At 44.4% G+C, this 45,196-nt stretch carries 36 protein-coding genes; 12 read left to right on the plus strand and 24 right to left on the minus strand.

Annotated elements, in window-relative coordinates:
* The 13 genes from GXO74_13675 to GXO74_13735 form a co-directional block, all read right to left on the minus strand.
* Positions 1-704: ATP-binding cassette domain-containing protein (locus GXO74_13675; protein ID NOZ62716.1), on the minus strand; the 704-nt coding region annotated here is incomplete at its 3' end.
* A gap of 20 nt (positions 705-724) precedes the next feature.
* Positions 725-1,144 (minus strand): YjbQ family protein, encoded by a 420-nt coding sequence (locus GXO74_13680; GenBank protein NOZ62717.1) that lies wholly within the window; start codon positions 1,142-1,144, stop codon positions 725-727.
* A 16-nt stretch (positions 1,145-1,160) separates the two neighbouring features.
* Positions 1,161-2,063, minus strand: a complete 903-nt coding sequence (locus tag GXO74_13685; GenBank protein NOZ62718.1) for a sugar kinase — start codon at positions 2,061-2,063, stop codon at positions 1,161-1,163.
* Positions 2,064-2,090: 27 nt separating this feature from the next.
* Entirely contained in the window at positions 2,091-3,743 is a 1,653-nt protein-coding gene (locus tag GXO74_13690; protein ID NOZ62719.1) for an arginine--tRNA ligase, read from the minus strand.
* Positions 3,740-4,087 (minus strand): ribosome silencing factor, encoded by a 348-nt coding sequence (gene rsfS / locus GXO74_13695; protein ID NOZ62720.1) that lies wholly within the window; start codon positions 4,085-4,087, stop codon positions 3,740-3,742. The genes GXO74_13690 and rsfS overlap by 4 nt, the downstream gene beginning before the upstream one ends.
* A gap of 289 nt (positions 4,088-4,376) precedes the next feature.
* Positions 4,377-5,429, minus strand: coding sequence for a glycosyltransferase family 9 protein (locus tag GXO74_13700; protein NOZ62721.1), 1,053 nt, complete (start codon positions 5,427-5,429; stop codon positions 4,377-4,379).
* Positions 5,422-6,366: an SDR family oxidoreductase gene (locus GXO74_13705; protein NOZ62722.1), complete on the minus strand. Its 945-nt coding sequence runs from the start codon at positions 6,364-6,366 to the stop codon at positions 5,422-5,424. Before GXO74_13705 ends, GXO74_13700 begins: the two co-directional genes overlap by 8 nt.
* A 53-nt stretch (positions 6,367-6,419) precedes the next feature.
* The gene (locus GXO74_13710; GenBank protein ID NOZ62723.1) at positions 6,420-7,442 is read right to left on the minus strand and encodes an FAD:protein FMN transferase; all 1,023 of its coding nucleotides are present in this window, start codon (positions 7,440-7,442) and stop codon (positions 6,420-6,422) included.
* A 3-nt stretch (positions 7,443-7,445) separates the two neighbouring features.
* A complete protein-coding gene (locus GXO74_13715; GenBank protein NOZ62724.1) occupies positions 7,446-8,414 on the minus strand; it encodes a polyprenyl synthetase family protein in 969 nt (322 codons plus the stop codon).
* A gap of 468 nt (positions 8,415-8,882) precedes the next feature.
* A complete protein-coding gene (locus GXO74_13720; GenBank protein NOZ62725.1) occupies positions 8,883-9,227 on the minus strand; it encodes a hypothetical protein in 345 nt (114 codons plus the stop codon).
* Positions 9,228-9,294: 67 nt separating this feature from the next.
* Positions 9,295-11,658 carry a glucosamine-6-phosphate deaminase gene (locus GXO74_13725; GenBank protein NOZ62726.1) on the minus strand — a complete coding sequence of 788 codons (2,364 nt, stop codon included), beginning with the start codon at positions 11,656-11,658 and terminating at the stop codon, positions 9,295-9,297.
* 336 nt (positions 11,659-11,994) lie between these two features.
* Positions 11,995-12,576: a DUF255 domain-containing protein gene (locus GXO74_13730; protein ID NOZ62727.1), complete on the minus strand. Its 582-nt coding sequence runs from the start codon at positions 12,574-12,576 to the stop codon at positions 11,995-11,997.
* Positions 12,577-13,025: 449 nt separating this feature from the next.
* The gene (locus tag GXO74_13735) at positions 13,026-13,232 is read right to left on the minus strand and encodes a hypothetical protein (GenBank protein ID NOZ62728.1); all 207 of its coding nucleotides are present in this window, start codon (positions 13,230-13,232) and stop codon (positions 13,026-13,028) included.
* Positions 13,233-13,406: 174 nt separating this feature from the next.
* Here GXO74_13735 and GXO74_13740 point away from each other — a divergent pair, with 174 nt between their 5' ends.
* The 10 genes from GXO74_13740 (at position 13,407) to GXO74_13785 (ending at position 24,624) form a co-directional block, all read left to right on the plus strand.
* A complete protein-coding gene (locus GXO74_13740) occupies positions 13,407-14,075 on the plus strand; it encodes a hypothetical protein (protein NOZ62729.1) in 669 nt (222 codons plus the stop codon).
* Positions 14,076-14,278: 203 nt separating this feature from the next.
* On the plus strand, positions 14,279-14,989 hold the full coding sequence (locus GXO74_13745; GenBank protein ID NOZ62730.1) for a YIP1 family protein: 711 nt from the start codon (positions 14,279-14,281) through the stop codon (positions 14,987-14,989).
* Positions 14,990-15,007: 18 nt separating this feature from the next.
* The gene (locus GXO74_13750; protein NOZ62731.1) at positions 15,008-16,324 is read left to right on the plus strand and encodes a TolC family protein; all 1,317 of its coding nucleotides are present in this window, start codon (positions 15,008-15,010) and stop codon (positions 16,322-16,324) included.
* 22 nt (positions 16,325-16,346) lie between these two features.
* Complete coding sequence (locus GXO74_13755) at positions 16,347-17,561, plus strand: efflux RND transporter periplasmic adaptor subunit (protein ID NOZ62732.1); 1,215 nt, start codon at positions 16,347-16,349, stop codon at positions 17,559-17,561.
* Between the two features lie 57 nt (positions 17,562-17,618).
* Positions 17,619-18,299 carry an ABC transporter ATP-binding protein gene (locus GXO74_13760; protein NOZ62733.1) on the plus strand — a complete coding sequence of 227 codons (681 nt, stop codon included), beginning with the start codon at positions 17,619-17,621 and terminating at the stop codon, positions 18,297-18,299.
* Positions 18,300-18,354: 55 nt separating this feature from the next.
* Positions 18,355-19,584, plus strand: coding sequence for an FtsX-like permease family protein (locus tag GXO74_13765; protein ID NOZ62734.1), 1,230 nt, complete (start codon positions 18,355-18,357; stop codon positions 19,582-19,584).
* Positions 19,585-19,704: 120 nt separating this feature from the next.
* On the plus strand, positions 19,705-20,928 hold the full coding sequence (locus GXO74_13770) for an FtsX-like permease family protein (GenBank protein ID NOZ62735.1): 1,224 nt from the start codon (positions 19,705-19,707) through the stop codon (positions 20,926-20,928).
* A gap of 12 nt (positions 20,929-20,940) precedes the next feature.
* Entirely contained in the window at positions 20,941-21,285 is a 345-nt protein-coding gene (locus GXO74_13775) for an STAS domain-containing protein (GenBank protein ID NOZ62736.1), read from the plus strand.
* A 9-nt stretch (positions 21,286-21,294) separates the two neighbouring features.
* Positions 21,295-21,837: a pentapeptide repeat-containing protein gene (locus GXO74_13780; GenBank protein NOZ62737.1), complete on the plus strand. Its 543-nt coding sequence runs from the start codon at positions 21,295-21,297 to the stop codon at positions 21,835-21,837.
* Positions 21,838-22,056: 219 nt separating this feature from the next.
* Positions 22,057-24,624 carry a glycosyltransferase family 1 protein gene (locus GXO74_13785; protein ID NOZ62738.1) on the plus strand — a complete coding sequence of 856 codons (2,568 nt, stop codon included), beginning with the start codon at positions 22,057-22,059 and terminating at the stop codon, positions 24,622-24,624.
* Between the two features lie 75 nt (positions 24,625-24,699).
* On the opposite strand, the gene GXO74_13790 is transcribed toward GXO74_13785, so the two are convergent.
* Positions 24,700-25,419: a DUF2461 domain-containing protein gene (locus tag GXO74_13790; protein NOZ62739.1), complete on the minus strand. Its 720-nt coding sequence runs from the start codon at positions 25,417-25,419 to the stop codon at positions 24,700-24,702.
* Positions 25,420-25,470: 51 nt separating this feature from the next.
* Positions 25,471-27,711 carry a M20/M25/M40 family metallo-hydrolase gene (locus tag GXO74_13795; protein ID NOZ62740.1) on the minus strand — a complete coding sequence of 747 codons (2,241 nt, stop codon included), beginning with the start codon at positions 27,709-27,711 and terminating at the stop codon, positions 25,471-25,473.
* A gap of 207 nt (positions 27,712-27,918) precedes the next feature.
* Between GXO74_13795 and GXO74_13800 the strand changes: the two genes are divergently transcribed.
* Positions 27,919-28,899, plus strand: coding sequence for a hypothetical protein (locus GXO74_13800; protein ID NOZ62741.1), 981 nt, complete (start codon positions 27,919-27,921; stop codon positions 28,897-28,899).
* A 38-nt stretch (positions 28,900-28,937) separates the two neighbouring features.
* On the plus strand, positions 28,938-29,573 hold the full coding sequence (locus GXO74_13805; protein NOZ62742.1) for a transglutaminase family protein: 636 nt from the start codon (positions 28,938-28,940) through the stop codon (positions 29,571-29,573).
* On the opposite strand, the gene GXO74_13810 is transcribed toward GXO74_13805, so the two are convergent.
* The 9 genes from GXO74_13810 to GXO74_13850 all read right to left on the minus strand — a co-directional run bounded on the left by GXO74_13810 (position 29,570) and on the right by GXO74_13850 (position 44,437).
* The gene (locus tag GXO74_13810; protein NOZ62743.1) at positions 29,570-30,469 is read right to left on the minus strand and encodes a proline dehydrogenase; all 900 of its coding nucleotides are present in this window, start codon (positions 30,467-30,469) and stop codon (positions 29,570-29,572) included. The two genes, GXO74_13805 and GXO74_13810, sit on opposite strands and share 4 nt — an antisense overlap.
* 144 nt (positions 30,470-30,613) lie before the next feature.
* A complete protein-coding gene (locus GXO74_13815; GenBank protein ID NOZ62744.1) occupies positions 30,614-31,648 on the minus strand; it encodes a DUF4837 family protein in 1,035 nt (344 codons plus the stop codon).
* Positions 31,649-31,669: 21 nt separating this feature from the next.
* The gene (locus GXO74_13820; GenBank protein ID NOZ62745.1) at positions 31,670-32,629 is read right to left on the minus strand and encodes a flippase-like domain-containing protein; all 960 of its coding nucleotides are present in this window, start codon (positions 32,627-32,629) and stop codon (positions 31,670-31,672) included.
* 286 nt (positions 32,630-32,915) lie between these two features.
* A complete protein-coding gene (locus GXO74_13825; GenBank protein ID NOZ62746.1) occupies positions 32,916-35,612 on the minus strand; it encodes a DUF2723 domain-containing protein in 2,697 nt (898 codons plus the stop codon).
* Between the two features lies 1 nt (position 35,613).
* Entirely contained in the window at positions 35,614-36,732 is a 1,119-nt protein-coding gene (locus GXO74_13830) for a glycosyltransferase family 4 protein (protein NOZ62747.1), read from the minus strand.
* Positions 36,733-36,736: 4 nt separating this feature from the next.
* Positions 36,737-37,519, minus strand: a complete 783-nt coding sequence (locus GXO74_13835) for a class I SAM-dependent methyltransferase (GenBank protein ID NOZ62748.1) — start codon at positions 37,517-37,519, stop codon at positions 36,737-36,739.
* A gap of 251 nt (positions 37,520-37,770) precedes the next feature.
* On the minus strand, positions 37,771-39,885 hold the full coding sequence (gene recG / locus GXO74_13840) for an ATP-dependent DNA helicase RecG (GenBank protein ID NOZ62749.1): 2,115 nt from the start codon (positions 39,883-39,885) through the stop codon (positions 37,771-37,773).
* Positions 39,886-40,339: 454 nt separating this feature from the next.
* On the minus strand, positions 40,340-41,707 hold the full coding sequence (locus tag GXO74_13845) for a DUF4139 domain-containing protein (protein ID NOZ62750.1): 1,368 nt from the start codon (positions 41,705-41,707) through the stop codon (positions 40,340-40,342).
* 63 nt (positions 41,708-41,770) lie between these two features.
* Positions 41,771-44,437 (minus strand): valine--tRNA ligase, encoded by a 2,667-nt coding sequence (locus GXO74_13850; GenBank protein ID NOZ62751.1) that lies wholly within the window; start codon positions 44,435-44,437, stop codon positions 41,771-41,773.
* Positions 44,438-45,196: the final 759 nt, after the last annotated feature.

The raw sequence follows: 45,196 nt of genomic DNA on the forward strand, positions 1-45,196 counted from the left end.
TGGAAGACGACGTCCGGCGCATCGTCGTAGGCGATTTCGCCTTTGTTCATTATGATGAGCCGGTCGGTTAATTCCGCCTCTTCGGGAAATTGGGTGACGAAGATAATCGTGATTTGCTCGGTGATTTTTTTGTGCGCGTTGTCGGCTTTTATTTCTTTGAGTAATTGTAGCAGTTCTTCTCTGCCCTGGGGGTCGAGCATGGAAGTCGGCTCATCTAAAACGAGATATTTGGGATTCATGGCGAGAACGGAGGCCAATGCCAGCCGTTGTTTTTCTCCCCCGGAGAGCAAGTGCGGCGGATGATGGCGGTATTGTTCCAGATGAAATTGCAGCAAAATTGTATCGACAATTTGGTGCATCGTTTCTGTGGGAACGCCCAGATTTTCCAGTCCAAAAGCAATTTCGCGTTCCACAGAAGTGGAAACGATTTGATTGTCCGGATTCTGGAAGACCATGCCCACTTTTTTGCGCACGGGAAGATGATTCTCAAGTTTTTGCGTGTCCAAACCGTCGATGGTAATTTTTCCCAAAGAGGGGAGAAGCAGCGCGTTGAGACAGCGCACCAGGCTGGTTTTGCCGCTGCCGTTGGGCCCCATGATGGCGAGGAATTCCCCTTCGCGAATTGTGAGGTTGACATTTTCCAGCGCCGTCACCGGCTCCGGATCGACTTCGTAAATTAGACTGACATCTTTTATTTCAATCATGTGATCACAAAATTTGAGGTTTATTCACCCATTATCTGCACGACAACGTCCCGCTGCCGCGAGCGATTGTCAAAGTCGATGACGACAATTTGTTGCCACGTGCCTAAAAGTAAAAGTTTTTCTTGAAATGGTATTGTGAGCGACGCCCCTAACATGGCTGCCCGGACGTGAGAAAATCCGTTTCCGTCATGCCAGGTGGCGTCGTGATGGTAGCCTTTTCTTTGCGGAGCGATTTTTTCGAAAGCTTCGGGCAAATCTTTCAATAAGCCGGGTTCGTACTCAATCGTTGTCACTCCGGCGGTTGAGCCGGAAATGAAAACAGTCACAGTACCAGAGTTAATGCCTGATTTTCTCACAGCATCCGCCACATCATGAGTGATGTCAATGATGTCGGTGAATCCTTTAGTAGAAATGTCGATAAAATCGTTGACTACAAGCATGTTTGTCTCTCTTTTTTTATTCGACCCGCAACATTTGCCGCAAGTCCAGATAGCGTTCTTCGATATCTTTTTTGGTGATTTCTTTTAACCGTTCGAAGCTGAATTTTTCCACACAAAACGCACCCAGCGCGCTGCCGTACAACACTGCTTTTCTCAAATTTGTTGGCGTAATTTTGTCCGTGCCGGCAAGATAACCAACAAATCCGCCGGCGAAGGAATCTCCCGCACCAGTGGGATCGGTGACATTTTCCAGCGGAAATGCCGGCGCAAAAAATATCTCATGTTCGTGCAGCAACAGAGCGCCATGTTCGCCTTTTTTTATGACGAGTGTTTTCGGTCCCATTTTCTGGATTTTTTTCGCGCCAATGAAAAGATTTTCTTCCTGAGACAACAGCCGCACTTCGGATTCATTGATAATTACAATGTCGATTTTTTTTAGAACAGCCTTCAACAATTCCGGCGTTCCTTCAATCCAGAAATTCATGGTGTCCAGCACCACCAATTTAGGATTGATGGTCTGCGACAGAACTTTTAATTGCAATTCCGGATGAATATTTGCCAGAAAAACGTAGGGGATTTCCCGGTAGTTTTCCGGCAAATCAGGATCAAATTCTTCAAAAACATTGAGCTCGGTGAATAAAGTTTCCCGGTCATTCAAATCTTCGTTGTATTTCCCGCCCCAGCGGAAAGTTTTGCCCGGTTTTTGTGCCAATCCCTCGAAATTAACGCCTCGTTCGCGCAAGAAAGAAATTTCTTCGAAAGGAAAATCATCGCCAACCACGCCGACGACGTTGACTTTGTCAAAATGACTGGCGGCGGCGCTGAAAAAAGTCGCTGATCCGCCTGGTGTATTTTCCGTCTTGCCAAAGGGAGTTTCTACAGTATCGAGAGCCACAGAACCGACAACCAGTATGCTCATATTTTCCTCTTTTGATTTGAGTTCGGATTACATGTATTCAGGAGCGGTGATTCCCAAAATCGAAAATGCATTTGCCAAAACCGTTTTTGTCGCCTGCGCTAACTTCAGCCGCGCCAAACTCAATTCCCGATTCTCGGTCACGACACGATGCTTGTGATAAAAATGGTGAAAAGCCGCCGCGGTTTCCTGCAAATAATTCGTCAATCGATGCGGCTCCCAGGCGAGAGCGGCGCCCTGTACGATGTCGGGATATTGCAGCAATTTTTTGATCAGCAATTTTTCTTCGGGTTCCTTAATTGGTGACAATTCAGCATCTTTCGCGGGTTTCAGCCCTTGCTCAGCGGCATATTTGAGAATATTGCAAATTCTCGCGTGCGCGTATTGCACGTAATAAACCGGATTTTCTTCGCTTTGCTTTTTAGCAAGTTCAATATCAAAATCCAGATGGCTGGAACATTTGCGATTGACAAAAAAGAAGCGAGCAGCGTCCACGCCGACTTCTTCGATCAATTCTTTCATTTCGATAATTTGACCCGCGCGTTTAGACATTTTCACCTGTTCGCCGCTGCGGAGCAAATTCACCTGTTGAACAATTTCCACGTGAAAACTGTCTTTCGGATGGCCCAGCGCAAGCAGAGCGGCTTTCATTCTGGGGACGTAGCCATGATGGTCGGGGCCCCAAATGTCGTAGAGTTTTTTGTAGCCACGCTCATATTTTGTCTGGTGATAAGCGATGTCCACCAAAAAATAGGTCGGTTCGCCTTCGCTGGTGATCAGCACGCGGTCTTTTTCGTCGTCAAATTCGCTGCTGCGAAACCAGACGGCGCCGTCCTGTTCATAGGTGTAGCCTTTTTGACGAAGTTCATTTAGAACTTTCAAATGGGCATTTTTCTCGCGCAGCGAGCTCTCACGAAACCAATTCTGGAAATTAACGCGATACTGCGCCATCATCTCTTTTTGCGCGCGAATCATTTTTTCCAGCGCAATATTTTTCAGTTCTTCGACGCGCTGAGCTTCGGCAAGAGAAACAAATTTATCGCCAAATTCGTCTTTGATTTCTTTTGCCAGATCGATGACGTAGTCCCCGTGATAGCCATCTTCCGGAAAGGGTTCTTCTTTGCCAAATAACGCCATGTAGCGGCTGGAAACGGACGCACCAAGCAGACGCACCTGTCTGCCGGCGTCATTGAGATAAAATTCCCGATCTGCCTTAAAGCCAACAGCGTTGTACAAATTCACCATTACATCGCCAATTGCGGCGGCGCGGGCGCTGACAACATTTAATGGCCCCGTGGGATTGGCGCTGACAAATTCGATCTGCAGGCGTTCGCCATTTCCGATATTGGACAAGCCAAAAGATTTTTCTGCTTGAATGATAGCGCGGAGAACTTCGCGATAATAGCCCCAACCAAGAAAAAAATTAATGAAGCCGGGACCGGCAATTTCCACTCTTTCAATGAGTTCAGTATCGGGTTTCAAATATTTTATCAGTTCTTCTGCCACCTGTCGCGGCGATTTTTTTGCCACAGATGCCAGGCGCAACGCCGCATTCGTTGCCAAGTCGCCGTGACTCTCCTGACGTGTTGCTTCGATGGTAATATTTTTTTTCTCCAGGGTGTAGCCTGCTTTACTCGCCGCTTCCGCGATAATTTCCTGCAAAATGTCTTGTATATTTTTCATTTGTCCTCAATCTTGGTTATCTCAGCATCTCCCCACAATTTTTCCAGATTATAAAAATCACGCGTCTCCGGGCGGAAGACATGCACAACAACATCGACTAAATCTAACAACACCCAATTTAATGATTCATATCCCTCCCGATGCCACACCTTGATTTTTTGCTCGGAAAGTTCGTCGATGATGTTGTCGGAAATGGCTTTCACCTGAATGTCTGTATCACCGCTGCAAATCACAAAGTAATCTGTAATTGTCGTCACCCCCCTCAAATCTAAAATCAAAACGTCTTCGGCTTTCTTTTCCAAAGACAATTGGGCGACTAAATGCGCTAATTCTTTTGAGTCCAAATTTATTTTTTCCTCCGAATGGTTTTCAGTTTTGAGTCTCTGGTTTCGCGTTCCGGGTTTATTGACTGATTGCAACCTCGAATGAACCTGGCGCTTGTTCAAAACATATTTTTCTTCAAAGCGGTTCCCCAAAAAATTATTTTTTTACTAAATAATTAAATCTTGGAGCCTTGGCGGCTTCGAGGTTGAATAGTTACAAACACTGGTTTCAAAAATAAGGCTAAAAACACAAGACTCGCAACTCTCAGTACAAAATTCGCATCGCCAGCTCGAGACTCAAAACTCGGAACTACAGACTCGAAACTGATTCCACAGCTTCAATCACCTGTCGCGGTTGGATTTCAGCCATGCACTGGAAATGTTTCTTCGGACAGCGATCGCGACCCACATGAGAGCAGGGACGGCACGAGAGCTGGTTATTTTCCAGAATGACCGCGTCTTTCGTCACCGGAAAAAATCCCAATTCCCTGGTGGTGCTGCCAAAAATTGCTACAATTTTCTTCTTCAAAGCCGTCGCGAGATGCATTAAACCGGAGTCGTTAGTGATCACTAATTGGCATTTGTCCATCAGAGCGGCTGTTCCCAGCAGGGAAAGTTCTCCGGCGGCGACAAGTACGTTTCGATAGGCTTTAATGTTCAAAGAATCAATAAGTTCCCGATCCTGCTGATTCCCAATTAAAATTATGCCGTTCTTTTTGTCTTCAGCAAAGTGGCTGATCACCAGTTGGAAATATTCCGGCAGCCAGCGTTTCGTGGCAAAACTGGCGCCTGGTGCAATGGCAATTATTTTTTCAAAATTTTGTTCAAAAAAAAGCTCATATTTTTTTTCAATTTCGGATTTGATTGTCGGCGAAAAATAAATTTCCAATCCTTCTCCGTCATCCGAAATGCTAAATTGAAGCAATGGCAGTAAATATCGTTGGTGAATCGGGACAACTTTTTTAAATAAGTTTATTTTAAATTTAACAAAAATAGATCGCCGCAGCGAGAACTTGGAGTAGCGGACAACGCGTCTTGCGCGGCTAAAAGTTGTCAAATAAAAACTGCGAAAATTTTTGTGCAAATCAATGATCAGGTCGTAGCGCTCGCTGACGATTTGTCTTTTAATTTTTTTTAAAGAAAAATCATCATTGTTTTTGTCAAAAAAGTAGAGATGATGAATTGCCGGGTGATGCGCTACTAGTTCTGCAAATTGCTTTTTAACGACAAAATCCAATTCAGAACGGGGAAATCGCTTTTTGATCAATCGAACTGCCGGCGTTGTCAAAATAATGTCGCCAATGGAACTGAGACGAATGATCAGGATTTTTTCTATTTCTGAATTTGATCTTTTTCTAATCATAATTTTCCGGATCGAGCGATTTGAACCAGTCAATGGTCTTTTGCAAACCATGTTCAAAATCGACTTTCGGTTCCCATCCCAGCAGCTTTTTCGCCCTTGTGATGTCCGGCTGTCTGATTTTGGGATCGTCCTCGGGCAAATCCTGAAAAACAATCGGACTCTTGCTTCCGGTCAGACGAATTACTGTTTCCGCCATTTGCTTGATAGTCATTTCCTGCGGATTGCCGATATTCACCGGATCATTGGTGTCGGAAAGCAGTAGTCGATAAATGCCTTCCATCAAATCATCCACATAACAGAAACTTCGCGTCTGAGAGCCGTCGCCGAAAATGGTGATGGGCGCGTTTTTTAGCGCCTGGGGCACAAAGGTCGGAATTGCTCTGCCATCGTTGGGCCTCATGCGCGGGCCGTAGGTGTTAAAAATGCGGACGATTTTTGTGTTGACGTGATGATAGCGATTGTAGGCCATCGTGAGCGCTTCGGCGAATCTTTTCGCTTCATCGTAAACGCCGCGCGGTCCCACGGGATTTACGTGTCCCCAGTAATTTTCGTGCTGCGGATGGATCAATGGGTCGCCGTAGATTTCCGACGTTGACGCTATGAGAAATGTCGCTTTTTTTGACAGCGCCAAACCCAACGCCTTGTGCGTACCCAGCGCGCCAACTTTCATTGTCTGAATCGGCAACTGCAAATAATCCAACGGACTCGCCGGCGAGGCGAAGTGGAGCACATAGTCGATGTGCCCGGCAATGTAAATATATTGCGTGACGTCATATTTGATAAATTTAAATTGCTCGCTTTGCAGATGCTCGATGTTGGCGATGTTCCCGGTGAGCAAATTGTCCATTGCAATAACTTCGTGGCCTTTTTTCAGCAGGTACTCGCATAAATGCGATCCCAAAAATCCGGCCCCGCCGGTGACTAAAGTTCGTGGCATGTGGCAATCTCCCTTGCTGTTTACCCATTAAAAATATGTGATGAGAAAAAATTTCAATTTTTCCAATCTTTGGCAAAATTAAATTTTTCCAGCAAATTTTTTGAACCAACGATGTTCAGTTTATTATTTTTCTGATAAATAATCAGCGCCTGCGCATCAGGCATTTGATTGACAAAAATCATGCCTTTTTGCGGCCCCATCACGAAAATGGCTGTGGCCAAAGCGTCGGCGATGGTGGCATTTTTTGTTTGAACGGTGACGCTCACACACTTTCGCGCGGGATAGCCTGTTTTCGGATCCAAAATGTGATGGTAACGCACTGAATCCTGAAAAAAATAACGTTCGTAGTCGCCGGATGTCGCGACGCTTCCCTCGTCCAATGGAAACCAGCCGACAAATTTTCCTTCATGGCGCGGGTGGCGCAGCCAGATGCGTCTTTTCCCTCGCGTCAAATCGCTGCTAATGACGCGCAAGTCGCCGCCGGCATTCACCATGGCGTCTGTTACGCCTGCTTCTTTAATAATACGAATAGCTTCGTCAATTGCGTAACCTTTCGCAATGCCACCGAGGTCTAAATTTACGTTTGATTTCTGAAATTTTACTTTTTCAGCGGTTAATTCGACCAATTTGTAATTGACAAGTTCAAGATTTTTTCGAATTGAGTTTGCCTCGGGAACATGGGGGTGTTCGGTTTCAAATTTCCACAATTTTTTGATCGCGCCAATCGTCATGTCAAAATTGCCGGCTGTTTGGCGGCTCACTTCTTCGCTCACACGCAAAATTTTCATCAGCGAAGTGTCCACGGGAACTGATTTGATGGCGGCGTTTTGATTGACAAAACTGATCCGGCTGGAATCGCTGTAATTATTTGTTAACGAATCAATTTGCTCCATGCGCTGAAATGCGCGATCGATGATTGTTTGGAGTTGTTCTTCTGTTTTTTGGGGATGATAGACGACGATTTGTACAACTGTATCCATCAAAATCCGCGTCTGCGCCGCCGGGCGCAGTTGATTATTCATCTGACATTGCGAAAATAAGAAAATGGCGGATAACGTAACTATCAGTTTATTCATGAGTTACTTATCCCGAGAAGTAATGTAATTTGCCAGCAGAAGCAGCGAATCCTTGTAGGCAGACTGGGAGTAACTATCAAGTTTTTGCAGCGCCTTTTGAATGAAAAACTCAGCTTTCTGTTCGGCGTACTCAATGCCGCCATTTTTCTTGACAAAGTTTTTGATCTCCGGAACATGTTTATCTTTTCCGTTCTCTAACAGTGCAAGAATACCTTTTCGCTCTGTGTCATCGGCTTTATTCAGACTATGGATTACCGGCAAAGTGATAATATTTTCAATTAAATCTTTTCCGATGGGTTTGCCTAAGCTTTCTTCTGTCCCGTAGTAGTCTAACAAATCGTCTTTAATTTGAAAGGCAATGCCAAGATATTCTCCAAAAAGCCTCATATTTTCCTGGTGCTCATAAGTCGGAATCTGTGAAGTCATGGCGCCGAGCTGGCAGGTTGCGGCTAATAACGATGCAGTTTTATTCGAGATGAGGCGCATGTAAATGGATTCATCCAATAAAAGCTCGCGTGATTTTTCCATTTGCAGCAGCTCGCCCTGACTCATCTTAATAGATATGTCGGCAATGATCCTGATCATTCTTTCGTCCTGCATGTCCAATAATCTATTAAAAATATGAGCAAATAAAAAATCACCGATGAGCACTGAAATCTTGTTTTCCCAGATGCTATTCACCGACGGATTGCCGCGACGCATGTCCGAGTTGTCAACCACGTCGTCGTGAATCAGCGTCGCTGTGTGCAGCAATTCCACAACAAGCGCAATATCTATCGACTTTTTCGTCGGCTTGCCGGTGAGGCCGCTGGACAAAAAAAGCAAAATCGGGCGCAGCCGTTTGCCTTTGCCAGTAATGACATAATTGAAAACGTCATTGACCAGTTGAACTTCGGAACGGATGATGGTTTTAAATTTTTGTTCGAGCTGCTGTATTTCTTCGGAAATAGGGAAACAAATTTTGTCAAGCACTGGTGGTTGCCTTTCTTGTTCTATCGGTTAATTGTCTATTCTAAATTCCAACAATAAATGAGGCTGAATTTGTGATTCTTAAAGAATCCTAAAAGTAACAATTTGAACATTTAAATGCAAATAAAAAAATCTTCAAAATTGCTTTCACTGGATAAAATTCAGGGATATTCGCCTAAATCGGTAATGACAGTTAAAATTGATTCGCTAAAAGCAAAAATTAGTCATTCATTCAACGGTTTCATTGCAAATTTTTGCTAAAAAAATGTCTATTAAAAAGCAATGGAAAATTTGAACAATTCCGGAAAAGCCTCAACTCAATTGCACTGGCAATAACGATCCCGCGATTCCTTAAATTTTATCGTTGCCGGCTGTGAAAGTTCGCCGGCAAAACTGCCTTCAACTTGCCCGATAATCATTCGGCGAGACAACATTTCCCGGCGGTCAGTTTGCTGGTGTAATTTACTAAAATCAATAATAGGGATCGTCTTTTGATTCAATGAGCACGAGTCCAAAGCTTTTGCCGGAGATGGTGAGCCCTACTTTTATTTTTCCGGTCACCGAAACCCGATCTCCTTTAAACGGGATTGCTCCTTTTGGCTTGACCCACAGCGTGCCCGTACCATCGTCGATTTGATAAATTCCAATGCCCAAAATCGGCATTGTGACGGTGTTTTTGACAACGCCGCTGACATTCACAATTCGGTTGTGGTAGCGTCGCGAATCCTGGCGTATGTCATTGATGCGCGTGCTGGCGGCGCAACCGATGATTGTCAGTGCCAGAAAAACGATCATTGCCTTCGCGAAATTTCTCATCTTTGCTCCCTTCGGAAAAGTGAGTTTTCCTTTTGTCGGACATTTTATTGACGTCTCGACAAAAAATTTATTCTTCTGTTTTCTTGCGCAGTTCTTCGGAATGCTGGAAAAATTCTTCCAGGGTCATTTTTTTTAGAAAATTAAAACCGCGCGCCGCGCGAAGCCTTGGGTGTTTATTTTCGAACAAAAACTCTCTTCCCAGCGCAGATTTTATCAATTGATATTGCTCGACCATAATCTGCTGCGCCAATCGGGAAAACGGGCCGTCCAACTCGTAGCTTGGGAAAGACGCTGCCCGCTGCGAACCAAAACAGCTATGAAATGCCTGGTCCAGGCTGGCAAAAGAATTCAGGGAAACAGGGACAAAAGTCGTCGCTTCGGCCGGGTGAAATCTGTACCACACATTGCGATAGCCCCAGATTTGAATTTTTGCTTTTTTGTGTTTTTTGGTGTATTTTTTTAAGGCCTCGCTGATCGCTTGCATGACTTTGTAGTGCGTATCGGGACCGCTGCCTTCAGGGTCAAGCGCCACGGTAACGATGGTCGGCTTAATTTCTTCAATCAATCTGATAATTGGCTTGACGTCGCGTTGGTCTTCCGGTTCTTCGGTAAAAATTTCGCCCTGGTAAAATCCGAGACGGAGATGTTTTACGTTTTGAGAGTTGAAACCCAGATAGGCCCACAACAGATCCGCTTCCCATTCTCTGATCATTCCTTTGAGTCGCTGAATGTAGGTCATATCTTTTTTGCCCGGATATTGTGTGTGAAAATAATTGAGCAATTCATCGATGCGATGTTTGATATGCTGTAAACTTTCTTCTTCAAAAATGAACATTAAATTTCGTAACAGACGTCGGCTTTGCGCTTCATTTTTTATTGAGCGGCTGTGCGCGGCGACGCCGTCAAGATAATGGTACACGTCCCGGTCGCGAAATAGCGCGTTGGAGAAATCAAAGTAATGCTGGGCGTGAAGTCGCTGAAATTGTGCTGTGTCAATATAATCGTACCGCAAAATTTTGAGTAAATCGTAAACATACTTATTGGTGACGGCGGTGAAGCCGCTGGTCATGTAATTAAAATAATGGACGTTTTTCGGATCCCGCACCAGGTGCACCATGTAGGGCCAAAATCCGAGCATGACATCGTCGTGATGCGGCGCAGTGTGCATGAAAATCTCTCCGCTAACGGGCGCGACACCATCGTTAATTTTCTGTTTGATGGAATTTTCCGTCATTTGAATGATTTCAGCGACTTGTTTTGAGGTTTTGGACAGCAAGAGATTTCCGATTTTGTTTTCGGTGAAATTTTTTTCTGTCAAAGCAGATAATCTTTTTGAGTTCAATTGAGCTAAATTGATGGTCACGCGTTCCAGGTCTTCGTCCGACAAATTTTCTTTCCTTGCCAATTCCTGGAAGCGGCGTTCAACGAGAAATTTAGCGGCGCCGCGCGTCAAATAAAATCGTGCGCGCGGCAATTTTTGCAGCGCCGTTGCCGGATACAAATTGTTGGGGTTGTTTTCGATTGCCTTTTGAATGATCTTTGCCTTTGCCTCGCCGGCGGCGATGATTATGGCGACCGCTGCCGGGTTGTAAATAATTGTACTCAATCCGATGGTGATGACCAGCCGGTTCCTGGCAATTTCAATGCCGCCCATGTCCGTGGCTGCCGCTGCCTGTGTCTCGTAATTTGTCGGTGTTAATCGTGTCGTGGAGAAATGGTCCGAGCCGCGAACATTAAAGCCGATGTGTCCGTCCGGGCCGATGCCGCCAAGAAAAAAGCCAATGCCGCCCATCTTGCGAATTTTGGTTTCGTAATCGAAGCAGTACTGGTCGATGGCTTCAATAACTTGTTTTTGCACGCGTTCCTGCTTTAAAGTTGGCTGTCGATAGCGCAGACTCAAGTCAACTTTTTCATCGGGAAAAACTTTTTGGGGATCCATGTCTTCCGGCACGCCGATTTTGTAAGCGTCGATGAGCAGGGCTTTATTTTTATCGAGACCAAAATCTTTAATGTAATAGCGATTGATGTAATGGTAAAAGCTGTTGTATTGCAGGGAATTGATCGGATAAAATTCGTCAATTTGCACAAAACGCAAATTCTCCATTTCAGGCTTTTTCGTCGTATCGAGCAAACCCCAGGAGCGAAGGTCTTCTTTGATTTCTTTTTTACCCCAATTTTTGAGAAAATATTTTACCCATCTGATGAAATGTTCGGGGGTTTTCCCGGTCGGAAGAGAAATGACGCCGTGGGGATTATTTTGTACCCACTCCAAAAAGCGAACCGCGGTCAGCTTTCCCAACGCCGGGAAATTATCCACAATGATAACAGGAATTTTTTCTGTCGGCGGATAAATTGGATCCAATCCACTCCTTTCAAGCGCTTCTTTTTCAACATTCGATTCATTAAATGAAAAATTCAATGTCTTGTTCATGTTCATCCTTTCTCTGGCAATTGTCATTCAAAATGTCTTCCCCCGCTAAACTGCGAGACTACCGTCATACAGAAAAGAAATCAATTGCGTATGTGAAAAATTTGTAGCGTCCGTTTCAGATTATGGTTCTGTTTATGAATTTGGAGAAAAATTGAGACTGGCGATTCGGTGAAATATCGGCCAATTTTTTCTGCAAATTACTTCAAAAATAGCAAAGCCCATTTTAATGCTATAATTTAAAAATATTTTTCCATTAATCAAGTTTTTTTTAATATCCATGCATAAAAAAAGGGATTACAGTTTTACTATAATCCCTTAGAATTTCATTAATTGACGTCACATCTTCTTCGCTTTTGTCGTTCCGCAATCGCCTTTTTTGTCAATGAACTCTTGCAGAGATACATTTTTTTTGTAGCACTCCTGATCAATGTAATCGAGAATATAACCGAATTTGTCCGCCGGAATGTAGCCCGGGATCACAGTAATGACTTCCTGTTTCGACGTGAGGAAACCGAGCGAGGGAAAACCAGTCACGCGAAACGCTTGTGTCAACTGCACATTGGTAAATTCGCGACCTTGAAAGTGGGCGGTTTCTGTCTGGCTTTCCGCGTTGATGCGGATGGTGACAAAGCGTTCCGCCAGTTTTTTGGCGATTTCGGGGTTCTGGAAAGTTTTTTCGTCCATCACTTTGCACCAGTGACACCAATCCGTATAAAAATCGATGATCATATTTTTATTTTCTTTTGCGCCCTTCGCCAGACCCTCGTCAAATTTCATCCAAACGACTTCTGGCTTGGCGTCGCTCTTTTTCTCTACCTTTTGTTGCTTGTCCTGAGCAATGCTTTCGCTGTCCGACCCAGAGCAGCCCCATACAAAAATTACAGTTAAAAGCAAAAATACGCTAAAATACTTTTTCATGATAATCCTCCAATAGAATTTAACTTTAACCCAAAAGCGAAACGCTTTTTTAAATTGTCCGTAGCCGGAATTGGGTAGTGAATTTTCACGGCCGTAGCCACAGATTTATTTCCTGACGATTAGGTGACGCTTATTATTTTTTTTAACGATACGGAGAACATCGCCTTTTCCGCTCGCTGATATTTTGCGTTTTGTGAAGCGATAAAAATTGAGTGTCTCCACATGAAAAACTAATTTGTCCCCGGCAATTTCATTTTTTTCATAATTTTTCGATGAATTCTATGCTTCATTTTTCTCGATTTGCGCGTCATTAATGTTCGTTTTGTCTTCACTTTCATCCTGAAAGTCGCAGGAGCGAGGCATTCAGGTAGAGATCCCCGCTTTGGGTAAAACATAGCGCAGCAATATCACATACACGACAAAAAATAAAATTGGAATTAACGAATCCATTAATTTTGCTCCTGTAGTTTTTTCTTTTTCTTGTCTTCTTTCCTATTAAAAGAAAGAACAATGCCTATTAGCGCTCCATATCCTGTGCTGATGTATGGATTGCTGGTGATAGGGCAAGATCCGGATCGACATCCGATAAATTTGTAATATGCAAATCCCAAAATAGCGCCAATCAGAATAATCCCTATTCGTTTCCAGATTTTCATAATTTCCTCATGATTTTGCATACGGTTCCGCTTTGTAAAAAAAGAAACTTTAAAGAAATATTAGATGCCCGTTTCTCGTAAAAGTTTCATTGCAGACAAAAATTTCGCTTGCGTCACAGGCGAAAACTCATTATATTAAAATCAAAAGATTAGCGCCAAAATATGAGGTGAATCATGTTAAAAGAATTGCAAAAACTATTTGGGAAAAAGAGTCTCATGGAACAAGCGGTGGCCGCGTGTCTGGTGATGTTGAAAGAGGATTGGGAAATGTTTCGTGAATCTGTAAAATCTTTGCGTGAGAGCGACACGGCAGAGCTCAGTTTTGATATTGAGGGAAAAGATATTAAAATTAACAAGTTTGAGCGTGAGGTGAGGAAAAAAGTGCTCACGCATCTCGCCGTCAGCGATGTGAGCGATTTGAATCTTGGGCTGATCTTAATCAGCATTGTCATCGACATCGAGCGGATCGGCGATTACACAAAAAATATTGTGGAATTAGCACAAAATCATCCCGGTCGTTTACGCGGCGGCCCCTGGGAACAGAAGCTAAAGCAGAATGAACAGATCATCTCAGATAATTTCGGGCGTTTGATTTTGGCGTTTGAAAAATCAGAAACAGACAGCGCAAAACAATTACTCGATGAGTTGTGGCGGATCAAGAAAGATTGCGACGCCAGAGTGTTTGAACTCATTCAAAACGAAAGTTTGGATTTGCAGATAAAAGACGCTGTCGCGTTGGCGCTTTACATGCGCTATTTGAAACGTGTCGCTTCGCATTTGATGAATATTGCCACCAGTCTTGTGAATCCATTTCATAAATTGGGTTATCGGCCGGTGGAGTGAAAAGAACGGAAAGCGTGAGTTTTTTTCTTTTTAATATGCAACAAATTCCGCGATATTGAACCTTTGGGGGCGCTTTTGCCATGAAACCGATTCGTCGCAAAATTTTCTGAAACTTTTTCTTGTCGTTTCCGTCTTTAGGGTCAACAAGAGCGGTCAGAGTTGAAAATTTTAAGTTTGTCAGAAATTTTAATTGGGAGGATAACATGGAAGCAAGTCACGAAATCGCCGAGATGAACTTCTTTGAAAAATTAATCAATGTATTTTTCGCTCCGCGGAAAACGATGGAATCTATCGATCGAAAACCACTATGGGTTCTGCCCTTTATCGTAGTGCTGGTTCTTATCACGCTATTTACCGCACTCACCATCAACATTTCTCTGCAGGAACAATTGCCCAAACAGCGAGCGGCAATGGAAGAAAAGGGTATGTCCACCGATCAAATTGACAACGCCATGGAAATAGGGCATAAAGTCGGTAAGATAATCGGCCCGATCTCGGCGCTGATCGTTAGCGGAATTTTTACGGCGCTGATGGCTCTCATCATCTGGTTTGTCGGCAATATTGTTCTCGGTGGTTTGGCGCCTTTCAAAAAAGTTTTCACAGTTTATGTGTATTCTACTTTTATCAGTATATTGGGAATGTTTATCAAGCTGCCTTTGATTTTTCAAAAGAAAACCATGGACATCAATTTTAGTCTGGCGTCCTTTTTTAACCCGGATAATATCAACAAATTCATGTATTCTTTTCTAAAATCCATTGAAGTATTCGAGGTGTGGAGATTTTTTGTGCTTGCCATCGGATTTGCAGTTGTTTATCGTTTCTCGATGAAGAAGTCCGCGTGGACGATGTTCGCATTATTTCTTATTTATGCCGCCATTATGACCATAATTTACTCGTTTCAGATGGGCAAATAAACAGACAGGAGTTTTTTTATGCGACGAATCGGTTTTTTCATGGTTATTTTTTTGTCGATGCTGACATTTGCTTTTGCGCAAACTGACGTCCGCAAAACGCTCAGCTTGAATGATTGCATTCACATTGCACTGAAAAACAATACAAGCATTGTAGCGGCAAAGAGTTCCGCAGACATGTCAAATGCGGCGCTGCAATCGGCGAGGGGCAATTTTTTGCCGATAGTGGATTTTAGAGCGAGTGGGAGCCGACGAAGCGAAGAGTGGAAAACAATTCGCTTTGACGAGTTGGTGTCGTCAAAAGAATCATATTCCTACCAATTTGAGCTACGGCAGCCGATTTTCACGGGATTTAGCAATTATGCTAATTACAAACAGCGACAGTTCGACTACCGGCAGAATGAGAATAAATTTGGCTGGACAAAACAAACTGTCGTTGTCGATGTGAAGTTGAAGTATTACAACGTACTGAAAAATAAACAATTGCTGAATGTGGCGGAAGAGGCGCTGCGCGCTGGCAAAGAAGAATTGAATCGGCTGCAGGAAATGGAAAAAATAGGCGCTGTGTCCAGGTCCGAAGTGTTTCAGCAAAAAGTCCGCGTTGGCGAATATCGGCTTAATCTGGTCAACGCGCGGAACGCTTACATTAATGCGGAAACTGAGCTCAATCACACATTAGGTATCGATGTTACCAGAGAGATTGAATTGGTTCCGGAAATAATGGACACGCTGGCGCGCGCGCCGGATTTGGATTTTGCTTCTGCGACTAAAATGGCGCTGGCAAATCGATTGGATTTAAAAGCGTTTGTGGATCAATTGGAGAGCTCCAAAGCTAATGTTACTGTCCAAAAAAGCGGCTATTTTCCCATGCTTTCGGTCTTCGGTAATTACAATTGGTGGGACGTCCAATTTCCGCGAAAAAAAAGGGACATCGATGCATTTGATTCTTACAGCGTCGGCGTCAGCTTGAGTTTTAATTTATTCAATGGCTTCAAAACCAGGTCCGCGGTGCAGGCCGCAAAAGCCCGGGTGATTGCCGAGGAAGCAAATCTGGAGCAAGCGAAGCGTCAGGTGATCTGGGACGTGAAAAAAGCGTTTCTGGAACTGGACAGAGTCAATGAAAATTTGCAGGTGACAAAGGAAAATATTCAGGCTGCGGAAGAAGATTACCGGCTGGCGTCTGAGCGTTACCACATTGGCGCCGGGACTTTAATTGAACAATTGACGGCGCACGCCTCTTTGACCAGCGCCAAAGTAGAAAGAATTAAAGCAGTTTACGACTATAAATATGCTGTGACTTTGTTGGAGTTGGTCACGGGCAGACTAACCTGGAAGTAAAGAATGTTTCAGGAGAAATTAAATGAATAAAAAGAAAATTTTCATCATCATCGGCGTTATTATCATTCTCGGCGTTTTCATTATTGCTAATTTAAAGAAAAGCGAGGGCGGAGGAATTGAAGTCACTGTGGAAAAGGTTCAGCGGGGAGATATTACCCAGGTGGTTTCGGGTCCGGGGAAAATTCAGCCGGAAGTCGAAGTAAAAATCTCCGCGAATGTAAGCGCTGAAATTACTGGTTTGTACGTCACCGAAGGGGATTACGTGCATAAAGGTCAGTTGCTTGTGGAATTGGATCGCACAAAATATGTCGCCGCCACTGATCGCGCCCGTTCGACAAAAAAATCCGCTGAAGCAAATTTAACCAAGGCGAAAAATGATTATGGGCGCGTACGTGAATTATATGATAAAAAATTGACCTCTCTGGCAGATTTGGAAAACGCGCAGGCAAATTTGGAATTGGCGGAAAGCCAACTGGAACAAGCCGTCGCTGGTTTGCATCAAGCTGAAGATGATTTGTCTAAAACCAAGCTGTTTTCTCCCTTGGAAGGCACTGTCACAAAAATAAACAAAGAAGTCGGAGAAATCGCACTGGGCTCGATGTTTCAGGCGGATGTCATCATGGTAGTCGCGGATTTGTCGAGAATGGAAACGGTCGCCGAAATTGATGAGAACGATATCATTCTCGTCAATGAAGGCGACACTACCGACATCTCTGTGGACGCAATTCCGGATACGACTTTTCTGGGAAAGGTCAGGGAAATTGCCCATACGGCTACCACGCGAGGATTTGGCACACAAGAAGAGGTCACCAATTTCGAGGTGAAAATTTCGATTTTAAATCCGTTGCCGACAATGCGTCCGGGCATGTCCGCGACTGTGGATATTCGCACCGAATCCAAACGAAACATTTTGCAGACGCCAATTCAAGCGGTAACTGTGCGCGAGAAAAGCAAAGTTTTTCCTGACTCAACCAAAGTTGAGCAGAAAGGTAAAAAGGAAAAATCGGAAAAAAATTCGGAAGACGAATTAGTGGAATGCGTTTTTATTGTTGAAGACGGAATAGCGAAAATAGCCCCAGTGAAAACCGGTATCTCCAGCGATACTTACATTGAGATTAAATCCGGCGTCGCGGAGGGACAAATGGTGGTAACCGGCAGCTATCGCGCGTTGTCCAAAACACTGGAAAACGGTAGTCGCGTGAAAATCAATAAAAAATCTAAATTTTCGGAGAAATAAAAAACGGCTGTCGTCGCGGTAAAGTCGAGTAGTGGCAACTTTTCGGAGAAAAAGGACATGGTTATTGAGATTAATGATATTGGTAAAGTTTATCAAATCGGAACACAAGAAGTTCACGCTTTGCGTGGCGTTTCTTTGCAAGTGGAGGCAAATGAATATCTGGCGATCATGGGTCCTTCCGGTTCTGGTAAGTCTACATTAATGAACATCCTCGGTTGTCTGGATACGCCAACTTCGGGCTCATATCGTTTTGTCAACGAGTTAGTCAGCGAAATGGACGACGATCAATTGGCGGAAATTAGAAACCGAGAAATCGGCTTCGTTTTTCAGACATTTAATTTGCTTCCGCGCGCTTCTGCGCTTCACAATGTGGAATTGCCCATGATTTATAATGGCACTCCTGCTGGCAAACGTCGGGAAATTGCCAGCAACGCGCTGGGGCGGGTGGGGCTTGGCGATAGAATGGATCATCGGCCCAATGAACTTTCCGGCGGACAAAGGCAACGCGTGGCCATCGCGCGCGCGCTGGTGAATAACCCAAAAATTATCCTTGCCGACGAGCCAACCGGAAATCTCGACACGCGCACCGGCGAGGAGATCATGGAAATTTTCGAGGAGTTGCACGAGCAGGGGCATACGATAATTTTGGTGACGCACGAAGAATATATTGCGGAACACACAAATCGCATAGTCAGGTTACGCGACGGGAAAATTGAGCGCGACGAGGCTTTGAATTAATGAAATTGCAATTGAGCTATTCAAAATTTCATAAATTACAAAAAGTTGAAAAAATATGATCAAACTTTTCATTGAAATATGGGAAAGCGTCAAAATCGCGCTTCAGGCGCTGCGCGCCAATAAAATGCGAACTTTTCTAACGACATTGGGCATTGTCATCGGAATTACCACAGTGATCGGGATTCATTCTATTATTCATGGCTTAAACAATGCTTTTTATACATCTATTTCAGCGCTTGGTTCTGACGTTTTGTATGTGCAAAAGTTTTCCTGGTTTTCCAATAAAGATTGGCTGGAAGCCCGTAACAGAAAAAACATCACCATGAAAGAAGTTAATGCCATTGAAAAACAGGCGACATTGGTTGCGGCGGTGGCGCCGGTGGTCGGAACCAGAAAGACTGTCAAGTACGGCAGTGAGCAACTAAAAGATGTCACCATAACCGGTACGACCGAGGACTACGTCACGACGGCAAATGTCGTTCCCGAATTTGGCAGACCTGTTTCGCGACAGGACGTTGATCACAACCGCGCCGTTTGTGTGATTGGCTGGGAAGTCGCTGATCGATTATTTAAAAAAGTGAATCCCATCGGCCGACGCATTAAATTGGGCGCGTACAAATTTCGCGTCGTTGGCGTGCTGGAGAAAAGAGGCAGCCTTTTCGGACAAAATCTTGATACGGAAGTAATTGTTCCATTTGGCGTATTTCAAAAAATATACGGCTCACGACGCTGGATGACAATTGAAGTTAAGGTAGTTTCACCCGCTAGGGTAGAAGATGCAAAGGACGAACTGATTGGCATCCTGCGGCGCGTGAGAAAAGTGCCGCCCGGCGAAGACAATGACTTTGCTATTAATCAGCAGGATATGATCGCTGACATGTACAAACGGTTAACGACGGCGCTCTACGCTGTCGCGTTCGGTGTGGGGACTATTGCTTTGCTCGTTGGCGGGATTGGGATTATGAATATTTTGCTGGTTTCGATCACGGAAAGAACTCGTGAAATCGGGATACGCAAAGCCCTCGGCGCGAAGAAGCGTGACATTTTGTGGCAATTTTTAATCGAATCTCTCGTGGTGAGCGGCATCGGAGGTTTGATCGGAATTGTTTTGGGCTTTTTGGCGGCCAAAGCGATTTCATCTGCTACATCATTGGCGGCTTCCGTTTCTTTGACTTCGGCGTTTATTGGCATTGTGTTTATTGCCATTGTGGGACTTTTTTTCGGCATTTTCCCGGCCTACAAAGCGTCCAAGCTCGATCCGATTGAGTCGTTGCGATATGAATGATGTTGGTGATTGAGATTTAGCTATTGGCTTTTGGCAGTGTATTGGATATTTTTTCGAGCAAGTCAAAAGTATAATCAAAATTAACAATCACAAAAAACTTGTAACTTGAAACTGACAAAAATGGACTTAAAAGAAAATTTAAGCATATCTTTTGACGCGCTGCGCGGTAATAAAATGCGGTCAATCTTAACGACGCTGGGTATCGTCATCGGCGTTACGACAATTATTGGAATGATGTCTATTATTCAGGGTCTGCAAAATTTTATGGTACAAGAGCTTTCCGTGCTGGGGTCGAATACTTTCCAGATTCAAAAAAATCCGCCGATACAAATGGGCCGCCTCGATGAAAAGTATCGAAACCGAAAACGCATCACCCTTGATCAGGCAATGGCCGTGAAGAAACACTCTTCGCTGGTCAAAGCTGTCGGTCCCGAGGTGTGGTATTTCGGCGAGGTGGTTCGCTATCGAAAGGAAAAAACCAATCCCGATATTCTTATTATCGGCGCTACGCCGGAATTTCAAGCGGCAAACAATTATTTCGTCGGTGAGGGCAGATTTTTGAATGAGACCGATGTCGATCATAATCGGAAAGTGGTGGTTTTAGGGCTGGACATCGTAGAAACGCTTTTTCCGCATTCCGATCCGGTTGGACAATATATTCGCGTTGGCGCGCACAAAATGAAAGTGATCGGCGCTCTGGAGAAGCAGGGTAGTTTATTCGGACAGAGCCGAGATAATCGCATCATTGTGCCAGTGACGACATTTCAAAATATGTACGGCGAGCGACGCAGTTTGAGCGTCACTGTTCAGGTCAAAAATCCGAAGTACATGCAGCAAGCGATGGATCAGGTGATTGGAATATTACGCGCCGTCAGAAAAGTGCCGCCAGGGGAGCCCAATGACTTCGAGATTTTTACCAGCGAGTCGCTCATTAATACCTTTAATGATATGTCATTTTCCGTAAAAATCGCCGCCATCGGTATCGCGCTGATTTCTTTGCTGGTCGGCGGCATCGGAATTATGAATATCATGCTGGTTTCTGTGACCGAGCGGACGCGGGAAATTGGCATTCGCAAAGCGGTTGGCGCAAAAAGAAGAGATATCCTTTGGCAGTTTGTCATTGAATCGATAATTCTGGGAAATATCGGAGGGTTTCTGGGTATTATTCTCGGAATAATTATCGGTCTTTTCATTGGCGTTGTCACGCCATTACCTACAGCGATTCCTGTGTGGGCTGTTTTTTTGGGAATCGGATTCTGCTCTCTTGTCGGTTTGTTTTTCGGAATTTATCCGGCGGCGAAAGCGGCTCGGTTGGCGCCAATTGTCGCGTTGCGTCATGAATAATGAGGAGGTACTATGAAGCTCAAAAAACGAGAAATCGAAAATGTTTTGGTGGTCGAAATATCCGGCGAAATTATGGGGGGGACAGAAACAGAAGATTTTCGGGCTCTTATTTTTGAGGCCATCGAGAATGAAATGGTGAATATCGTCATTGATTTAAAAAAAACAAAATGGATGAACAGCTCAGGGCTGGGAATGTTGGTGAGCGGATTGACGACTATTCGCAGCAGCGGCGGAGACCTGCGTCTTGCCAACATCTCGGAACGCGTTCGCCGACCTTTGCAAATAACTCGGCTGGAATCCATTTTTTTGAGCTATGATTCCGTGGAAGAAGCGATTCACAGTTATCAGGCAAAATAGGAGGAATGCATGAGTCAACTATCAAGAGATGAAATTTTGGCAAAAATAAAGAACAAAGAGTCGCTCGCCGGGCTGGATTTGTCAGGGGCCGATTTTTCTTACGAAGATTTGCGCGGCGTTGTCTTTTCAGGAGCAAACCTTTGTGATGCGCATTTGCAGAATGCGAATCTGGCACAGGCTGATTTTAGCGACGCCCACCTGGAGCAAGCGTTTTTTTTCGGCGCAAATTTGGCGCAGGCAAAGTTTGATCGGGCGTTTTTGAAAGACGCCAATTTGCAGGATACCAATCTGGAATTTGCTTCATTCAAAAACGCAGATTTGGAACATGTCAAATTATTCGGCGTGCAGGCGGAAAACGCTGATTTTCAGGGGGCGAATTTGTCCAACGCGAGAATGAAACGCTCGAATTTCAAACACGCAAACTTTCAGCAAGCAAATCTGAATCAGGCCCATTTAGAGAGATCGGAGTTGAATGGCGCGGATTTCACAGGCGCAAATCTGGAGGGAAGCTTCCTGGAGCACGCTGATTTGACAAATGCAAAACTGAAGTGATTGTCTTTTCTGAAAAATTATGATTAAAAAAAATTCTTTTCCTATTTCAAAAATCCAATCCGCGATTGATATCAATCAAAATATGCCGCAAGACTAAACTGCTCATTTTCTTTCAAAATTTAGAACAATTCCCTTGTTCAGGCGTTAAATGTTGTTTAAATTGGATTGTGTCAATAAACTCAATTTTTGTGCTGTGGAGATTAGCTGCAAGGGATGTGTATGAAACCACTCAAGATGTTTGCTGTTGCCCCTTCTTTACCTGAACAATTAACCCCTTTAAAAACATTAGCTTACAATTTATGGTGGAGTTGGAATCCTGACGCCATCGATCTTTTTCGTCGCGTAGATTGGGACATCTGGGAAAAATCAAACCATAATCCGATAAAAATGCTCGGCATGGTAAGCCAGGCGCGTTTTGATAAATTGGCTTTTGACGACGGTTTTTTATCTCATCTGCGGCGTGTCACTGAGGAACTTGAAAATTATCTTTCTGGAACGACCTGGTATGAGAAAAAATTTGGCAAGCCCGAGAATGAAAAAATTGCTTATTTTTCTGCTGAGTTTGGTTTGACAGACTGCGTGCCGCTCTATTCTGGCGGGCTCGGCGTTCTTGCCGGGGACCATTTGAAATCCGCCAGCGACATGGGAATTCCGCTGATTGGTGTCGGCTTGCTGTATCAGCAGGGCTATTTTAATCAATATCTGAACGCAGATGGTTGGCAGGGGGAATTGTATTTGAAAAATGATTTTTACAACATGCCTGTGCAACTGCTGCGCGATGAACATGGCGCGAAGATTGTCATTGAGCTCGAATTCCCCGGTCGGAAAGTTTTCGCTCAAATTTGGCAAATTTCCATCGGACGCATTCGTTTGCTGTTGCTTGATACCAATAATAAAAATAATTCCCTACAGGATCGCACCATCACCAGCGAGCTGTACGGAGGCGACGGCGAAACCAGAATTCAGCAAGAGATTGTGCTTGGCATCGGTGGTTTGCGCGCTTTGCAGAAGCTGAAAATTGAGCCGGATATTTTTCATATCAACGAAGGGCATTCGGCGTTTTTGAGTTTGGAACGCATTGCCGTCGCCATGAGAAAACTCAATCTTACATTTTCTGAAGCATTGGAACTCACACGCTCGGGAAACATCTTTACCACCCATACTCCGGTTCCTGCCGGGATTGACATGTTTTCCCAGGAGTTGGTAAATAAATACTTTTCTGAGTATTTCAAGCAGTTGAATATTTCCCGTGAAGAATTTTTGCGAATCGGCGGCATTCATTATTCGCAAAATAAGGGAAAGTTTTCCATGGCGGTGTTGGCGATCAATCTCGCCGCTTACGTCAACGGCGTCAGTAAATTGCACAAACGCGTGTCGCGCGACATGTGGAAACATCTCTGGCCAAACGCGCCGGTGAATGAAGTTCCCATCTCTAACGTGACTAATGGCGTGCATCCGGGATCCTACATTTCCAAAGAATTAGCGAGTCTGTTGGACCGCTATTTAGGACCGGCGTGGAAGACAAAACCGGGAGATTTGTCAATCTGGGCCCGCGTGTCGGAAATTCCCGGAGAAGAATTGTGGCGAACTCACGAACGTAATCGTGAACGGTTGGTTGCATTTGCCCGCGAACGGATGCGGCAACAATCCAAAAAAAGAGGCGCTCTGCCTTCGCAATTATCCCTGGCCGACGATGTTTTGAATCCGGAGGCGTTCACAATTGGTTTCTCGCGTCGTTTTGCTACTTATAAACGGGCAACTCTGCTCTTTCGGGATATTGATCGTTTGGCGCAAATTTTGAACAATAAAGATTTCCCGGTGCAAATAATTTTCGCCGGCAAAGCGCATCCCAAAGACGATCCGGGCAAGCAACTCATCAAGGAAATTATTCACCATCTCAAACACGAGAGATTTCGCCAACACATTGTTTTTATTGAAAATTACGACATTGAAGTCGCCCGCTACATGGTGCAAGGCGTCGATTTGTGGCTCAATACGCCGCGCCGTTACATGGAAGCCAGCGGCACCAGTGGCATGAAAGCAGCCATGAACGGCGTGATCAATTGTAGTATTTTGGATGGCTGGTGGGACGAGGCGTACAAGCCGGAAATTGGCTACGCCATTGGCAGCGGGGAAGAATATGAAGATTTCGCTTATCAGGATGGTGTGGAGTCCCAACTTTTGTACGACTTGCTGGAACATGAAATTATTCCCAAATTTTACAAGCGAGGAAAAAACAACATTCCCCGCCAGTGGGTTGCCTTGATGAAAAATTCAATGGCGGCGATTTGCCCTGTTTTTAATTCCAACCGTATGACCCGCGAATATGCGGAATTGTTTTACAGCCCGTCGATGAAAAATTTTCATCTTCGAATGGAAAATGACCAGCGAATTGCCAGAGAGATTGCTCATTGGAAAAAACATTTGCGGAACCACTGGCAAAAAATTCATTTCGTTGACATCGCGCAAAATGAACCTGACAATTATCAAGTCGGCAGGTCGGTTGAAATTACGGCGAAAATTTTTATCGACGGAATTTCACCGGAAGATATCGTCGTGGAAATCTACCACGGCATTCCCGACGCAGATCACAACTACATTTCGGAAGGTCGAATTCAGCCAATGGAATTGACGGAAGAAAACGGTGAAAACATTTTTACCTATCGCGGCCAGGTAAATTTTGATGTTAGCGGGCTATACGGATACACATTGCGCATTTTGCCACACCACAAAGATTTATTGCATCGCCATGAGACTGGCTTGATCTTGTGGGCGAATCAGAAATGATTTTTAGAAAAAAACAGACATTGCCAATGTGATTTGTCGATTTTCCCGGTGCTGGTTGTTGTTAAAGGATGATTTTTAGATACCAAGCCCGGCCGAAGGTGCGTAAATCTCATCGTGAATTTCCCGCAAAAATTGGTACAGCGGATTGATCGTGTGAAAGGCGAAAGACAATTCGTTGACTAATTCCTGCGAAAAAAGAAGTTCGTCTCTGTTCCGTTTGCAACTCAAATAAAATGAACGACATTGGTACCAGAGTTGAATTTTTTCGCCGTGTTCATTGGGAATTTTTCTTTTGTAATGGTCGGGAATGACCTCAAAGAAATTCTGTTTTTTCAAACAGGAAATGGCTTTGAGAAATTCGTCGGGATTCTCGTCTATTCTGCTGCGCAGCGCGTCCATCGTCGCTCGGGAGGCGTTGTAATAGCCCATGCCGAAACGATACCAGTCAGGGAAAATTTCAAAAAAATAGGCAGGAGAATCTTTCCAATTTTTCACCCGCCGCTTGAAAGTGATCCACATATTTCCGCGGAAAAGCCGTTTGTCCCGGGAAAAACGCGTATCGCGAAAAATACGCGAGATTGTTTTGTTTATCGCCGGCGTGGTCTCAAACTGCGCGTCAATCGCCAGCATCGAGGGCGCCAGATCAGCAACCAGCGCTTTCAATGGCTGAAGCACGTACAAATTGTAAATGGGACGATTTTTTTCAAACCAATCTTTGCTGTTGCGATCTTCAACCTCGCCCAGAAAGTCAAAAGTTTCCTGAGAAAATCCGGTGAAAGCATTGTCTTTATCCATAGAAGAAAGGTCTCCGTTCTATTTTGTGATGAAAAAAGTAGTAGTTTCTTTTTAGCGTAAAAGCACAATTTTTCGCACAAGGTAAATTTTACCAAACTGAAATCTGACGAAATAAACGCCGCCGGGATTGTTTTTGCTGTTCCAGATGAATCGACGGCTCCCGCGCGCCAAATTTCCCAATTCAAATCGCCCAACTTTTTGGCCGGTAATGGAAAAAATTTCAACTTTCACCTTGGCGCTGCGAGGCAGCTCAAAATGAAATTGAGTAACGCTGTTAAATGGATTCGGAGATGGCGCTGACAAGTAAAAACTTCCGATTTGATTTTGTCCCGCTCGTTCGCTGACGGAGGTATTTTCGCTTATCCCTGCAAGTTGGGCAAGGCTGACGATGGCTAATTTGCCGAGAGCCTGAAAATAGTCCACGTCATAATTTGAAAATAAATCCTGAATTGTGTGGTAATGCGGATTGAAATCGTCAAAGTCTTCAATAATGAGGATTGCTGAAAATCCTTGCTCCCAAAAAGAGGCGTGGTCACTGCGATTGGTGGCTCCTTCGACAATGAGCTCCGGCGACAGGGGGAATTGCAGGGAAGCGACATTGTCAAAAATCATCTCGCCCAACGACTTCGAGTTTGCGATGTCCGCCGCATGAATTTCAAAAACGCCATCCCCGTTTCCGTCGTAGCCAATCATGTCCAGATTGATGACGCCCAAAATATTTTCCTGATTTTCTGCGGCGAGTTTTGCGTAATGTCTGCTGCCCAAAAGTCCTAATTCTTCGCCGGAAAAAAGAAGGAAACGTATGGTGTAGCGGCTGTTTTCATTTTTTAGTACGCGGGCTGCTTCCAGAACTGTCGCCGCGCCGCTGCCGTTGTCGTCCGCGCCGGGAGCGAGGAACATGCGATTGACAGCTTCCGCCATGCAATCGTAATGCGCGCAAATGACGACGCTCGTGTCCGGCGAAATTGTTCCGGGTTTCGTCGCGAAGACATTGTTCAAATAGTACTCGACATATTGGTCGCTGAAATTTTGCCAGTCCGCGCCCCGTGATTTGATGTCCAGCAGCACGCCTTTGCCGGTCACCCAAATTGTCGAATCCGCATTAAAATCCGCGTAATAGCACGACTCGTCCTGCAAAATATTCAGCGCTGTCCAGTTTTCACCGCTGTCGTGCGTGATGAAAATCTTCCCGCCGGAGCCAACGACAACGCCGTCATTTTTATTGAAGAAATCAACATCCCAGAGAATTTCATCAGGCGCGAGCACCTCAGTTTGCCAGCTTTCGCCGCCATCGAAAGTGAGCAGCAGTGTCCCGTTCGTGCCCACAGCGTAGCCGCGGCTCTCGGAAAAAAATCGTACGGCAAGGAAAGCCTCGCTGGAGCCGGAGTTTTGTTCGAGCCAATTTTCCCCGCCGTCGATTGTGTGTAAAATTAATCCGTTTGGTCCGACTGCCCAGCCGCGCAGGGAATCGACAAAATCAATGGCGTAAATTCCGAAGGTGGTGGGCAAATTCTGTTTTTCCCAGGTTAATCCGCCGTCAGAAGTGCGGAAAATATTGGCGTAGGCGCCGGCGATCCAGCCGTGCTTTTTGTCCGGGAAAGCCACGCCGTAAATGTGCTGCTCAAATGGCGCCTCCAAAAATTCCCACTGTGCGCCGCCGTCGCTGGTTTTCATGAGTAAACCCTTGTAGCCGACGGCCCAGACCAGTGAGTCGTTCACCGCCTCAAAATTTTTGATGCCTCTGTCCGTGACAAAACTGAATTGTTTTTCCCAATGCTCGCCGCCGTCAGAGCTGTGGTAAATCGAGCCATCGAGATAAAACCAGCCCTGAAGCGGATTGTTCGGCGCAAAAATAATGTCGCCAAAGTTGGGCGTGAGGCTGAACTCCTGCAATTCGACCTGATAGCCGAAATTTTCCAGCTTCTGCTGAAGAAACGTTTGCGCCTTGAAAATATCGTTGCTTTTGGCAAATCTGGTTTTGATGGTTTCAGGAACTGAATTAATAAAAACGGTTGTGTCGCCACTCAATTGGCGGACGAAAAGAGACATGGAATCGACTGAAATTTTGCCAAGAAGTCCCTGCAACTCGCTTGGTGAAGTTTGCCAAACTAAGCTTTTCTTTGTCTTCTTGCTTGGTTGCCAGCGAGAATTTTCAGGCACAGAAAGGGAATGGCTATTGGCAGAAGTTCGTATCTCCGGTATCGGCTGAGCCAAAAGAATATTTACCGAGGCTATGACAACAAAAGAGAATTGCAGAAGAAAATTGCCGTATTTCTTGGCCTTGTGGGTCATTTTTTTTCGCTAATCAATTTGGCTGTTTGAATTTAACTTTAGCCCTGCAAAGTTTAAATAAAATATTTTTTAAATTTATCATTCTTCTGCGCCAATGTCAAGCAGAATTTCTGAAAATAATTGGAAAAGCCAAATATTTTGCTTGAAAAAAGTGGTGCAAAAGCGTATATTTATTCATTGGAATAAATAGAAAGCTGCAGGGTAGCGATGAGCCAAAAAGACAGAGACGAAAAAAGAATTCAATCTTCCTTTCAAAAAGCAGTGAATCAGTACATCAATTCCCGCCTGGAAAAAGTGCCGGAATTTGTGAGTAAACATTTTTCTCTCCGCGGCGCGCTGCGGCTGCACAAAAAGGCGATCGGCGCGGATTTAATCAAAGGGCCGCTCAATATTTCGTGGTCATTGATTTACACGATTCTCCGCGGCAGTGGCGCTGTTTTGCACAAATTTGGTGAGAAAAAAATATCCCGCTTGTTGCGAGAAAAATTGCCGCCAGGCTTTGAAACGCGAGTGCAGAAAGAAATTGTCTGGCTGATTTACACGGAATTGTTGGAACTGCCGTTCCAGCAGGGGAGACGTGAGTCAAAAAAAGATGCCCTGTTGGAAATTTTTTTCAGTCAAAAGGCTGTCGCAGAAATGATGACTCAAGCCTTGAAGCCGCTGAAAAGCAAGGCTGATGATCCGAACGTGAGAAAGGCGCTGGAGAAAAATTTGCGGGAGTATTCGACCAGCCGCACTGCAGCGGCGGATTTAGCCGGAACCCTGATTACGCTTTCTCTTGGCGCAGCGGCGTTCAAGAAAATGACGCCGGGCGCCATGGCAGCCGGTTCGAGTTTAGCAGCGGCGATTGCCCAGCACGCGGCGGTGTCCAATTTTTTTCTGGGATCGACGCTGGGGTCGGTTTACTACAGCATTTTTCCTGTCTCGGCTTCTCTGGGACTGATTGCTGCAACCACGGGCTCGATCATGGCGGCAATGGCGATTGTCACTTCGTTTGCCGGAATTATCACGGATCCGCTGCAGGCGAAATTGGGCATTCATCAGCGAAGGCTGCGAAAGTTTATTCTAATGTTAAAGCCGATTTTGCAAGGAAAAAGCGAATCTAAATACGAAATTCGCGACCGTTACGTGGCGCGCGTTTTCGACATGCTGGATGTGATAAAAACAGTGACCATGAATTTGACCTGAAAACTAAAATTGAGAAATTGAACAGAGAGGAATTTGAATTGTTATTGAATCGGGAAAGGTATTTGCAAGCAACGGAATTGATTAATTTTGAGCATGAAATGATTCAGGAAAAAGCGGCTGAACTCGCGCGCGGCTGCGCCAATTCCGTCGCGGTTGCGGAGCAAATTTTCCACTTTGTGCGCGATGAAATTCGTTACGCTTTTCGTGTGCCTCACGATGCCGGTCAGTTCAAGGCATCGGCCATTTTGCGCGCCAAAATGGGGTTCTGTACGCAAAAAGCGATTCTGTTTTGCGCTTTGGCAAGAAGCCGGGGCATTCCGGCGGGAATTTATTTTTTCGACATCGTTGATCATTCATTGCCGGAAAAATTTGCCGAACTTCTGCGAACGCGCACCATGTTTCGCCACGGCGTGCCAACGCTTTTCCTGAATGGCGCCTGGCGAAAATTGGATGCGACGCTGGACGCAAAGTTAGTGGAGAAAAACGGCCTTTTTGCAGTGGAGTTTTCGCCGGAAAGCGACTGCCTGATGTCAAAGAAAAAACGAGACGGTGAAAAACACGTCGCATACGTCAATGAATACGGTTTGTACGGAGACGTCTCTTTTTCTCTGATCCAGCACTGGTTCAGTCTTTATTATTTGCACCTGTTTGACGTCCGCTTGGAGGATTATTAGTTGAATATATTTTTAAACACATAGCCGGCGATGCTGGGATTTTCCTTTAGCCGGCGCACGGAATATTCGTACCACTGTTTTCCGTAGGGTAGGTAAATTCGCATGGGAAACCCTTGCCGCACGAGAATGTCGCGCAATTGTTCGTCCACGCCGAGCAGCATTTGAAATTCAAAATTTTCTTCGGACAGATTCAGTTGATTGATGAGGCGCAAGCCTTCCCAAACCATTTGCTCGTCGTGCGTGGCGATGCCGACAAACGCTCCTTTTGTAAGCATCTTTTCCAACAAATAGCTAAAATTTCTCTGAATTATTTCCCGGTCTTTGAACGCGATTTTTCGGGATTCGTTGTAAATTCCTTTCACGAGACGAAAGTTTGGTAATTTGACTCGGGAAAAGATATGATCCACATCATCAATGGTGCGCCGCAAATATGACTGGAAAACAGTGCCTACATTTTCAAATTCTTTTCTCAATTTCAGGTAAATATCAATGGTATCGTCGGTACAGGTGGCGTCTTCCATGTCAATGCGAACAAAATTTCCCAACTCATCTGCAAGTCGAACCACCTCCGTAACATTTTCAAAGCAAAAATCGTAATCAAGCCGCAGACCGAAAGCTGTTAGTTTTACTGAAATGGAGGCATCCAGCCTTTCATCTTTCAAACGTCGAAGTAAGCGGAGATATTCCTGCTTTGTTTCCGTTGCCTCGTTTTTATGCTCGGCGTTTTCGCCGAGCAAATCTACGGTGGCTTTGATTTTTCGCTGGTTCAATTGGCGAATAGTTTCTACTGCGGCGTCCATGTCTTTGCCGGCGATGTAGCGGCTGGAGATTTTTCCGACAATGAATTTCGGCACGAACGGCATAGCGGCGACTAAAAATTTATCAAATAATTTCATTCTGCTTCTCCGTTAGCTATGGTCAAGTGAAGTGAATTTCGTAGGTAAGAAATTAGATGCCTGAATTGAAAGAAGTTTTCAGCAAAAAAAAGCCGGAACTCCCATCAAAGGGAATCCGGCTTTTTTTACTCGAAAAAATATCTTTTACAAATCTTCGGGTTTTATTTCCAGATTCGTTTTAAATGTGTGCGCGATGATGTTCATTTGCCGCAAGTAGTGCATTTTTGATCTTTTCAAATCCGGAGCGAATATGTGCATGTCAATGAAGTAGATGCGTTCGGTTTTTTCGTCAAAAAAGCAGTACATCCAAAAAGGTCCGCCGGCGACTTTCTCGTCGTTACTCCAGAGACCTTTTAGCAGCAAAGCGCGCCGTTCGAGAAAATTAACTTCTTCGGTGACGACAGGTTGAAATTTTTCGTCCACGTGTTCTTTTTCGTAGAAACTTTTTGCCCATTGATTTCTTTTTTCCACGCAATATTCTTTTGTGATCACCGAGGGATCCGTGGCTTCTTCCCAGAAAACTGAGATCCAGCGCAATGGCAGTTTGCGGTGGAACATGACAAAGCGGTCTCGCGCCGATTGAACTACCATTCTGTAGTCAACAGGCAACCGCACCATCCAGCCGTAAGTTTGCAGCAGGTGTTTTTCAACGTCTTTTTGCTCTTTCATTGAATAGAGAATTTTTTTGTGAAAGTCCTGCCAGTAGCTCTCAAATTGTTCAAAAATCTCATTGCTGTTTTCTGCTAATTTTTGCTTCAACGTTTGCAAATCCGGCGCGATCAAATAGAGCACTTTCTGGTTTTGCGCGTACGCGTCCGTGCTGGCGAACATAAATTCGCCCTGTTTGACTTTTTCCAATGCCTGCGGAGAAAGGCTGTTGTTTATTGCCTGTGAAAGTTCATCTTGCGAATCAAGAGTGGAAAGAAAAAGCAGATTTTTGTAACGTTTGTAATTGTGCGGGTCTTGTTTGACCAGCGTGTACCATTTTTCCGGCTGAGGATTGTATTCTGTCCTTTCAAAGGTTGTGCGCAGAATACTTTCCGCACTTTTCCAAATTGTCGAATCGGCTAAAACATGAATTTCGTAATCGCCGCCCAAAGGAACAGGTTTTCCGCAGCCGAGCAGGTAAAAAACGCCTGCAATTACCGCTAAACTCAAGATTATTCGCAGCGCTTTCATAATTACCTCCTTCTGTTTTATTCAATGAGAATCTATTCGAATGCGTTCTTTTCTGATCATAAAAATAATTCCGCCGGGCAACGCGGAGACAAGTCCGATCAAATATGCCAAGAACTCCATTACGACAATTAACTCCGGCGGAAAAGAAGTCACTCGCGAAAACAGCGCCAATCCGCTGCTTTCCCTGACGCCGATGCCACCGATAGAAATGGGCAAGCTCGCCAGCAAAGCAATGACCGGGATGAACAGAAAAAAGTATTTGACCTGCCCCTGCAAACCCAGCGATAGCGCCGCCAGATAATGGACAAAAACGCGAATGGTTTGGATGACAAGAGAGGTCAGCGTTACTGAAATAAGTACGCGACGATTATTTTTGAACGAATTGATGTTTTTGTAAATATCATAAATTTTGCCGTTCGCTTTGTCCGGGAAAATAAATCGAATGATTTTTCCCAATTGATGCGCCAGAAAATCATTAAAAATGAACAAAAAAGAAAGAACCCACACGACAAAAATAATCACGACGATCAACAGCACGGTTGACGATTGGAAAACGCCGCGCCAGATGAGCCCGGTGAATAATGCCAGCGTGGTGAGCATGACAAATCCCATGAAACGGTCAAAGAAAACAGTGGAAACTGCCGACGAAGAGTCCCCGGTTCGCTTGCTGATGTCATAAATGCGAAAAGCGTCGCCGCCGATGTAGCCGATGAGAAAATTGTTAAAGAACAAGCCGACGAAATAATATGACAGCACATGAGAAAATTTCAAATGAATATTTTTCGATTTCAGTAGCAAAAACCATTGAAATGCTCCCAAAATGTTACTGCCGGTAAAAATGACCAGCGCCAGAAAAATCCAGCCCAGTGAAACAGATTGAAGCTGCTGATAAATATCGCGCAGTCCCAATTTGGCGATGAGGAAAATCACCAGGCCCACGCTGACAATGATTTTTAAAGTCGGGATCAGGTATTTCCGCAACAATTTCTTCTCTCGTCTCTCTGTAAATTATTTCGATTGTCTGTCACCGCCCCTGCGTTGTTGTAAAAAAATTCCCGAAGGAATCGTTTAAAATACAATCGGATAGAATAAAAAGTTCCATTTTTGACACAACTAACCCCGGCTTTCCTGTTTGAAAACATAATTCTTAAAATCAAAAGAATCCTCTGCAATAGATGAATGAAGTTGCAGAGGATTCTTTGGCGAAAGATTTCTGCTTAATTGAGCCGGTCATTGCCGCTGAAATAAACTGAATACTGATTTTGTTTTACTTTTTCGGCTCAGCGGGTTGTAATAGCGCTGTGTCGGGCAATGATTTTCTCAATTGTGTCTCAAGTTGACTTTTAAAGGCAAGTGCATTTTGATCTTTGGGATGAGTCGACATCCATCCATTTATCAGATCCAATCCTTTCTGATAGTCCTTCTTCTGCAAGTATAAATTAGCCAGCCAGTACACGCCATTGGCGTAGCCGGGGTTTTCATCGTGAATCTGTTTGATGTATTGCAGGGCCTTTTGTTTGTCATCGCGATAGTAGTAGTATGCATATTGCAATTTCGCGTCTAATTTTACGTTGTCCCGTTCCATGATGTGCCGGAAAAGTTTTTCCGCTTTGTCCGGAGCGTTGGCGTCCCGATAGAGCAGAGCAAATTGAAACTCCAATTCATGGCGCATGGGGATCACTGTGTCCGGCATGACAGAGAATAGATTGTCCATAACTTCTATCAAATTGTCATACATTTTTTCTTTGAAATAATAACGGCAGAGGTGATAGTAAGCGCCGTGATAATTACGCAGCAGACCCTTGATGTTTTCATTGAAATAGACTTTGGGATTATTCAGGTTGCGATAGCGAAATTTATTCAGCAAATTATTTTTCAAATGCATCGGAGAGAGCGTTTGACCTTTGTAGGTCAGTAATTTGTACACCAAGCCGTCCATGCGCAAATATTTGGTCAGATTAATGAGATTTTCCTGCGACACCGTCAGCGCAAAGTAAATCGGTTTGGTGAAACGATTTGCCTGAATGATGTTTAAAATCATGAGATCTTGAACGCGAATTCCCTTACCGTAAAGTGTTGGTTTGAGCTCGAATACGATCTCCGGATTTTTGATCGTGTCTGCCACCAATCTCTTTTGCTCTGTCAAATCCTGCAGGTCTTTGGTGTAAGCCTCGCGCGGAATCTCGATACGAACGATTTTTGGTTTTTCCCAGAGCATGGGTTGCAAACTTTCAATACGCGTATCCGAAAGGGAAATAGGAACTTTTGGCTCCTGGTCGCGCAATTGTTTGATGTACCAGGGCGTATTCAACAAACTCAAATTAACGATACGGATGTCGGTGCGAATTCCCTCCACGTATTGCAAAAACCAGAGCGGAAAAGTATCGTTGTCGCCATTGGTGAACAGAATCGCATTAGGCTCGCAGCTCTGCAAAATATTGTAGGAATAATCGTAAGCAACGTAATTTCCGGTGCGATCGTGAGAATGATAGTTGAAAGCCAGCAAACGAACCGGGGATGCTAACAGCAAGATAAACAAGGCGGCAAAACCGCCGACGAGTTGAGTTTTTAAGCTGCGCTTGCTCATCGCTTCCTTTATCGAGTCCAAAATAGCCGCGGCGCCGATTCCGATCCAGAAAGCGAACGCCATAAACGAGCCGGTGTAAACATAGTCCCGCTCGCGAGGCTGTGGATTTTCCTGATTGAGATAAATGACGATTGCCAGCCCGGTCATGATGAATAAAGTCAGCACAACTGAGGCGTTTTTCCAGTCTCTCCGAAAATGGTGCACCATGCCAATTAAACCAATGAGAAACGGAATCATAAATAGGCCGTGCAAACTAAAATTTTCCACAATTCTGCCGTCGTCGTCTAAAGTAGTTCCTTTCCCGATATACTGCCAGCCAAAATAGCGCAAGTACATTTTTTTTATTTGATATTCCCACAGCGAAGCTCGGCGTTCGACGATGCTCCAATCACCGTATTGCTCACGATTGAGGTATTTGACCATATTTTCCATATTCTCGGGATCGTTTTCATCCAATTTAGGATTTAAGTTGGAGCGAATGTAGATACTGGCGTACGTGGAAGCTCCCATGACGATTAAAAGGAGAGAAGTGAGCGCCAAGAACAGAAATCGTCGTTTGTGATCCATCGCTTTTTTAATGCCGTAAAGAACGAGAATAAACACGATAATGAAAAATATCGCTGAAAATGAAGGCCCGGCGTTTGTGTTTAAAAATAGAATTAAGTCGGGTAATTTTTTAACAATTCCCGGGTAGATGACAAAAAATATCAGCCCGGCAACAGCCATGAAGGACAGAAAAGTCCCCATTTCCGGCTTCTTGTATTTGCGAAAATATGCCAAAAGAAAAATTGCCGGCAAGGCTAATATACTCAGCAGATGGATGCCAATGACAACTCCCACCAGATAGGCGATGAGCAAAATGTATTTGTCGCTCGTGGAAGAATCCGCTTTTTCGTACCAGAGCAAAATGAGCCAGATGATGAAGGCAGTAAAAAACATACTGATGGCATAAACTTCGGCTTCTTCGGCGTTGAACCAAAAACTTTCGGTGTAGGCAAAAGTCAGTGCGCCAACAAGTCCGCCGCCATAGGTAACCAGACGATCAAAATGATCTTTGATGGCACCGCGGTACATAATAATGAGTCGGACGATGATCAAGTAAGTGAACATGACGGTGAGGCCGCTCGTGAGCGAAGAAATCGTATTGATGCGCAGCGCGATATCTTTGGCAAAAGGAATCATGCTGAAAATGTGCGCTACGAGCAAATAAAACGGCGCCCCCGGCGGATGGGGAACGCCCATAATGTGCGCCGTGGTGATAAATTCTCCGCAGTCCCAGAAAGAAACTGTCGGCGCGATGGTGCGCAGGTAAACAATTGTCGAAGCAAGAAAAACAAAAATAGCTAAAATTCGATTAATCAGCTTATCGTTTTGCATGTTACTCCCTCCGAGTAATGACTTTTTCCATGAGTCGAATCATGGTTTGGGCTGAGTTTTCCCAATTAAACTTTTGCGCCCATTCGATGCAATGCGGCACAAAATATTGGCGCAATTTTTCATCTTGAATAAGTTGAATTATTATCTGTGCTAATTTTTTGTAGTCTCCGTAAGGATAAAGAAAACCTGTTTTGCCGTCCACAACGGAATCTCTGAGTCCCGGCGAATCCGCGGCGATAACCGGCACGCCGCACGAATTCGCTTCAATTACTGTCAGTCCCCAGCCTTCTTTGGGCGAGGGATTGACCATGAACCACATCTGATTGAGATAGTCGATTTTTTTCTGATGATGCGTGCTGCCTGTAAAAATCACCCCATCCTGCAAATTAAGTCGAGCAACTAATTTTTTGATTTCCGCCAGGTAATCTCCGTCGCCCACAAGCAGCAATTTTGCCTCGGGAATTGTCTTGATGACTAATTGAAACGCGCGAATCAGATGGTGTACGCTTTTGTATTTTTTCACCCGACCAAGATAGCCGATGAGCGGCGTTGGTGATTTTGTCCCCGCGTCAAATTGATAGGCCGCAGCGTCAACGGCGTTTTGAACGAGCGAAATATTTTCCTTTTGCAAACCTTTTTCAATCAGCTCATTTTTTGTGCTATCGGATACTACTGCCATTGGTGTGCGGCGATAAATCCACGGGATTAATTTTTCCGAAAGCATGACGTAAAGCGCCACCGGCAGCGGAGCCTCAAGAAAAATGCTTTTGCCGAACAAATGGTGAATGATGCCGATGATCGGTTCTTTGACAAAGAGCGGTGTGTAAAACGGAATTTTGTTGATGTCGTCAATGACAACGTCGAATTTTTCCTGACGGGATAATTGCCGGTAAAGTTTCGCCACGTGAAAATTGAACAAATTTCGATGACCGTACCGAATGATGCGAATTCCATCGACAATTTCTTCATTTGGCAATTGCGGGTGTCGGCAGCTCACCAGCGTGATGCGATGTCCTTTTGCTGCGATTCGTTTAAAAATTTCATGTAAATGAACTTCAGCGCCGCCGCCCAATGGATTTCGAATATCCTGCCAGTTGAAAATTAATATGTTATATGCCATATTTTTAAAATTTTTCTTTTTTCTCTCCGATAACTCCGATGTCAAGAAATGTGTAAAAAGCCCCTTTTTGCCCCGAGAAAAGTGAACGAAATTTATCCCTGATGCGGCGGAATGGCGAAAAACCGCGAGGATAGAGCGGGAGTTGAATCCCCACTTTTTTCAGAACTTCACGAAAAATGCGGTAGAACAAACTGGGACGCATCCAATTGCCATAGGAATGAATAGGCTCGAAGCCGCTTTTTTGCATCACTTGCTTCAACTCTCTGACGGAAAATTCAGTCTCCCAGCCGGCGAACCATTTATTGAGAAAAATCAAAATGTGCTTAATTACAGTGTAAAAATGATACCGCTGCGGCACGTCCACGAGCAACAAACCGCCTGGTTTCAAAATACGAAAATTTTCCTGCAGCAGAGGCCGTGGATCGCGGAAATGTTCCAGCAAACCCTGATGGAAAACAATGTCGAAAGAGTTGTCAGGAAAGGGCATCCGAAACGCATCGGCTTGAATGCCGTGCAGTTGCGCGGTTTCTTTTTTGTTCAACTGGCGAATGATTTCCAGCGATTGCGGGGCGTAATCCAGAACAAAAACCTGAGCTTTGTCCCGGTACAATTTCAAGCTGTCCCTACCGCTGCCAGCGCCCACTTCCAGGATTTTTTTATTTTCAAACTTTGTGACTTTTTTCAAATTCTGATAAATTCGTTCGTCGTTGGAATAAACCTGATCGATGTCTTTGCGTTCCTGCCAGAACTTCTCCCAATGATCACGAGTTGATACTTTTGTCGCCATGGAGATGAGTGCTTCCGATTAAAAATTATTAATGCGAAAAAGTCAGCGATAAAAGCTGACCGGAATGGATTAGTTGAAAAACAAAGCCTGCAAAGTTAATGAAAAAATTGTAATAAATCAAGTTAAAAATTTGCGCTGTGATAGTTCATGGAATGGTTTTTTGCTATGGAAATTTTCTTGAGTTGAATTAAATGATTGTTACCTTGAATCAGCGGAAAAGTTCCCATTCACAGACAGCGAGGCAGGAAGGATCAGCCGATGCGCATCAGTGAAAGATTTTCTTTGAACTGTTGGTAAAAACTGATTTTTTTAACGGATTCCAGGAGAAAATTTAAGTCAGTTTCATTTTCCACGCACTCGAAGGCTATTTTGCGGGCGTCTTGCAAAAGCTGTCCGTCTTTCAAAGGATTGGCAATTTTGAAGTCCGGTAATCCGTGCTGGCGCGTGCCCAAAAACTCTCCGGGACCGCGAAGCTGCAAATCGACTTCGGCGATTTTGAAACCGTCAGTTGTGGAAGCCATTGTTCTCAGCCGGGTGAGCGCTTCTTCCGTCAGCGGTTTTTTGGCAATAAGAATGCAGTACGATTGTTTGCCACCGCGCCCTACACGACCGCGTAACTGATGCAATTGTGTAAGTCCGAAGCGTTCCGCATTCTCGATGACCATGATTGTCGCATTAGGCACGTCAACGCCGACTTCGATAACTGTTGTGGAAACAAGAACTTGAATGTCGCCATTTTTAAAAGACGCCATGACCGATTCTTTTTCTTCGTTTTTCATTCTGCCGTGTAGTAGCGCCATGGTGTTGTCTTTGAAAATTGACGCCTGCAAAACTTCGTAGCTTTCAGACGCGGCTTTCAAATCTAATTTTTCAGATTCTTCCACCAGCGGAAAAACGATGTACGCCTGGGCGCCAGCGTCGATGTGCGATTTCACAAATTTGTAAATTTCTTTTCTCTTGTCGGAATAGCGCCAGGAAGTGATGATCGGTTTTCTTCCTTCGGGAAGTTCGTCAATGACGGAGATGTCCAAGTCGCCGTACAGAGTCAAAGAAAGCGTCCGCGGAATCGGCGTGGCAGTCATCACCAGCACATCGGGATTGGCGCCTTTTTGCGTCAATTCCGCGCGCTGAGTAACGCCGAAACGATGCTGCTCGTCGATGACAATCAAGCCCAATTTTGCAAATTTAACGTGCTCTTGAATCAAGGCGTGCGTTCCAATGGCGATGTGGCATTTCCCTGACGCGACATTTTTAAGAATTTCCTCGCGTTCCGCTGTTTTTTGCGCTCCGACCAGCAGCTCAATGTGAATGTCCAATTCTGCCAGCCATTTTTTGAAAGTCAAAAAGTGCTGCTCCGCCAAAATTTCCGTCGGTGCCATCAATGCTGCCTGATAGCCGTTTTCCACTGCCAGCAGCATGGCAATGAGCGCGATAATGGTTTTTCCTGAACCCACGTCTCCCTGAATGAGCCGGTACATGGGATGCGGTTTTTTCATGTCAGACCAGATTTCCTGCAACACTTTCCTTTGCGCCGGCGTTAATTTGAAAGGCAGCTTTTCCGCTAACTGGTGAACACGATCACCGATGTCAGGGAAGGCGATTCCTTTTTCCTGCTCAATCACTTTCTTTTTACGATATGCCAGCAGAAATTCCAGCAGAAAAAATTCCTCAAACTTGAGCCGACGCCGCGCTTCTTTCAACAGAAATAAGCTTCCGGGAAAATGGACATTTTTCAACGCCTCTTGCAGAGGAAGCAATTTCAATTGTGAAAAAATATGCTGCGGCAGGGTTTCTTCGATGCGGGAAATGTAATTTTTCACCAGATAATTCAAAACTCGCCGAAAGCCGCGACTGTCCAATCCGACGCGGGAGAGAGCTTCCGATGAAGAATAAATGGGAATGATTTGTCCTGTGTTGTAAAAATTCGCCATGTTGACTTCTTCATCGTCAGAGAGAATGTCAAATTCAGGGTGCACCATTTGAAGACCGCCGAAATAGCCGACTTTGCCGCTGACGGCGATCAATTGCCCGGGCTTAAATTTTTTTTCCCAGTAAGGAATTTGATTGAACCAGACGCAGTTCAGACGACCTGTGTTATCGGAGAGCATGAGTACGAAACGCGCTTTTCTGCCACGCTGAATGCCGCAGGCCTGCACCGTGCCCACAACGGTCACCAATTCGTTGATTTTTAGGTTGCGAATCGCCGTAATGTTGCTGCGGTCGAGATAGCGGCGAGGATAATATTGCAGCAAGTCGCGCACTGTAAAAATTTCGGCGTTGTTCAACGCTTGCGCCCGTTTTTCGCCGATTCCTTTCACAAATTGAACGGAAATGTCGAGAAAGTTGTTTTGCTCTTGATTTGGCATTGCTATTTTGGTTTATTTATAAAGATCAGTTTCTACATTTTATAATTGGCAAAAAACAGGTACCCGTCGGAAAAGAAATCTGCTTTCCTAAACAAGTTTGCTTAACTTTTGCAAAATATTGTTTCCTCAAAACAAAGAAGTACAAAAGATTAGCCCCAGAAGGTTCTTATATCCCTTGATGAAAATATCTTGTTGCATTTGCAGTATCTCTATGAATGGCAAAATAATTTTTGGAACCATATAATTCAAGAAAGAAAATGACAACTGTACTGGAATTCCATTTTCAGGATCAATTATTTTGCCCTAAATTATTTTGCCGAAAAATAGAACCGGTTTTTATTTCAACTTGATCTGAAGTTTTCTGTATTTTTATGTTGTCGATTTTTTTGTTTTTGTTAGTACTCGTCCGACTTCTGGCGGATAATAGTTAATTTAAAAAAGTTTGGTTAGTTTATTACCATGACAATTTCACCGTATATGTCAAAACTGCTTCCGAGTCGCGCATAACCGGCACGGAAAATTGCACCTTGTCCGCACTCAACTTTTTGTAACGGTGAGTGGAGTTTTTAATTTTCCAGAAATTATAAAATCGTTCAACCACTTGTACTTCCACGTTGTCATTTTCTTTGTGATTGCGAATTTTCACTTCCCAGGTTTCCTCACGGGAGCGCTTGCCGGTAGATTTTTTGTTCATCATTGTGCGCTCGACTTTGATGTCAAAGGCATTGCCGATATAAAGTTTGACTTCTTCATCTTTGGGCGTGTGCTCAATTCTATCTTCGCCGATCAATTCCAGAGACTGGTCCTTCGGGTCTTCTTTGTAAACACGAACTTTCCCTGCCGGCAGCGGCATACCCATTCCTGCCGCTTTCTCGTTTTTGAAAGTCAAATTGACGTGAACATCTTTCGTGGAAACTTTCGCTTCGAAAATGTAAATTTTCTTGCATCTCGTTTCCACGGTAGGGAAAAGGGTGATTTGTTTAATCTGATTGTTTTTCAGGGTGGACGGTTGATCGAGCGTGTAAAGATGATATTCGAAGAAACTTTTTTCCTCGAATTTCGGCGCGGCCATGGGCATAGCTTTTTCAACATAATCCATTGTTTGACGATAGCGTCTTTCCGGTTCCGCGCGGTGAATTTCGCCAGCCATGAGTTTAATTTTTGCGTCAGGGAAAGTCGCGCCACTGTGGTTGTTAATGGAAACCCAGGCATTGAGTTCCAGATTCTGATCGTTATTTTTTGCCACGGCAATATATTCAGCGTGCCATTCCATGCCTTTGGTCAAATAACTGACTTCGGTCTCATGCGCTCCGGCTTGCTGACAAATTATCTGCCACAGCAAAGTAGGCTTTGTCAACAATCCTTCCGGCAACTCAGGGAAATCAATGGTTACTACGTTTGAGCGGTTCACCATTTTTATCGCGCCGCCCGGCTTTTGCAAAATCAAATAATTCCCTTGGTAGCTTAGCAGTGATCCGGCGAAAAGACTGTCCTGTTTCGTGCGCACGCGAATGTTTTCATCGATGTATTTTGATAAAATTTTATCCGAGGAAACGAGGTCAAAATCATAATTTTGTTCAGCAATGACAACCTTGTCCGGCGCAGTTAATGACTTGAAATGCACGCTGGTGGGATCGATTTGTGCGGCGACGTCCTGGTATTTGAGCTCAAATTTCCCTTTTTGGAATCGCATCATCCTCACGTCTTTCACGACTGCGAGATTATCATTGTAAACTGTAACGCTTACCTTGCGACCATCATCGGCAAAGACAGAAGACAACGAAAAGATCAATGTCAGCAGTAGAAAGGCTAACTTTTTCATGGCAAGCCCCTTTTTATTTTGTTAGAAAAAAAGAATCCCTGCCGCAAAGCAGGGAAACGTTATTTAATCTTCCAGACTTTTCAGATTGTCTTTGAGCTTTTCCAGATTTTGTCGGAAATCAATCAATTTTTGCTTCTCTTTGTCAATCACTTGCTGCGGCGCTTTTTTGATGAAATCCTGATTCATCAATTTTTTGTTGATATTTTGCACCTGATTTTCCAGTCGGGTGATTTCCTTCGTGAGTCGGTTGCGCTCAACCTCAATATCAATCAAACCCGCCAACGGAACAAAAATTTCCAGATCAGCAACCACGGCGGAAGCAGATAATTTCGGTTTTTCAACGTCCGACGAAAGCGTGATGTCGGAAATCTTTGCCAGCGATTTCACATAAATTTGTGATTGTTCGATTAAACTCAAAAGTTTCTGATTATTGCTTTTTACAATTAACTGCGCTTGTTTCGTCGGCGGCACATTCATTTCGCCGCGGATGTTGCGCACAGCGCCAATCACCTGCTGCACGAGCGCCATCTGTTCTTCCGGAACATCAGCGTAAAATTTTTGATCCGGTTCAGGCCAGTCAGACACAATCAAGTCGGATTCTGATTCATGCCGTATTTTTTGCCAGATTTCTTCCGTGATGAACGGAATGAACGGATGCAGCAATTTAACAATAATTCTCATGGCATGAAGGCCAACACTCAGCGCGATTTTTTTAGCTTCTGCGTCCTCGCCGTAAAGTCGCGGCTTGATCAATTCCAGATACCAATCGCAGTATTCATGCCAGAAAAATGAGTATAAATTATCCACTGCTTCATTGAAATGAAATTCTTCCACCGCTGTCGTCGCTGCGGAAATAGTTTTATGCAATCGGCTCAAAATCCATTGATCCGCTAACTCCAGTTTCTCATCATCAATTTTGTCAAAATTCTCAATCAAAGCAGGAATTTCAGTTTCGTCCAGATTCATCATCAGGAAACGGAATGAATTCCAGAGTTTGTTGGAAAAATTCCTTCCGATCTCAAAGCTGGATTCCGCCAAATTGATGTCCTGACCCTCCGATGTCAGCATCAGCAACGAGAAACGAACCGCATCAGCGCTGTATTTTTTGACCATAAGCAAGGGATCAATGCCGTTGCCCAAAGTCTTGCTCATTTTTCTGCCTTTATCGTCGCGAATGACACCGTTGAAATAAACATGTTCAAATGGAATATCGTTCATAAATTCCAGACCGGACATGATCATGCGCGCAACCCAGAAGAAAATGATATCCGGTGCTGTGACCAGGGCATTCGTCGGGTAAAAATATTCCAGATCCGGCGTTTTTTCGGGCCAGCCCATGGTGGAAAAGGGCCACAACCAGGAAGAAAACCAGGTATCGAGCACGTCTTCATCCTGCCGGATTTTTGTGCTTCCGCATTTCTCGCATTTTTGCGGTGCAGTGCGTTTCACCATTTCGTGACCGCAATCGTCGCAATAGTAAACAGGAATGCGATGCCCCCACCAAAGCTGGCGGGAAATACACCAATCGCGGACGTTGGTCATCCAGTGATTGTAGTTTTTAATCCATTTTTCGGGATGAAATTTGATCTCACCGTCGGCAACGACTTTCAGCGCCGGATCGGCAAGAGGCTTGACTTTGACAAACCATTGTTTGGATAAATATGGCTCCACAACCGTGTCGCAGCGCTGACAATGCGCTACGGCGTGCTCATGGTCTTTTATTTTTTCCAAAAGTCCCAGTTGTTCCAGCTCTTTCACCAGCATCTTGCGACACTCAAAACGGTCGTACCCTTTGTATTTTCCGGCATTTTTGTTCATGGTGCCGTCTTCATTCATCACGTTGATCGGTGCTAAATTGTGGCGCTGTCCCATTTCAAAATCATTGGGATCGTGCGCCGGGGTGACTTTTACCGCGCCTGTCCCAAATTTCGGATCAACTGCCGGGTCAGCAATGATGGGGATTTCGCGATTCATCACCGGCAAGGTAACTGTTTTACCGATCAATTTTTTGTAGCGTGCATCATCCGGATGTACGGCTACAGCAACGTCTCCGAGCATGGTTTCCGGTCTGGTGGTCGCCACTGTGATATATTTATTCCCGTTGTACGGGTAGCGGATGTACCAGAGTTTTCCGTTTTCATCCTGATGGATTGCCTCTTCATCGGAAAGAGCAGTGCCGCATCGCGGACACCAATTGATGATGTACTCGCCGCGGTAAATGAGGCCTTTTTCATAAAGGCGGACAAAAACTTCAGTCACTGCTTGCGACAGGCCCGGGTCCATGGTAAATCTCTCGCGTTCCCAGTCGCAGGAACAGCCTAATTTTTTCAATTGCTCAATGATCACATTACCGTATTTTTCTTTCCATTCCCAGACCCGTTCGACGAATTTTTCTCTTCCCAAATCATGGCGCGTCAGATTTTCACTTTTGCGCAAATTGCGCTCGACAACATTTTGCGTGGCAATACCGGCGTGATCTGTTCCGGGAAGCCACAGAGCCTCATAGCCGCGCATACGGTGAAAACGAATCAGGATATCCTGCAAGGTGTTGTTGTATGCATGTCCCATGTGAAGCACGTCCGTCACATTGGGAGGCGGAATGACAATTGAGTATGGTTTTTTATCCGGATTTACTTCCGCATGAAAATAATTTTTTTCAATCCAGTATTGGTACCAGCGATCTTCAACATTTTTAGGATCGTACACTTTTGCAATTTCGTTCTGCGCCATAATCGAGTTCAAGCTCCAATTAGTTAGTAAATTAATTGATAAAAAAATGAATCCTCTGAATATAATCAAAAGTTTATTAAAAATCAAAGTGAATTTTGTTGAAAGTTTAAAAATTTCTGGGCAAAGAGTCAAGGAAAAAATAAAAAAAATGAACGCCCGCCAAATTTACAGCTTTTAATCATTTCTGATTATTTGGAATAGTTTGCGTTTTTATTACGCTCTTTCAGAAATTACCACCGCCCTTCAAGGGTTCCAGTCCTTTGAATGGTTAAGAAAGCAAAGTGGTTTGCGGTCAAAAAAAGAAACCGCAAAGATCGCCAAGAATGCACAAAGCCCGCCAAGGGAAAGACAATTTTATAGAATGACAATGACCCGTTAAAATTGAACATAAGGCGATAATCTATTGTTTTTAAAAGGCTGACGCCTTAAATCCACTCCAATTTAGGAATTAAGCCGTAAGGCTTTTATTGTCTCCAAAATATCCTCACGCAAAGCCGCCAAGACGCGGAGCCACCCTTCCCCTGACTTTTTTAACTTAAAATTTAGGTAGGGTGGAAGGGCTCTGTGAACTCTGTGTCTCCTCTGCGCGCTCTGAGGTTTCTAAAAATCTTTTACGTTTGACTACCAGTTGTAGTTGTACCAGCGCCGCAATTTATTGTGGCGGAAAAGACAGATGAGAAACTGATAAAAAAAATGAACGCCCGCCAAATTTACAGCTTTTAATCGTTTCTGATTATTTGGAATAGTTTGCGTTTTTAT

Source organism: Calditrichota bacterium (assembly GCA_013152715.1).
In the GTDB taxonomy this organism is placed as follows: domain Bacteria; phylum Zhuqueibacterota; class Zhuqueibacteria; order Thermofontimicrobiales; family Thermofontimicrobiaceae; genus 4484-87.

Excerpts from the sequence above, each read along its gene's own strand:
- GXO74_13810 (NOZ62743.1), bottom strand. The coding sequence starts at position 30,469 with ATGAAATTATTTGATAAATTTTTAGTCGCCGCTATGCCGTTCGTGCCG.
- GXO74_13720 (NOZ62725.1), bottom strand. The coding sequence starts at position 9,227 with ATGAGAAATTTCGCGAAGGCAATGATCGTTTTTCTGGCACTGACAATC.
- GXO74_13790 (NOZ62739.1), bottom strand. The coding sequence starts at position 25,419 with ATGGATAAAGACAATGCTTTCACCGGATTTTCTCAGGAAACTTTTGAC.
- GXO74_13740 (NOZ62729.1), top strand. The coding sequence starts at position 13,407 with ATGTTAAAAGAATTGCAAAAACTATTTGGGAAAAAGAGTCTCATGGAA.
- GXO74_13680 (NOZ62717.1), bottom strand. The coding sequence starts at position 1,144 with ATGCTTGTAGTCAACGATTTTATCGACATTTCTACTAAAGGATTCACC.
- GXO74_13725 (NOZ62726.1), bottom strand. The coding sequence starts at position 11,658 with ATGAACAAGACATTGAATTTTTCATTTAATGAATCGAATGTTGAAAAA.
- GXO74_13800 (NOZ62741.1), top strand. The coding sequence starts at position 27,919 with ATGAGCCAAAAAGACAGAGACGAAAAAAGAATTCAATCTTCCTTTCAA.
- GXO74_13835 (NOZ62748.1), bottom strand. The coding sequence starts at position 37,519 with ATGGCGACAAAAGTATCAACTCGTGATCATTGGGAGAAGTTCTGGCAG.
- GXO74_13745 (NOZ62730.1), top strand. The coding sequence starts at position 14,279 with ATGGAAGCAAGTCACGAAATCGCCGAGATGAACTTCTTTGAAAAATTA.
- GXO74_13765 (NOZ62734.1), top strand. The coding sequence starts at position 18,355 with ATGATCAAACTTTTCATTGAAATATGGGAAAGCGTCAAAATCGCGCTT.
- GXO74_13825 (NOZ62746.1), bottom strand. The coding sequence starts at position 35,612 with ATGCAAAACGATAAGCTGATTAATCGAATTTTAGCTATTTTTGTTTTT.
- GXO74_13845 (NOZ62750.1), bottom strand. The coding sequence starts at position 41,707 with ATGAAAAAGTTAGCCTTTCTACTGCTGACATTGATCTTTTCGTTGTCT.
- GXO74_13735 (NOZ62728.1), bottom strand. The coding sequence starts at position 13,232 with ATGAAAATCTGGAAACGAATAGGGATTATTCTGATTGGCGCTATTTTG.
- GXO74_13730 (NOZ62727.1), bottom strand. The coding sequence starts at position 12,576 with ATGAAAAAGTATTTTAGCGTATTTTTGCTTTTAACTGTAATTTTTGTA.
- GXO74_13755 (NOZ62732.1), top strand. The coding sequence starts at position 16,347 with ATGAATAAAAAGAAAATTTTCATCATCATCGGCGTTATTATCATTCTC.
- GXO74_13775 (NOZ62736.1), top strand. The coding sequence starts at position 20,941 with ATGAAGCTCAAAAAACGAGAAATCGAAAATGTTTTGGTGGTCGAAATA.
- GXO74_13705 (NOZ62722.1), bottom strand. The coding sequence starts at position 6,366 with ATGCCACGAACTTTAGTCACCGGCGGGGCCGGATTTTTGGGATCGCAT.
- GXO74_13830 (NOZ62747.1), bottom strand. The coding sequence starts at position 36,732 with ATGGCATATAACATATTAATTTTCAACTGGCAGGATATTCGAAATCCA.
- recG (NOZ62749.1), bottom strand. The coding sequence starts at position 39,885 with ATGCCAAATCAAGAGCAAAACAACTTTCTCGACATTTCCGTTCAATTT.
- GXO74_13770 (NOZ62735.1), top strand. The coding sequence starts at position 19,705 with ATGGACTTAAAAGAAAATTTAAGCATATCTTTTGACGCGCTGCGCGGT.
- GXO74_13690 (NOZ62719.1), bottom strand. The coding sequence starts at position 3,743 with ATGAAAAATATACAAGACATTTTGCAGGAAATTATCGCGGAAGCGGCG.
- GXO74_13760 (NOZ62733.1), top strand. The coding sequence starts at position 17,619 with ATGGTTATTGAGATTAATGATATTGGTAAAGTTTATCAAATCGGAACA.
- GXO74_13700 (NOZ62721.1), bottom strand. The coding sequence starts at position 5,429 with ATGATTAGAAAAAGATCAAATTCAGAAATAGAAAAAATCCTGATCATT.
- GXO74_13710 (NOZ62723.1), bottom strand. The coding sequence starts at position 7,442 with ATGAATAAACTGATAGTTACGTTATCCGCCATTTTCTTATTTTCGCAA.
- GXO74_13785 (NOZ62738.1), top strand. The coding sequence starts at position 22,057 with ATGAAACCACTCAAGATGTTTGCTGTTGCCCCTTCTTTACCTGAACAA.
- GXO74_13815 (NOZ62744.1), bottom strand. The coding sequence starts at position 31,648 with ATGAAAGCGCTGCGAATAATCTTGAGTTTAGCGGTAATTGCAGGCGTT.
- GXO74_13750 (NOZ62731.1), top strand. The coding sequence starts at position 15,008 with ATGCGACGAATCGGTTTTTTCATGGTTATTTTTTTGTCGATGCTGACA.
- GXO74_13780 (NOZ62737.1), top strand. The coding sequence starts at position 21,295 with ATGAGTCAACTATCAAGAGATGAAATTTTGGCAAAAATAAAGAACAAA.
- GXO74_13795 (NOZ62740.1), bottom strand. The coding sequence starts at position 27,711 with ATGACCCACAAGGCCAAGAAATACGGCAATTTTCTTCTGCAATTCTCT.
- GXO74_13685 (NOZ62718.1), bottom strand. The coding sequence starts at position 2,063 with ATGAGCATACTGGTTGTCGGTTCTGTGGCTCTCGATACTGTAGAAACT.
- GXO74_13850 (NOZ62751.1), bottom strand. The coding sequence starts at position 44,437 with ATGGCGCAGAACGAAATTGCAAAAGTGTACGATCCTAAAAATGTTGAA.